Here is a 55,250-nt window from a genome sequence, read left to right on the forward strand (position 1 = left end):
ATTGTTGGCCTCAACCCCCGGACTTTGTTCGGGGGTTGAGGCATTTTTGCGTTGTATACCCCCGTCGACCGACCAGTCCGGGACTACCCCGCGTTCAAGAGCCCTGCGTAGGGGGCTCTGCGTAAGGGGCTCTGCGTTCTAGAGTTGATGTTCATGAATTACGTCATCCGGCCCGTGCGGCACGACGAGTGGGAGAAGGTCCGGGAGATCCGGTTGGCTTCCCTCCAGGATCCGGCGGCACCGGTCGCGTTCCTGGAGACGTACGAGAACGCCGTGGCGAAGCCCGTGGAGTTCTGGCGCGACCGTACGGACACCGCGGCCGAGGCCGCCACGGTGTGCCAGTTCATCGCCGAAGACGCCGCAGGGCGCTGGCTGGGCACGGTGACGGTGTTGGTCGAAGGTCCGGCCAATGATGTTGCCTACGGTGAGGCGGCGGCCGTGAACCAAGCCCATCTCGTGGGTGTCTACGTACGCCCGGAGGTCAGGGGAACGGGTCTGGCCGAAGAACTGTTCCGAGTAGCAGTCGACTGGTCGTGGTCGCTGGAGGCCCCCCCGATCGAGCGGGTGCGGCTCTACGTCCACGAGAAGAACCCGCGGGCTGAGGCGTTCTACCGCAGGATCGGGTTCCTGCCGACCGGTGCCAGCACCCCGGTGCCCGCCGACCCGACTGCACGTGACGTCGAGTACGAACTGCGCCGCGGGCTCAGCCGCTGAGAGAGGCGCCCGGCCAGCGTGCCCTGCCCTGTTCCCGGGAGCGCAACAGTGCCAGGGTCGGCATTCCCCGTTCCTGACCGCTCCTCAGCAACTCCGGGAGGCGGGGAATCGGAGCGACGGCCGCGACGTCGTCGAGCACGAGACTGAGTGGTGGGTCGAGCCGACCGGCGGATGACCGTTCGGCCACGCGGCGGCCGCGCTCGACCACGCTTGAGGTGAGGGCGGTCAGCAACGGCATCGCGCCCGGGCGGGTACGCGGGTCCTCGATGGATTCACCCACCACATAAAGGGTGCCCCCTTCGTTCGCAAATGATTCCAAGATGAGTGAGTCTGCTCGATTTGGATTGCAGGCGTCACGGATGTGGATCGAGGAGAGGCATGAGAGGGTACGAGCCGTCAGTTCCTGTGCGATCTCTCGGCGTTCGGCGTGTGCGGTGAGGGCGGACTCCAGGAGACCAGCCGTGCCGGCGGCGGCCTCGGGGTGGGTGCGGAGGATGCGCACCGGCTCGTGAGCACCGTTCCCCTGTGCCCACCGGTGGATCTGCTTGAAGGGACGTCCGTCGACCGCGGCGGCGTGGAGCCAGCAACGCAGCAGGGTCTCGGCGGTGTCGGCCACGGCTTCGTCGAGACGTGAGTGTGGGCGGACCGGCGCGAACAGGGCTGCGGCACGGGCGGTGGCCGTGTCCGGGTCCGTGCAGCCGGTCGTGGGCGACCAGTGGAGGCGGGCCGGGGTGTCACAGAGGTGTCCGGGGTCGTAGACCAGGACCGGCCCCAGCTTCGACCGGGCGTCCTTGGTGTCCGTCCATACGGCGGGGTCCGAGGTGACCACGACGGTCGGGCCTGCCGCCTCGTGGACGGCCCGGACGGCCGAGGGATGACGGGTCGCCCGATCGCCGTACAGGACGCGGGGCGCGACGGGCACGGCGGAGGGCGCGGGCACGCGCCCCCGCTCGACGTCTGCAGCGGTACGGGCTGCCGGGGCGTCCGCAGCACGGTCCCGATGCGTGGTGACCAGTGGGGACGCAGAGACCGGGACGCCCGTTGCCACGTACGAGGCACCGGACGCGGAGCGGTCGACGGCCGCCGGATCGCCGGGGCCGGTTGCGTCGCAGGCAAGGGACGGATCCGGCCCGCCGGCTGACGGGCTCAGTGCCTGGGGGCGGGCGGGACGGGGGGCGTCGTCCGGTGCGGGGCGCCCGTTCCGCGAAGCGTCGGGCGCGGGCAGGGCCGTTGCGTCACCGTACTCGATGCCGGCACCGCTCCCGGTCTCCGACTCCGCGGGCGGGGGCCCTGGCCTGGACGTGTGCTTCCGGACCGGCCGCACGTCGGCGGATCGTCCCCGGACGCGCCGCGACGCCCTGACCGCTCGCCAGCGTGCGAGGGTACCGAGCGCGAAGACCGAGAGGACGACCAGGACCATGAACTGGCCGATCAGCAGCCCCCAGAAGAGTCCGTAACCCGACAACTGCTCCGGCGGCGCGGTGGGCCACGCCGCCGGAATGTCGTGCGGCTGGGAGACGAGACTGCGCATGGCGAGCGGGGTGTTCGTGAAGGTCACCCCGTCCGGCCAGGACCCGTGGGTGAAGAGGCCAGCCAGGCCGGTGGCCGTCCAGACCAACAGGGTCAGGCCGAGGAGGAAGGCCAGGACACCCACGAGGAGGCCGTCCGGAATGCCTCGCTGCCCCTGCTGGTGGCTGTGGGGGGACGGGCGGGGATCTCTGTGCTGCCCGTGGTGACGGGGCTGTTCGCCGGACATCTCAGGCCACCGTCGGCTCGGAGGACGCGTCCATCTGCTGTTGTTCGATGAGGGCCGCGCGCTGCTCCGCCTCCCGTTCCGCGGCTCGTACGTCGTCGGGCAGCGAGGACTCCGTCATCGCCCGGTCCGTGTAGACGAGGGGCCGCTCGGCTTCCGTCACGAGGTGTTTGACGACCTGGACGTTGCCGTTCACGTCCCACACCGCGATGCCGGGGGTCAGCGTCGGAATGATCTCGACGGCCCACCGCGGGAGCCCCAGGACCCGCCCGGTCGCCCGGGCTTCGTCCGCCTTCTGGGCGTAAATGGTCCGCGTGGACGCCATCTTGAGGATCGCCGCCGCCTCCCGGGCGGCCGCTCCGTCCACGACGTCCGACAGGTGGTGGACGACCGCGACGAAGGACAGGCCGAGACGCCGCCCGAACTTCAGCAGCCGCTGGAAGAGCTGTGCCACGAAGGGGCTGTTGATGATGTGCCAGGCTTCCTCGACCAGGAAGATGCGCTTCTTGCGGTCCGGACGGATCCAGGTGTGTTCCAACCAGACGCCGACGATGGCCATCAGGATCGGCATGGCGATCGAGTTGCGGTCGATGTGGGACAGGTCGAAGACGATCAACGGGGCGTCGAGGTCGATCCCGACGGAGGTGGGGCCGTCGAACATGCCCCGCAAGTCACCGTCGACCAGCCGGTCCAGGACGAGGGCGACGTCCAGACCCCAGGCCCTGACGTCGTCTATGTCGACGTTCATCGCTTCCGCCGAACCGGGTTCCGGATGGCGGAGTTGCTCCACGATGTCCGTCAGGACGGGCTGCCGCTCGGTGATCGTTTCGTTGACGTACGCGTGGGCGACCTTGAGCGCGAAGCCGGAGCGCTCGTCGAGACCGTGGCCCATCGCGACCTCGATGATGGTCCGCAGGAGCGCGAGCTGACCGGTGGTGGTGATCGACGGATCGAGCGGATTGAGACGGATGCCGCCGTCGAGGGCCGCCATCGGGTCGAGCCGGATGGGGGTGATGCCCAGCTGCTCGGCGATCAGGTTCCACTCGCCGACCCCGTCCTCGCCCTGGGCGTCCAGGACGACGACCTGGCGGTCGCGGAAGCGTAGCTGGCGCAGGACGTAGGTCTTCTCCAGCGCCGACTTGCCGTTGCCGGATTCGCCGAGCACCAGCCAGTGCGGTGCCGGGAGCTGCTGTCCGTACAGCTGGAAGGGGTCGTAGATGTAGCCCTTGCCGCTGTAGACCTCACGGCCGATGATCACGCCGGAGTCGCCGAGGCCCGGTGCCGCGGTGGGCAAGTAGACGGCCTGGGCCTGACCCGTCGAGGTGCGGACGGGCAGCCGTGTCGTCTCGACCTTGCCGAAGAGGAAGGACGTGAAGGCGTCGGTGAGGACGGACAGCGGATCTCGCATCACACAGGCCCCTATCGGCGGATGCCGGTCGCGAACGGCAGCGTGTTCACAAAGGCCCGGTGGTGCTCGCGGTCGCACCACTCCAGCTTCAGGTACGACTTGCCCGCTGAGGCCCTGATCGTGCGCTTGTCCCTGGCCAGGGCTTCGGGCGTACGCGACGACACAGTGATGTACCCGACGAGGTTGACGCCTGCCGCGCCGCTCGCCAGATCTTCACCCCGCTGGTCGAGCCGGCCGTGGGCGGCGATGTCACGCGGGTCGACCGTGCGGTTCATCTTGGCCGCGCGGCTCGCTTCCGCCTCGTCGTTCGTCTTCTCGGTCAGCATCCGCTCGATGGCGATTTCGGTCGGTTCGAGGTCCATGCAGACCGCGACGGTGCGGATCACGTCCGGGGTGTGGACGAGCAGCGGTGCGAGGAAGTTGACCCCGACGGGGGTCATCGGCCACTCCTTCACCCACGCGGTGGCGTGACACCAGGGGGCGCGGGTGGACGACTCCCGGGTCTTCGCCTGGAGGTAGGTGGGTTCCATCGCGTCCAGCTCCGCGGGCCAGGCGTTCCGCTTCGTCATCGCCTGGATGTGGTCGATGGGGTGGTCCGGGTCGTACATCGAGTGCACGAGGGAAGCGAGACGGCTCTGCCCGAGTGGCTGGCGGACGCGGATGTCGGCCTCAGTGAGGCGGGCGCAGATGTCCGTGAGCTCACGCGCCATGACGACGGCGAGTCCGGCGTCCTTGTCGAGCTTCTTCGCCCCCGATGCCTGCCGGGCGGCGCGTGCCATGGCGTGGGCCTCGGCGGCCAGTTCGCGGGAGTAGTGCATGCAGGCGACGAGGTAGGCGCGGTGCTGCTCGCTGGAAGTGGACACCATCGACTGGAGCTGGTCGTAGGAGTCCCGGAGCCAGGTGGGCGCCTTCTTGTCGCCGCGCTGGGCGACGTCCTTGGCGTGGGCGTCGGGGTCCGCGGGGAGGGTGCGGGCGAGCATCTGGAGGCGGGTCACGAAGCCGTCGCCGTTGGCCACGTGCTTGAGGAGAGTGCCGAAACGGTCCACCAGGGCTTCCTGGTCCTCGCTGTCGCGCAGACCCACGCCCGGGCCCTCGATCTCGATGGCAGCGGTCACCGTACGGCGGTCCGCGTGCAGCAGGACGGCGATCTCGTCCGGCCCGAAGGGCGCCGCCAGCCAGCTGATCCGCCCGATGCCGGGCGGCGGCCCGACCTCGACCTCCCGGCCGTCGAGGCGGGTGCCGGACTCCATGGCCGGGGAACGGTACACGGTGCCCTGCCGCAGGGCGCGCTTGTAGCTGCGGTTGATCTCGAACCAGCGGTAGAAGGTGCGCTGCCGGTACGGCACGTACACGGCGGCCAGCGCGAGCACCGGGAAGCCCATGAGCAGCACGATCCGCAGGGAGAGGGTGGGGACCAGCAGCCCGCTCATCATGCCGAGGAACGCGCCGGCGATGATCAGGGCGATCTCGCCGGTCTCGCGGTTCTTGCCGACGATCGCGTTCGGCCGGGCCCGGCCGATCAGATACGTACGCCGGGGCGCGATGGGCTGGGACTGCGTCGTCAATGCCCTCGACCTCCTGTGCTTCCTGTGCCGGCGTTGTTGCCGGTGCTCTTACGGTTCGTGTGCGGGGTGCCGCCGCCGCTGCGGGGCGGAGGCGCGGAGGAGGCGGGGCCGCCGCCTTGGCCGCCGGCCCCTCCGCCTGCAGCGCCGCGCGAGCTGTGGGCGGCGACGCCGCCGCTGACCGGGCTGGCGGGAGCGGGTGGTGTGCCGGCCCCGCCCTGCTGGTGGCTGCGGCTGCTGTGGGTCTTGATGCCCTGGGAGACGAGGGCGGCTGGGGAGCTGATGACGGCGGCAGCCTTGTTCTCTGCGCTGTTCTGGATGCGGTTGTTGCGGGACGCGGCGATCTCGTCGCCGAAGCCGGGAACGAAACGGTAGATCATGGCGGAGGCGAAGATCGCGAGCAGGATGATGGCGAGTCCGGTGACGACCGCGGAGAACGCGTCGGGTCCGTCGTCGGTCGACAGGGCGCCCGCGAGCCCGAGAACGATGACGATGACCGGCTTGACCAGGATCACGGCGATCATGATTCCGGCCCAGCGGCGCACGTGTCCCCACATGTTCTTGTCGACGAGCCCCGAGTAGACGACGACGCCGAGCAGGGCGCCGACGTAGAGCAGGACGGCCCTGATGAACAGCTCCAGGTAGAGCATCCCCGCGGCGACGATCGTCACCAGCGACACGACGATCAGCATGATCGGCCCGCCACCGATGGCGTCCCCCTTCTTGAGCGCCTCCTTGAAGCTGCCGAAGAAGACGTCCGTCTGGCTGCCGGTACCGGAAGCGATCACGTCGGTGATCGAGTCGGTCGCGGAGACGAGGGTGTAGAGGATCAGTGGGGTGAAGGCCGAAGCCAGGACCGTGAGCCAGAGGAACCCGATCGCCTCGGAGATCGCGGTGGACAGCGGGACGCCGCGGATGGCGCGCTTGGCGACGGCGAGCAACCAGAGGAGCAGGGTGAGGAAGGTGGCTGCGGCGAAGACGATGGCGTACTGGCTGAGGAAGTGGTCGTTGGTGAAGTCGACCTGGGCGGTGGACTTCACGGCCTTGGAGAGGGTGTCGACGACCCAGGCGGCGGCGTCGGCGCAGCCGCGGGCGAGGGCGGTCAGGGGGTCGAGGGCGGTGGCGGGGTCGTCGAGTGTTGGCGCCCGGCGCGCGGCGCCGCCGGCGTCACCGCTCTCGCAGTAGTCCCTGGCGGGGCCCCTGACAAGGTCGCAGGGGTTGTTACTACCGGTGGGACTGGGCGTCGGTGCTGCAACGGCTTGCGTGGTCAGTGCCTGGATGGCGATCAGCAAGACGGACAGGGCGAGCGTGTGGTGACGTCGTTTACCGGGCATAGCTGAACCCCCCGAACTGTTCCACCGCATCGGCCATTTCCTTGGCACCGGAGGCTCTTTGGTCCCGCCCGACAGGAACGGGGCCGTCCTTCTGCACGTGGTCTGTGACCTTCCAGTCCCCATTGGTCCACTTCAGCTCGTACGTCGTCGTGTACCAGCTCTCGGAGACAGGATTCTCGGAGCTCTCTCCCGCAAGCCCGAAGAGGGACGAGTACCAGACGGCCACGGTGGCCGTGTCACCGCTGAACTTCTCCACTTTCGTGCCAGCTGGGATCACCCGTGAGATGAATGCCTGCCCGTCAGGCGCGGTACCGTCTTCGCGAAGGCCGATACGGGTCAGGAATCCTTTGTCGGAATAGACCCTGTCGAGGTCACTCTGGCGCGTTGTTGCGACCGAGGGGGCATACACGGTGCTCACGATTTCGTGGCGGCGTGCAGCCTGGTACATGTCGGCGGAGCCCAGCGGAATCGCGTAGTTCGCCGCCGCGCTCTGCGCGCCTTGCTCGTCGTGCGCGTATCCCGTCGGGATCGCCCCGGTCCGCCCCTTCACGGGCCGTACCCCGGAGGGTGCCGTCGGCGCGGCGTCCTTCGCTCCCGCCGCTGCACCGGAGGCGGTGCTGGAGCCGCCGCCGCGGTTGGCGAAGGCGATCGCCGCGATGAGGAGGACCACCACGCCCACCACCATGGTGAGGGATCTCGAGTTGCGCGTGGGGCGGCGAGCACCTCCGTAGACGTCGCCGGTGCCGCCTTCGGGGAGGCGGGTGCGGGTCTGGCCGGTGCCGCCGACGCTGCCGCCGCTCTCGTCGTCGTAGCTCATGCCGCGTGCGCCCCCTCTGCCGTGTGCGATGCCGCTCCGTCGTACGACGGTAGCCGTACTGGTCTCCGTGCGGGCGGGGTGTGGTGACTCGACATCAGAGAGACGCAACCTCTGCCGGTGGGCGCGACGGACGGGTGGTGTCGGAGGCGGACGGGTGAGATGGATGACGGTGTCGGGTGTCTGACGGCGAGGTCAGACGGCCATCCCGTAGACGATGGTGAAGAGTGTTCCGAGAGACCCGATGATGAAGACGCCGGTCAGTCCGGCGACGATCAGGCCCTTGCCCTGCTCCGCGCTGAAGGTGTCCCGGAGGGCCGTTGCGCCGATGCGCTGTTTGGCCGCGCCCCAGATCGCGATGCCCAGGCAGAGCAGGATGGCAACGGCCATCACGACCTCGATCATCACGCGGGCCTCGTTCCCGAGGCTCCCGAAGGGCCCCCAGTTCGGGGCGATTCCACCGATGATGGTGGTGATGTCACCCTTCTCAGCCGCCAGGTACATATAACTCACCGCCCCTGTTGGGTAGTTGTCCGCCTCCGCCCCACGGCACAGGCCATCGCTCTATCTTCGCTGATGAAGCCGCCCTGGTGCGCCGACTTGGCGGCTCTCTTTACCCGATCCCCGCACGTATGACCGATCGGGTGTCTCTCGTCTGCCGCGGCGCGGGCCGGATCTCATGTGAGGACGCGTAGTGTCGCTCTGTGTATCACGCTGCGTGACTCCGGGCAATGACTATCGTTGTGGCACCCAAGGGCTGAAAAGGCGCATCGGGGGCACGGGGGAGCAGGGGTGCCCGCAGGGGGCCCCGGTCGGGGCCGAGTCGGAGCGGGGAAGGCGCAGGGGCGGCACCGGAGTCCGGTGCCGCCCCTGCCCGAATGCCGGATGGTCAGCGGTTGGTGACCATGTATCCGAGCAATGCCACGGCCACGGCGATGAGCGCAATGACCGTCACGGCGGCGAAGGTTCCCCCGGCGTCGCCACTGCGGCGTGACGTCGTGTTCCCCGCGTTCTGCACGTTCTCCACTTGTTGCTCCTGTGTTGCTCGCCCCGTCGTGGTCATCGACGGGGGTGACTCCAGCCTTCCTGGCTGTGTGACACAGAGTAGCGGTATCTGGTCCAGACCAGTTATCCGGGGGTGGGGGCGGTCGCGCGCGGAGTGCGGGGTGTCAGCGCGGGGCGACGAAGAGGCTCTGTGCGCTGCGCCCGATCGGGCCCTTCTCGTCGTGCAACTGTGCGTCCGCCAGGCCGATGCCGGCCGGGTCGACGCTCGTGCGCGCCTCGACGCACACCCATTCGCCCACCGGGTGGCGGTGCAGATGGACCGTCAGGTCGGGATTGATGAACAGGTGCTGTTCGAAGTCGAGGACGTTGCTGATGCCGTTCCCCGAGTCCGCGGCGACCAGGACGCGATCGAGCGGGCGGGTTTCCTCGCCGGCGACGAGGGGCAGTCGCATCCGCATCCAGCAGGTCCCCGGTCCCGTCTCGCGGAACGCCCCCTCGGCGAACCGGGTTTCCATCGCGGTGTGGTACCCCGTCTCCCAGGGGACGGGGAAGAACGGGGTGGCGGCGGTTTCGCCCGGGGACGGCAGGAGGGGGCCGGGTGCGATCGCGGGGCCGGGATCCTCGGTCGTTCGGATGCGCAGGGCCCTGGCCAGCATCACGGGTGCCTCTCCCTCGGGGGCGAGCGACGCCTCGACGATTTCCACGCTCCGACCGCCGCGCAGCACCGTGGTCCGCACCTCCAGGGGGCTGATCGGGACGGGGCGCATGATCTCGAACGTGATGCGGCTGACCCGCATGTCCGTGCGGGCGCCGGGGCGTTCCTCGATGGCCCTGCCCAGGAGTGCGGCGGGCGGTCCGGCGTGCTGGGAGTCCGCGTCCCACGGGCCGCGTGTGTGTTCGGTGGGTGAGAAGCGGTGCTCGGAGTGCCGCTCGAAGAACGCCTGGGGTTCCGCCATGACGGCTGCCTCCGCTTCTGGTGCCTCACAAGGGTGCACCATCCACGCTACCCGTGAGTAACCAAGAGAGGAAGGGTGGTGTGGTCGCCGAGGCCGTCCCCCGTCGGGGGCGTGGTGGCTTCGATCCCGTCGGGACGCCCGTCCTCCCGGGCTGCCTCCCTGCCCTTCGCCTCCTCGTCACCCGGCCGTGCTCCGTCCCGTCGACTCCCTGGCCTCCGCTGCCGCATTCCCGGTCCGCGGCCTTCCTGCAAGCGTGGGCGCGTCCCGGGCCCGAGCGGTCCGGCCCCGCGCCCGCGTCCCGCTCCGCGATGCCGCCCCGTGGAGGGCACCCCGGCGCGGCGGTGCCGATGGCGCGCGCTCGGACATGTGCGACCTGCGGTCGGTGGCGCGTCCACTCCAGTGGGGCGCGCGCTCGTCTCGACGCGCTGCATGTCTCCTCGTGTGCGCCCCCTCAGGCGGGCACTCCCGACCTAGACTGACCAACGATGGACTGCCGTACGAAGAAGGGTGGTTGACGGTGCGTAAGGCATGGCTGGTCGCGGGTGCGTCGATCGGTCTGTGTCTGGGATTCGTCGCACTGCTCGTCGTGGGAACGTACTCCGCCGCCGCAGGGCTCGCCGCCCGCGGGGCCAACGGGGCCGTGGGGCTGGCCAAGGGTGCCGTTCCCGCCCTGTACCGGCCGCTGGTCGAGAAGTGGGGGAACCTCTGCCCGGCGCTCAACCCGGCGCTGCTCGCCGCGCAGCTCTACCAGGAGAGCGGCTGGAACCCGCGGGCGCAGAGCGCCGCCGCAGCGCAGGGGATCGCGCAGTTCATCCCCGGTACCTGGGCCACGCACGGCGTCGACGGGGACGGGGACGGGGACCGGGACGTGTGGGATCCGGCCGACGCGATCCCTTCGGCGGCGTCGTACGACTGCGAGCTGGCCCGGTACGTCAAGAAGGCGTCCGGTGACCGCACGGACAACATGCTCGCGGCGTACAACGCCGGGGCGTACGCGGTCATCAAGTACGGCGGGGTGCCCCCGTACCGGGAGACGCAGAACTACGTGAAGGTCATCCGGACGCTGGAGCAGAGCTTCGCCCGCCCGGTGGGGCGGGTGGCGCCGTCGCGGCAGGCGGCCGGCGCCATCTACTTCGCGCAGCAGAAGCTCGGCACGAAGTACTTGTGGGGCGGCAACGGAACGCCCGAGCAGGGCGGGCGGTTCGACTGCTCGGGTTTGACCCAGGCCGCCTACCGGACGGTGGGGATCGAGCTGCCGCGGGTGGCGAACGACCAGTACAACGCGGGGCCCCATCCCTCGCGCGACGAACTGCTCCCCGGCGACCTGGTCTTCTTCTCCGACGACCTGACCAACTCGCGGGCGATCCGGCACGTGGGTCTGTACGTCGGGGGCGGGTACATGATCAATGCGCCGTACACCGGGGCCGTCATCCGCTTCGACAAGATCGATACCCCCGACTACTTCGGTGCCACACGGGTCACCAAGGACGGGGCCGCCGCGCTACCGAAACCCGCGCAGGGTGCTTGACCACGAGCTGACGAGGCGTCGGCCGTGGCTGGAACTCTCCGTAAAGCAACGGCCCTGAGCTGCGACGATGCATCACTCTTCGATAACGTCATGGTGATCGTTCTGTGGAGGAAGGAACGGACCGGCTGAGCGGGTCGTTCCCTGGATCGGAGCAGTACGCACAGACCGCACCGACCACGGGGGTTCGGCAAGGCGGCGCACACGGGCGTGCGCCGCGGCAGGCAACAAGGCAAGGGGCCGCAGCAGATGGCTGGACTCGCACTGGACGGGGCGAATCCCGATGTGGGTCTGCTCTACGACATCAACGGGCTGGCCCGGTCCGCGCCGACGTGGTTCGACCGGGTCATGGAGTTCGTCGGCGAGTACGGGATCATGATCGCGATGGTCCTCGTGGTGCTGTGGTGCTGGTGGAGCGTGCGTCGGCGCGGCACGGCCGAGGACTCCGTCGGGGCGGTCACCGCGCTGGTCTGGGCGCCGCTGGCCGCCGGTATCGCGCTGCTGGTCAACATCCCGATCCGCGGGTTCGTGGAGCGACCGCGCCCCTTCGTGGACCACCAGGGGCTCGAGGTCCTGGTAGCGGGGAAGACCGACTTCTCCTTCGTGAGCGACCACTCGACGATCGCCATGGCCCTCGGCGTGGGACTCTTCGTCGCCGACCGGCGCTTCGGCCTCGCCGCCATTGGCCTGGCACTGGCGGAAGGGTTCTGCCGCGTCTACATGGGGGTCCACTACCCGACCGACGTGGTCGGCGGGTTCGCGCTCGGCACGGCCGTGACGCTGCTCCTCGCCCCGCTCGCCCTCGCGTTGCTCACCCCGGTCGTGTCGGCGGTCTCCCGGTCGGGGGCCGCCGGGTGGCTCGTACGGTCGCGGCGGGTGCCGACCCGGGAGCGGCAGCCCGAAACGCTGGGCATCCCCGAGCCGCGGCCCGGTGCGAACCCCGGGCCGAACGACCTGGCGGCGTAGGCGCCCCCGGAGGACCGCCGGAGGGCGCGGACGGCACGGGGTGACGGCGTCCGCGCGACGGGCGCGTCCGGCGATGGCGCCGGGGGCAATTCCGAGGGCGTCGCGACCGTGGCCGGGGCTGCTGCCGAGCAACGTCCGCCGTTCGCCGGGAGGCGGTCCGCGGGAAGGGTCCGCGGCAGGTGGCCCCCGCGAGTCCGGGGGCGGAAGTCCGGGGTGCGGGCCGAACGGGCGTCAGCTCGGCGTTCGTTGGGTGATCAACCCGTACGCACCGGACTCCGGCGAGGTCCCGGGCCCGGCGGTCCGTTGCTCATCGCGCGTATGACGGCCGCCCCGTCCTGCGGCGCCCGTCGCCTCCCCCGGTCGCTGCCGCCCGCGGAGGCACGCGGGCCGACACGTTCAGGGGGCCGGGCTCGTCGACGCGTGCGATGCGGCGTCCTCGCGCGCACGCTCCCGGGAACGCCTGGCCGGACCCGTCCAGCCACAGCTGCAGCGTGCGAGGGCGAAGGAACCGCGTTCGATGGTGCTCGTGTGGTGGGCGGACGTGCGCACCCTTCCACGGTACCGGTCGTTATGCGGTGCAGCGGCAAGCGTGTTGGGGGTTGGCTGGCGATGGTGGTGCAACAGCACAGGCTCAAGGGCGGCGCGTGTGCCGCAGCCGTCGCGGTGGGGGTGGCCGCGACGGCCGGCTGTTCGGCCGGCGGGGCCACGCTGGCCGACGCCCGGCCCGCCCGCGACGCGGTCGTCACCGTGCGCGGGGCCGCGGACATCCTGGCCGCCGCCGGTACGGCGAAGACGCGCACCGCCATGGAAACGGCGACCGGAGGGACCCGCGTGACCATCCGGGGCGAGGGCGGATACGACTTCCGCCGGGCCACCGGCCGCCTCCGGGTGGTCCTCCCGAAAGACCCCGCCGGCGCGAGCGAGCACCTGCCGATCACCGAACTGCTCGCCCCCGGCGCGCTCTACATGAAGGACCGTGGTGCCGGCGTTCCTCCCGACAAGTGGGTGAGGGTCGACACGACGACCCTGGAGGACGGCAACCTCGTCACCGGCGGGGCGACGGATCCCGCGGCCGCGGCGGAGTTGCTGCGCGGCACGCTGAGCGCGACCTTCGTCGGGCACGAGGAGTTCGCCGGGGTGAGGGTCGCGCACTACCGCGGCACCGCGGACATCGCACACGCCGCGAAGGCGGCGACCCCGCGGGTGCGCGGGGCGCTCGCCGCGGCGGCGAAAGGGTTCGCCAAGGACAGCGTGGCCTTCGACGCGTACTTCGACGAGGCGGGACGACTGCGGAAGGTGCGCCACGTGTTCAACTTCGTGAACCAGGGACGTACCGTGGCCGTGTCGTCCACGACACTGCTGTACGACTTCGGCTCGTCCGTCGTCGTGCGACTGCCGGACCGGTCGGACATCTACGCCGGGCGGATCCGCGTCTAGGCAACACGCTGTCGGTAAATGGTCCGGACGTGCCATGCGCGGTGTGTGTCCCGCTCCCTACGCTAGGAAGTCAACACCGGCCGGAAGAGGTGAAAGCACGTGGCCCCGCCCAGTGCGCCGACAGTCCAGGACCACCTGGCCCTCGCCGAGATCGAGCTGTGTGGTGAGCTGATGATCGCTGCGTCGGCCGCGGATGGGGAGATGCTCAGCGCGGACCGTATCGACGAGGTGCTGAACGTGCACGTGGGGGGACCCGGCCGTGAGGGCGCGGGGAGCGGCTGACCGGTCGCCGCTGGGGCGGCACCCCGACCCGTGGACGGGCTGGTCTGTGGACCGCGTCGACCGCGCCGTGAACCGCGTCGATCCATGAACCGGATCGGTCGGGGGCGGTGCCGGGCACCGCCACCCCGCGACGCTCAGGTGCGGAGCATGCGGGCGATCGCCTTCGTCGCCTCCTCGACCTTCGCGTCGATCTCGTCGCCGCCCTTGACGGCGGCGTCGGCGACGCAGTGGCGCAAATGCTCCTCCAGCAGTTGCAGTGCGAAGGACTGCAGTGCCTTGGTGGAGGCCGAGACCTGGGTGAGTATGTCGATGCAGTACGTGTCCTCGTCGACCATGCGCTGCAGCCCGCGGATCTGCCCCTCGATCCGGCGCAGCCGCTTGAGGTGCTCGTCCTTCTGCTTGTGGTAGCCGTGGACGCCCTGGTCGTGGCCGAGGGCACCAGCGTCGGCGGCCGGAAGTCCGCCGGCCGTCTCCGTGGTCGTCATCGCGTCCTCCCGTTGTCCTGTCCGGTATACCCCTCGTGGGTATATGGTACCGATCCCTGGCGGTTCGGGCAGGGCCCCGTGCTGATCACTGTCCCTCATGGGCGACACTGAGAGACGCCGGTTAGCCGTGGCCGGATGATGCACCTAGCATCAGCCTGACCGAAACCCAAGCCCCCGAGGACCCCACGTGCGATTTCGTCTGACCCCCAGGGAGACGAGCTTCTACGACATGTTCGCCGCCTCTGCGGACAACATCGTCACGGGCTCGAAGCTCCTGATGGAACTGCTCGGGGCCGATTCCTCCGCGCGCGCCGAGATCGCGGAGCGGATGCGGGCGGCGGAGCACGCCGGGGACGATGCCACCCACGCGATCTTCCACCAGCTGAACTCCTCCTTCATCACGCCGTTCGACCGTGAGGACATCTACTCCCTCGCGTCGTCGCTCGACGACATCATGGACTTCATGGAGGAGGCCGTCGACCTGGTCGTCCTCTACAACATCGAGGAGCTTCCCAAGGGCGTCGAGCAGCAGATCGAGGTGTTGGCGCGGGCGGCCGAGCTGACCGCGGAGGCCATGCCGCACCTGCGGACCATGGACAACCTCACCGAGTACTGGATCGAGGTCAACCGGCTCGAGAACCAGGCCGACCAGATCCACCGCAAGCTGCTCGCGCACCTTTTCAACGGCAAGTACGACGCCATCGAGGTGCTCAAGCTCAAGCAGGTCGTGGACGTACTGGAGGAGGCCGCGGACGCGTTCGAGCACGTGGCCAACACGGTGGAGACCATCGCGGTCAAGGAGTCCTGAGGCGTCGTGGACACCTTTGCGCTGGTCGTGACCATCGGGGTCGCGCTCTTCTTCACGTACACCAACGGCTTCCACGACTCCGCCAACGCGATCGCGACGTCCGTCTCCACCCGGGCCCTGACGCCGAGGGCGGCGCTGGCCATGGCCGCGGTGATGAACCTCGCCGGTGCCTTCCTGGGCAGCGGGGTCGCCAAGACGGTGAGCGAGGGCCTGATCGAGACGCCCAAGGGCGACCGCGGCATGGGCATCCTCTTCGCGGCGCTGGTCGGTGCGATCATCTGGAACCTGATCACCTGGTACTTCGGTCTGCCGTCGTCGTCCTCGCACGCGCTGTTCGGGGGCATGGTGGGCGCGGCGCTCGCGGGCGGGACCGAGGTGATCTGGGGCGGAGTCCTCGACAAGGTCATCATCCCGATGTTCGTGTCGCCGGTCGTGGGTCTCTTCGTGGGCTACCTGGTGATGTGCGCGATCATGTGGGGCTTCCGCAAGGCGAACCCAGCCAAGGCGAAGCGCGGCTTCCGGATAGCGCAGACCGTGTCGGCGGCCGGCATGGCACTGGGCCACGGCCTCCAGGACGCGCAGAAGACGATGGGCATCGTGGTGATGGCCCTGGTCATCGCGGACGTGGAGGACTACGGCGACCCGATCCCGGTGTGGGTGAAGCTCATCTGCGCGGTGATGTTGTCGCTCGGTACGTACGCGGGGGGCTGGCGGATCATGCGGACGCTCGGCCGGAAGATCATCGAGCTCGATCCGCCGCAGGGTTTCGCTGCGGAGACCACGGGGGCGTCGATCATGTTCGGCTCGGCCTTCCTGTTCCACGCGCCGATCTCGACGACGCACGTGATCACGTCGGCGATCATGGGCGTGGGGGCGACGAAGCGGGTGAACGCGGTGCGGTGGGGCGTCGCGAAGAACATCATCCTGGGGTGGTTCATCACGATGCCGGCGGCGGCGCTGGTCGCCGCGCTGAGCTTCTGGATCGTGAACCTGGCCTTCGGCTAGGGACCGTCGACGCCCCGGGGCGGGGTTCCCGGACCGCACGGGGGACCTTCGGCGGGCCTGCGACGTACCTCCCACACCGTGGCTCGGCCCGGACGCCGCCCGCGCTGCTCGGAACCCTCCACCCACCCACCCACCCACCCGGCCGCCGCCTCCGCCTCGTCCGCCCGAACCGCACTGCGCACAGCGCAAGCACAGACGTCGGCCCCCTCTCGTCCGAGAGGGGGCCGACCCTTCGCCTTGCGGTGGCACCGCCATGCAGCACCGCAGGGCAGCTCACGAGGTGGGCTCAGCCGAAGCGGCCCGAGATGTAGTCCTCCGTGGCCTGGACGGACGGGTTGGAGAAGATCCGCTCGGTCTCGTCGATCTCGATGAGCCGGCCGGGCTGGCCGACCGCCGCGAGGTTGAAGAAGGCTGTGCGGTCCGAGACCCGTGCCGCCTGCTGCATGTTGTGCGTCACGATGACGATCGTGAAGCGTTCCTTCAGCTCACCGATCAGGTCCTCGATCGCGAGCGTCGAGATGGGGTCCAGCGCCGAGCACGGCTCGTCCATCAGCAGGACGTCCGGTTCGACCGCGATCGCGCGGGCGATGCACAGGCGCTGCTGCTGGCCGCCGGAGAGGCCGGAGCCGGGCTTGTTCAGCCGGTCCTTGACCTCGTTCCAGAGGTTCGCGCCCTTGAGGGAGCGTTCGACGACGTCCTCGAGGTCGCGCTTCCTGACCTTGCCGTTCAGCCGCAGGCCCGCCGCCACGTTGTCGAAGATCGACATGGTCGGGAACGGGTTGGGGCGCTGGAACACCATGCCGACCGTGCGGCGCACGGCGACCGGGTCGACGTCCTTGCCGTAGAGGTTCTCGTCGTCGAGGAGCACCTTGCCCTCCACGCGGCCGCCGGGGGTGACCTCGTGCATCCGGTTCAGGGTGCGCAGGAAGGTGGACTTGCCGCAGCCGGAGGGGCCGATGAAGGCGGTCACGGAGCGGGGCTCCACGGTCATCGAGATGTCCTCGATCGCCTTGTGGGAGCCGTAGTAGGCGGTGAGGCCGCTGACGTCGATTCGCTTGGCCATTGAAATCACTTCCACATCGCCGCGGTCAGCGGCCGGTCTTCGGGGCCTTCCAGCGGGCGATGCCGCGGGCCACCAGGTTGAGGATCATGACGAAGGCGATGAGCACGAGGGCGGCGGACCAGGCGCGGTCGTACGACGCCTCACTGCCGACCTTGTACTGCTCCCAGATGTAGAAGGGGAGCGAGGACTGGGCGCCTTCGAACGGGTTGGCGTTGATCAGCTGGCTGCCGAAGACGAGCAGCATGATCGGGGCGGTTTCTCCGGCGATGCGGGCGATGGCCAGCATCACACCGGTGGTGATTCCACCGACCGCGGTCGGGATGACCACCTTGGTGATCGTGCGCCACTTGGGGACGCCGAGGGCGAGGGACGCCTCGCGCAGCTCGTTCGGCACGAGCTTGAGCATCTCCTCGGTGGAGCGGACGACGACCGGGATCATCAGGATCGCCAGGGCCAGCGAGCCCATGAGACCGGACGGGGAGAGGCCGGCCATCAGCATGATCGAGAGGATGAACAGGCCGGCGACGATGGACGGGATGCCCGTCATGACGTCGACGAAGAAGGTGACGGCCCGGGCCAGTGCGCCCTTGCCGTACTCGACGAGGTAGACGGCCGTCAGCAGGCCGATGGGTGCTGCCATCAGGGTCGCGAGCGCGACCTGTTCCAGTGTGCCGAGGATGGCGTGGTAGACGCCGCCGCCGGGCTCGAAGCCGGGGACCCCGGCCATCGAGTGGGTGAGGAAGTAGCCGCTGAGTGCCTTCACGCCACGGCTCACGGTGACCCAGATCAGCGAGAGCAGCGGGACGACGGCGAGGACGAAGCACACCCAGACGATGCTGGTGGCGAGGCGGTCCTTGGCCTGGCGACGGTTCTCGACCACCGAGGTGGTGGCGTAGGAGATGATCACGAAGAGCAGGGCCGCGATCAGGCCCCACTGGACCCGGCTTTCCCAGCCGGCGACCAGCCCGATGCCGACTCCGAGCGCGGCCGAGAGGGCGGCGATGGCGGGCTGGGCCCAGCGGGGGAGTCCGCGGCGGCTGAGCGCCGCGCCGCGGGGTGCTGCGGGACGGGCGTCCTGGAGGGTTGCGTGGCTCATCAGGCGTTCGCCCCCGAGTACTCCTTGCGGCGCGCGATGATCAGTCGTGCGGCGCCGTTGACCAGCAGGGTGAGGACGAAGAGGACGAGACCCGAGGCGATCAGTGCGTCCCGCCCGAATTCGTTCGCCTCGTCGAACTTGGCGGCGATGTTCTGGGCGAACGTCCCGCCGCCCGGGTTCAGGATGTGCAGGGAGATGACGAAGCTCGGGGACAGCACGGTGGCGACGGCCATCGTCTCGCCGAGCGCCCGGCCGAGGCCCAGCATCGAGGCGGAGATGACGCCGGAGCGGCCGAAGGGGAGCACCGAGAGGCGGATGACCTCCCAGCGGGTGGCGCCGAGTGCGAGCGCGGCTTCCTCGTTCATTCGCGGGACCTGCAGGAAGACCTCACGGCTGACGCTGGTCACGATCGGCAGGATCATGATCGCGAGCAGGATGCCGACGGTGAAGAGCGAGCGGGCGACGCCGACCTCGGTCTTCTCGAAGACGTAGGTCCAGCCCAGGTACTCGTCGAGCCAGAGGTTCAGCCCCTCCAGATACGGGACCAGGAAGAGGGCTCCCCAGATGCCGTAGATGATCGACGGCACGGCGGCGAGCAGGTCGACGACGTAGGCGAGGGGGGCGGCGACCTTGCGGGGCGCGTAGTGGGAGATGAAGAGCGCGATGCCGACGGCGATCGGCACGGCGATGGCCATCGCGATGATCGAGCTGACGATCGTGCCGAAGAGCAGGACGGCGATGCCGAAGACCGGCGGGTTGCCCGCCGGGTTCCAGTCGAAGGTCGTGAGGAAGTTGCCCTCGTCCTGGGAGATGGCGATCGCGGCACGGTAGCTGAGGAACACGGCGATCGACGCCATGATCACCAGCAGCAGGATGCCTGAGCCCCGGGAGAGGCCGAGGAAGATTCGGTCGCCCGCGCGGCCCGTGGACGTGCCGCGGCGGGCAGCGGCCGGGCCGGCCGGCGGTGTCTCTATGGGTGTGGTGGAAGCCATGATCTTTCCGGTCTGGGTGGGGGAAGCCCGCGGGTGTGCGGCTCCCCTGGCGGCGGTGCACCGGAGGTGGCGGGGGAGGCCGGCCCGGAAGGGTGCTCCGGGCCGGCCGTCCGCCCTTGCTGACGCTGGTCTCAGCTCAGGCTGTCGACGGTCTGTCGGACCTTGGCGTTGATCTCGGTCGGGATGGGGGCGTAGCCCGCGTCGCCGAGGAGCTTCTGCCCGTCGGCTGAGGCGGCGTAGTTCAGGAAGGACTTGACCGTACCCAGGGTCTCGGCCTTGTTGCCCGTGTCGCAGACGACCTCGTACGTCACCAGGACGAGCGGGTAGGCGCCGTCGGCCTTGGTGGTGTAGTCGAGGTCGAGAGCCAGGTCCTTGCCGGTGCCCTTGATCTTGGCGGCGGCGATGGCCTTCGAGGCGTTCTCGGAGGTGGCGTCGACCGGGGCGGCGGCGCCGGTGGCGACGCTGACCGTGGGGATGGACTGCGACTTGGCATAGGAGAGCTCGAAGTAGCCGATGGCACCCTCGACCTGCTTCACCTGGGCCGCGACGCCGGAAGAGCCCTGGGCAGCCTGGCCGCCGGGGGCGGGCCACTTCTTCTCCGCCTCGTACTTCCAGTCGTTCGGCGCGGCCTTGCCGAGGTACTTGCCGAGGTTCGCGGTGGTGCCGGAGTCCTCGGAGCGGTGGAAGGCCTGGATGGCCTTGTCCGGGAGCTTGGCCCCCGGGTTCAGCTTGGCGATCGCCGGGTCGTTCCACTTCTTGATCTTCGTGTCGAAGATCTTGGCAACGGTCGGCGCGTCGAGGACGAGCTTGTCGACGCCGGGGAGGTTGTAGCCGACGGCGATCGGACCGCCGACCATGGGCAGGTTGATGCCCTGGCCGCCCTTGCAGACCTTCTTCGACTCGGCGACCTCTTCGGGCTTGAGTGCCGAGTCGGAGCCGGCGAAGCCGACCGTGCCCTGGTTGAAGGCCACGATGCCCTCACCCGAGGAGGACGACTTGTAGTTGACCTCCACGCCGGTGCAGGCGGCCATGTAGTTCTTGACCCACAGGTCCATGGCGTTCTTCTGGGCGCTGGAACCGGATGCCAGGAGCTGGCCCTTGGCGCCGTCGCACTTGATGTTGGAGGCGGCGCTCGTCTTCGAGCCGGTGCCGCTGGTGCCGCCTGCGTTGTCGTCCGAGCCACACGCCGTGAGGACCAGGGCACCGGAGACGGCGAGGGCACCGAGCGCGGTGGCGCGAAGCCCGTTCTTGCGCTGAAGCTTCACTTTCGGGTGTTCCTTCCAGGAGCCGCCGGTCGGCGAGGAACCTTGTCGTCCTCGACATCTACGGCGGCGTGCGTCGCGGTGGGCGGTGCGGCACTGTGCCGGTCACCGTGTAAGCCAGAAATTAGGCAGAACAGGTGAAGCCGCCGACGGGGGACGGTAAACGGAAGGTGAACCCTGCTGGACAGTGGAGTGCCGCCTTTATCAGTGCGTGACCTGGGTCGGCAGCCGGGGCACAGTGGCTGACGCCGTGCGCCCGGAGCGTACGCCGGTGAGCGGCTGTCGCGTCCGGAGCAGGCGGCCCTCACCCCGGCGGTACACGGGTGGGAGGAGCGAATGGACGACGTATGGTGTCCATTGAACGACACATGGGCGGAATGTTCCCTGTCGAGTGCCGGCGACCGGTCGTCCGCGTCGGCTCTGCCGAGCATCGGCGGGTGGCCGCCCGTGAGTGCCGCGGGCGCCGCCGGGACTGCCCGCCCCAGGCACGGCCGGCAAACGCTCAGCGCCGTGCGAGCGTCTTCACCAGGGCGTGCAGCAGATCCCGGTCGCGTGGCTCGGTGAGCCGGTCGCGGGCCTCGGGCGGAGCCAGCCAGACGATCCGGTCGACCTCGTCACCCGGGACGAACGCCCCGGGCTCCTCCGCTTCCGCCGCCCAGTAGCTGACCTGCTTGGGTCTGCCCGCGACGACGTAGTGGACGGTCGGGAGGGCCGCCCCGGGCGTGGCTCGGTGGCCCGTCTCCTCCAGCACCTCGCGGAGGGCACCGGCAAGGGCGTCCTCCCCGCGTTTCAGCTTGCCCTTGGGATGCGACCAGTCGTCGTACCGGGGGCGGTGGACAAGACAGACCTCGATGCCGCCGTCCCCGGACGGGGAACGCCGCCACAGCACGCAGCCTGCGGCGAGAACGGGACCCGGGGGGTTCACGGCGCGCTCACCGTCTGCCGGCTCTTCGGTCCGCCGGACGGGGGCGGGACGTCCTGCCAGGCCTGCTGGAAGTCGAAGCGGGCGGCCTCCACCTCGAGTCGCTGGTCGGCGTGGAGCACACCGAGGGCGTAGGCGGTCGCCGGGGCGATACGCGGGGTGCGGGCCGCCGATGCGGCGGCAGCCGCGGCCTCGGCGGCGTTCCGATGCCGGTCCAGGGCGCGGCTCGCGGTGTTCAGCCGGGGATCGGCGGCAGCCGTGCCGTCCCCCGCGGCCAGCACCTCCCGTGCGTACCGGTGCAGCCGCAGGAGCAGCCGGACCTGGTGCCAGGGCGCGTCCTGGGCCTCGCCCGCGGAGGCGTTGGCCAGTCCGTGGACCAGCGCCTCCGCGTTGTAGGGGTGGGCCGCCCGGGCGAGCGGCAGGGCGGTGACCGCCTCCAGGAGCCGACCCTCGGCGGTCCCGGCGGGTCCCGCCAGGGCGCAGCCGGGAGCAGCGGCGGCCGAGGCCAACGGCACCTCGGAAGCCAGCACGGCGACGGCGTCGGCGACCGCGTGGAACCGGGACGATCCGAGAACCTGCAGCGCCGTGGAGTGGGCCCGGGTGCGGCCGAGCGTGAGCTGCCGTTCCAGCAGGGCGGCCGCCCGCGCTGCCCCGACGGTGAGTGCTCCGCGCCCGGTCGGCCCCTGGCCGTCCTGCGGCCCACCGGCCCCCGGCGGCTCGTGCCGTCCGGTGGCGGACCGCGCCGCCGGGACGGGGTGGGCGCCGCAGAGCCGGGCCAGCGCGTCGAGCAGCCGCGCCAATCGGGCGGTGCAGGCGTGCTCCTCGGCGAGGACACCGGAGAGCCAGGCGAGTTCGGCGCGCAGCTGGTCGGCCCAGGTCGGGTCGAGCAGCGTGCGGAAGGTGTGTAGGGTGCCGCCGATGCGGCGGGCGGCGCAGCGGAGGGCTCCGACGGCGTCCTCCGCGTCCGAGCCGGCCGCACCGCTCTCCCCGTGCAGCCGCAGACTGCGCAGGAAGGCCCCCGCTTGCAGGTGCAGGTACCGGGCCAGGACCTGGTCGGCACCGGCCCCCCGCGGCACCGGGGGAAGGTCAGGGCTGTGCACGCCGGCGCCTCCGCGCATCGATGAGCATCTCCTGTACGTGCCGCAGCGGTTGGCCGTCGGCATCGGTCGCGTGCCGTGTCCACTCGCCGTCCGGGCCGAGGTGCCAGGACGACGTGGAGTCCGACATGCCGGTTTCCAGCAGGCGGTTGAGCGCGGCGCGGTGGGCCGGGTCGGTGACCCGCACGAGGGCCTCTATCCGCCGGTCCAGGTTGCGGTGCATCATGTCGGCGCTGCCGAACCACACTTCCGGCTCGCCGCCGTTGCCGAAGGCGAACACCCTGGAGTGCTCCAGGAAGCGGCCCAGGACGGAGCGGACCCGGATGTTCTCCGAGAGGCCCGGTACTCCGGGGCGTAGCGCACAGATGCCGCGCACCCAGACGTCCACCGGCACACCGGCCTGCGACGCCCGGTAGCAGGCGTCGATGATCGCTTCGTCGACCATCGAGTTGGCCTTGATGCGCACGTACGCGGGGCGGCCCGCCCGGTGGTGTGCCGCCTCCTTGTTGATGCGGGAAACCAGGCCGTCGCGCAGCGACTTGGGTGCCACCAGCAGCCTGCGGTAGGTCTCCCGCCGGGAATAGCCGGACAGCCGGTTGAAGAGGTCGGAGAGGTCGGCTCCGACCTGCGGGTCGGCGGTGAGCAGACCGAGGTCCTCGTAGAGCCGCGCGGTCTTCGGGTGGTAGTTGCCTGTGCCGACGTGGGAGTAGCGGCGCAGGATGTCGCCCTCCTGGCGAACCACCAGCGACAGCTTGCAGTGGGTCTTCAGGCCGACCAGTCCGTAGACCACGTGGCAGCCGGCCTCCTCGAGCTTGCGGGCCCACTTGATGTTGGCCTGCTCGTCGAAACGCGCCTTGATCTCGACGAGGACGAGGACCTGCTTGCCGGACTCGGCGGCGTCGATCAGTGCGTCGACGATCGGTGACTTTCCGGAGGTCCGGTACAGGGTCTGCTTGATCGCGAGGACGTCCGGGTCGGCGGCTGCCTGTTCCAGGAAGGCCTGGACGGAGGTCGAGAACGAGTCGTAGGGGTGGTGCAGCAGCACGTCCCGTTCACGCAGGGCGGCGAAGATGTCGGGCGCCGACGCCGACTCGACCTCGGCGAGGTCACGGTGCGTGCCGGCGATGAACTTCGGGTACTTCAGCTCCGGCCTGTCCTGCGACGCGATGCCGAAGAGGCCGGTCAGGTCGAGCGGCCCGGGCAGCGGGTAGACCTCGGACTCGGAGATCTTCAGCTCGCGCACCAGCAGGTCCAGCACGTACGGGTCGATGGACTCCTCGACCTCCAGACGCACCGGAGGACCGAAGCGGCGCCGCAGGAGCTCCTTCTCCAGGGCCTGGAGCAGGTTCTCCGCGTCGTCCTCCTCGACCTCCAGGTCCTCGTTCCTGGTCACCCGGAACATGTGGTGCGCCAGCACCTCCATGCCGGGGAACAGCTCCTCCAGGTGCGCTGCGATGACGTCCTCCAGGGGGACGTAGCGCTGCGGAGAGGCCTCCAGGAAGCGGGACAGCAGCGGGGGCACCTTGACCCGGGCGAAGTGGCGGTGGCCGCTGACCGGGTTGCGCACGACCACGGCGAGGTTGAGCGACAGCCCGGAGATGTACGGGAACGGGTGCGCGGGGTCGACCGCCAAGGGGGTGAGCACCGGGAAGATCTGCTGGCGGAAGAGGGTGAAGAGGCGGGCCTGCTCCTTCTCGGTGAGCTCGGGCCAGCGGATGAGGTGGATGCCCGCGTCGGCCAGGGCGGGTGCGACGTCCTGCTGGTAGCAGGCGGCGTGCCGGGCCATGAGCTCGCGGGAGCGGTTCCAGATCAGCTCCAGGACCTCGCGGGGCTGCAGGCCGGAGGCGGAGCGGGTGGCGACGCCGGTCGCGATGCGTCGCTTGAGTCCGGCCACCCGGACCATGAAGAACTCGTCCAGGTTCGAGGCGAAGATCGCGAGGAAGTTCGCCCGTTCGAGGAGCGGTGTCGCGGGGTCCTCGGCGAGTTCCAGCACCCGTTCGTTGAACGCGAGCCAACTGCGCTCACGGTCCAGGAAGCGGCCGGGAGGCAGCTCGGCGCCCTCCGTGTCGTCCTCGTACGCATCGACATCTGCGTCGAGGTCGGGTTCGAGGTCGGACACCGCGGCGGAGACCGCGTGCGGGCGGTGCGCGGCTATGGAACCGACGGACGGCTGGACGTGCTGGACCGGGACCTCGGCGGGCTGCTGACTCATGACCCCATTCTTCCGCGCGGAGGGGTGTTCGGGCGCGCTGGAGGCGGCCGGTACGAGGCGAATTCTGCCGTTGGGGGAGGCAGGCAGAGCAGGCTGCATGCACCGAGAGTCGCAAGAATGTCTGAATGCCCGGTAACGACGACATGACGTACGGGGGATCGGGGCGGGGACCCCGGGGGTGATCGCGGGGTCCCCGCGGTGCGCAACGCGGCGTCGAGCGGACGGATTCGGGCGTCCGCGCCGGTTCAACCGTGGCGGCGGCGTACCATCCGGAAGGCCGCCACGGTCAGCAGGGCCGCCGTGGCGAGCACGAGGCCGGACTCGACGAGTTGCAGCGGCCAGAAGTGCGAGGCGGGGTGGTAGACCTCGTACCTCCCGGCGATGCCCCCGGGCGGGCGGCACCTGATCACCGCCCCCGTCGCGTCCCGGCAGGGGCCGGTGACGAGCTGCCCCGTGCCGGTCACCCACGCGCTCTCCAGTTGCCACCAGCTGCCGGGCATGCCCGGGTAGCTGCCGAGGACCGTGCGCCGGGCCGCGGGCCACAGCAGCTCCCGGTAGCGCTCGGCCAGGAAGGCGGCGCTCGCGGTGATCCCGAGAGCGAGCCCGGCCGCGGGCAGCGCGCGGCGTAGGACCAGGCCCGCGAACGCGCCCGCTGCGAGGGCCAGCAGCGCATGGGCCTGCGCGGAGGGACCGAGGGCCCGGAAGACCTCGTCGGCGTACCACGCTGACCCGAGTGCGTCCGCGCCCGCGCTCCGGGGCCAGCGGTAGAGCAGCGAGAGCAGCGTCATGCAGGTGGTGATCAGCAGTGCGGCGGGCAGGAGCTTCGAGGCGAGCCAGCGGGCCGGGGTGCCGGACTGCGCCCAGGCCAGCGCGGCCGTACCGCGTTCCAGCTCACGGCCGATCAATACGCCTCCCGCGTACAGCGCGACCGCGAGCGGGAGCCAGGCGATCACCGTGGAGGCGAGGCTCATGTGGTGGGTGAAGTCGTGGCCGGGGCTGGAGAAGGCATCGAGCGGTTCGCACGCGGGGGTGCCGTCGCGCGGGGGCCACTCGCAGGAGTGGTTTTCCACCGCAGCCTGCCGTCCCAGTCCGTGCAACCAGATCAGGCCCGCAGCCGCGCCGAGTGTGAGGCCCAGGCACACGAGCAGCGCACTCCGGTGCACCCTCAGCGCTACCCAGGTGAGGCCGCGGGGCCGGAAGGCAGCGAGGGCGTTCATGCCGGGACCTCCGCGGTCGGGGTGAGCAACGCCGGGGCGTCGGGGTTGCGCAGATGGGCCATGAGGAGTTCCTCCAGAGAGGGCCGGTCGGCCCGCCAGGCGTCGCCCACCGCGTGGGGCCCCCTTATCAGCGCGGTCAGCTGACGTCCCGTCGTACGGGATTCGACCACGGTCTGCGGGTCCAGTGCGGCGACCGGGCCGGTGAGGAGGGTGTGTGCGAGCAGAAGGTCCTCTGTCTCACCACCGAGACGGACCCGACCGCCGTCGACGAGCAGGACGTAGTCGCAGGTGGCTTCCAGTTCGGACAGGATGTGCGAGGCGATCACCACGGTGGTGCCGTGCTCGGCTGCGTCGGCCATCAGGAGGCCCGTCAGCCGGCGCCGGGACAACGGGTCGATGTCGGCCATCGGTTCGTCCAGCAGCAGCAGTTCGGGGCGCTTGCCGAGGGCCAGAGCAAGGGAGACACAGGTCCGCTGTCCTCCGGAGAGGGTGCGGATCCGGGCGCCCGGGTCCAGGCCGCCGTCGGCGACGGCGCGTTCGGCGAGCCCCGCGTTCCAGCGGCCGCGGTTGAGCTCACGGCCCAGGCGTAGGGTGTCCCGGACGCTGAGCTGCGGGTGGAGGGGCTTGTCCTGGGCGACGTACGCGAACCGCTCCCGCACGGAGGCCGGGTCGCCGCCCAGCACGCGCACGGTACCCCCACTCGGCCTCAGCAGTCCGGCTGCGAGGGCGAGGAGGGTGGACTTGCCGGCGCCGTTGGGCCCGACCAGCGCGCAGATTCGACCGGCGGGTAGTCGGAAGGAGACGTCGTGGAGAACGGGTCCGCGGCGTATGCCGTACCTGTGGTCTAGTCCTCTGGCCTCTATGGCCGTGGTCGTCATGCGCGGTCCCCCTTGTGCAGCTCCACCGGCTGCTCCAGCTCTTCGAACACGGAGGCGAAGAGCGCCGTGATGTCGTCTCTCTCCAGGCCGGCGGCCCCCGCGCGGGCCATCCAGGCGCCGAGCTCGGCGCGCAGGGCGGCGTGGTCGGCCGCGCCGACCCCGCCCAGGGTGCGGCGTACGAAGGTCCCCAGGCCGCGACGTGCCTCCACCAGCCCCTCGCGTTCCAGTTCCCGGTACGCCTTGAGTACGGTGTTGGGGTTGATCGCGGTCGCCTCCACCACCTCGCGGGCCGTCGGCAATCGGTCCCCGGGCTCCAGCAGTCCGAGCCGTAGGGCGTGTTTCGTCTGCTGGACGATCTGGAGATAGGTGGCGACCCCGCTGCGCCGGTCGATCCGGTACTCGATCGCGCACCACCCTTTCACTAATTAAGTAGTGAAAGGGTGGTGGAAGAGAGGGGGCGATGTCAACCGCCCCCTGTCGTTCGTGCCGTGGACGGTCAGCTCACGTCTCCGTGCGGTACATCAGGTCCACCTCGTGGGTGACGAAGCCGAGCCGCTCGTAGACCCGCAGGGCCGCCGTGTTGTCCGCGTCCACGTACAGCATGGCCGTCGGCAGGGCCTGGGCGGCCAGGTGGCGCATGCCGACCGCGGTGAGGGCGTGGCCGAGGCCGATGCCCTGCGCGTCCGGGCGGATGCCGAGGACGTAGATCTCGCCGAGCTGGTCCTCCGCGTGGACCTTCGTCCAGTGGAAGCCGATGATCTCGCCCGCCCGCTCGGCCAGGAAGAAGCCTTTGGGATCGAACCAGGACTCTCCCTTGCGGTCGTCGAGGTCCCGCTGGGTCAGTGCCCCCTGCTCGGGGTGGTGGGCGAAGGCCGCCGCGTTGACCGCGAGCCAGGCGGTGTCGTCCTGGCCGGGGACGAACGTACGGATCGTGACCCCTTCCGGAAGCGTCGGCTCCGGGATGTCGAGGGGAGCCAAGGGGCGGCGCAGCTGGCGAAGTTCGCGGAACAGCGTCAGCCCGAGGACCTGCGCGAGGTGCCGGGCGGCGGACTTGCCGCCGTGCGCCCACATCCGCAGCCGCTTGCCGGACGTGGCGAGCAGGGCGTTGCCGAGGGCCCTGCCGTGGCCCCGGCCGCGGTGGCCCGGGTGGACGACCAGTTCGGCGGCCGGTGCCTCCACCGGGTCGGTGTCCTCCAGCTGGGCGTAGCCGCGGAGGTCCCCGGCGACCGTGAGCAGGAAGTGCCGCACGCCCTCGCGCTGTCCGTGGCGCAGCTGCAACCGCCCCTGCTCGGACACGGCCTGCATGCCGTCGGCGCGAGCGGCCACGGACAGCAGGGTGAGGACGTCTTCGGCCTGGTCGGGAGTGAGCTCGTCGAGCGTCTGGATCTGCCGGCCGGGCTCGAGGGCGGGGGCTGCGTCAGTCATATGACGAGGGTACGGCGCCGGACCGCAGCCGATCGGAAACCAGGTCGTAACCCGATACCCCCTGTCGCGCTACGCGCGTTGACTCTAGGCTGCCCGGCTGAGCACAGTTGTCACGCTGAACTGACAAGGGGACAGATGTCAGCGACATCGCACCAGAAGCGCCGCCGCGCACTCGCGGCCGTCGCGGGATTGACTACCGTCGGCGCACTGGTCGCCGCCATGCCCGCCGGGGCGCACGAACGCGGCAACGGACACGGACACGGACACGGACACGGGGGTTACGGACACAGTCGTACCGTCGACGTGCAGCTGCTGTCCTTCAACGACCTGCACGGGAACCTTCAGCCGCCGGCCGGCTCGTCCGGACGGGTCACGCACACCGACGAGGACGGCACCACCCGCACCATCGACGCGGGTGGCGCCGAGTACCTGGCGACCCACCTGCGCACCGCGCGCAAGGGGCACCCGTACTCCATCACGGCCGCCGCGGGCGACATGGTCGGCGCCTCCCCGCTGCTCTCCGGGCTCTTCCACGACGAGCCGACCATCGAGGCGCTCAACAAGCTGGAGCTGGACGTCACTTCCGTGGGCAACCACGAGTTCGACGAGGGCGCCAAGGAACTGGCCCGCATGCAGTACGGCGGCTGCCACCCCACGGAGGGCTGCTTCGAGAAGACGGCCAAGGGCAAGCCGAAGCGGTTCCGCGGCGCGGACTTCCCGTACCTCGCCGCCAACGTCACCAAGGAGAAGACCGGTCGTCCGATCCTCGACCCGTACTTCATCTGGGAGAAGAACGGCGTCAAGATCGGCTTCATCGGTGTGACCCTGGAGGGCACGCCCGGCATCGTCAACGCGAACGGCATCAAGGGCCTCGCGTTCCGCGACGAGGTCGAGACGATCAACAAGTACACGAAGGTGCTGGAGCGCAAGGGCGTCAAGTCCATCGTCGCCCTGCTCCACGAGGGCGGCATGCCCGCCTCGGGCTCGTACAACTACAACTGCGACAGCCCCGGACCCGGCGACGGCATCTCCGGACCGATCGTCGACATCGCCAAGCACGTGAGCCCGCAGGTCGACGCCCTGGTCACCGGGCACACCCACCAGGCGTACGTGTGCAGCATCCCGGACCCGTCCGGCAAGCCGCGCATGGTCACGTCCGCGGCCTCGTTCGGCCGGCTCTACACCGACACCACGCTCACGTACGACCGCCGCACCAAGGACATCGTGCGCACGTCCGTGGCCTCCGCCAACCGCGTCGTCACCCGTGACGTCCCGAAGGCCCAGGACATGACCCGGCTGATCGACCGCTGGAACACGCTCGCGGCCCCCGTCGCGAACCGTCCCGTCGGCTACATCTCCGCCGACATCGACAATCCGGCCGATGCGGCCGAGAAGCCGCTCGGCGACCTGATCGCGGACGCGCAGCTGGAGGGCATGGCCCCGGCGGACAAGGGCGGCGCGCAGCTCGCACTGATGAACCCGGGCGGCGTCCGTGCCCCCCTGGTCCACAAGGCGTCCGGCAGCGAGGGCGACGGTGTGGTCACCTACGGTGAGGCGTTCACCGTGCAGCCGTTCACCAACATGATGACGGCCGTCGACCTGACCGGTGCCCAGCTGATCACTGCCCTCCAGCAGCAGGTCAGCGGATCGAACGAGGCCGCGCCGAAGATCCTCCAGGTGTCGAAGGGCTTCACCTACACCCTCGACATGACCAAGACCGGTGCCGACCGGATCGTGGTCTCCTCGGTGAAGCTGAACGGTGAGGCGATCGACCCGGCGAAGACCTACCGGGTCGCGATGAACGAGTTCCTGGCGGGCGGTGGCGACGGTTTCGCCGTGCTGAAGGAGAGCAAGAACAAGCTGGTCGGTGCCTCCGACCTGGAAGCCCTGAACGCCTACCTGGCCGCGCACTCCAGCGCGAGCGCTCCGCTTGCGCCGCCGGTCGCGGACCGGATCACGGTCGTCAAGTAACGCGTCGGGCACGGCAGTCGAGCCGGCAGTCGAGCCGGCAGGAGGGCGGTGGGTCCACGGTGGCCCACCGCCCTTCGCCGTGTGTGCCGCGTTCCGTGTGTGCCTGCCGTGTGCCGTGTGCCGCGTGTGCCGCGTTCCGTGTCCGTCGCGTTCCGCCCAGGAGACTGCCATGTCATGGGCATGTCTGGCATCATCCGGTGGCCGACCGCGGTCCCCACACCGCGGAGGCCGACTGAGGAGACGTGCACATGTCCCTGACCAGACGAGGATTCCTGGCGGGCGCCGTCGCAGCGTCCGCCACCACCTTCACCGGCCGTCCCGCACTCGCCGCGCAGCGCCGCACCCCGCTCGCCCCCCAGGACTGGATGAGCGGCATCGACGGCGCCAGAGCACTCGCGACACTGACCATCCCCGGCACGCACGACTCGGGCGCCCGCTTCGGCGGGCTCTGGACCGAGTGCCAGAACACCACCGTCGCCGCCCAGTTGACCTCCGGAATCCGCTTCCTCGACGTGCGCTGCCGGGTCACCGGCGGCTCCTTCGCCATCCACCACGGCGCCTTCTACCAGAGAATGATGTTCGGCGACGTCCTCATCGCCTGTCGCGACTTCCTCTCCAGCCACCCCGGCGAGACCATCCTCATGCGGGTGAAGCAGGAGTACTCCGGCGAGAGCGACGCCACCTTCCGGAGCATCTTCGACGACTACCTCGACCGCCGCGGCTGGCGCCCGCTCTTCCACATCGACGGCACCCTCCCACCGCTCGGACGCGCACGCGGCACGGTCGTCCTCATCGCGGACAACGGCGGACTGCCCGGCGTCCACTGGAGCGACGCCGCCGTCTTCGACGTCCAGGACGACTGGAACGCCGAACCCGGCGCCAAGTACCCCAAGGTAGAAGCCCACTTCCGCAAGGCCGTGGCCCAGCCCGGCAAGCTCTACGTCAACTTCGTCAGCACCTCGGCCTACCTGCCGCCGCGCTGGAACTCCGACCGGCTCAACCCCCGCGTCCACTCCTTCCTCGACGGCGAGGCGAGCGACTGGAAGGGCCTCGGCATCGTGCCGCTGGACTACCCGAACACCCGCTCAGGACTGGTCGACTCCCTCATCCGGCACAACTGACGACGGATCCGGCGGTGCCGTCGGCGCCCCGGGCAGCCTGACCACCGCGACCGTGCCACCGCCCTCCGCGGGCCGCAGCTCGACCTCCCCGCCCGCCTGCTGCACGGTCCGGGCCACGATCGACAGACCGAGGCCCGAACCGGGCAGCGCGCGTGCCGACGGGGACCGCCAGAACCGCTCGAAGACGTGCGGCAGCTCCTCCGGCGCCACTCCGGGACCGTGGTCGCGGACCGTCAGCACACCCCGGTCCAGCAGCACCTCGACCGAACCGCGCGGCGGGGAGAACTTCACCGCGTTGTCCAGCACGTTGACCAGTGCCCGCTCCAGTGCCGCCGGCTCGGCCCGTACGTACCAGGGTCGCAGTTCGGCGCTGATCGTCAGCTCCGGGCCGCGCAGCCGTGCCCGCTCCAGCGCCGTCCGCGCCACGTCGTGCAGCGCGACGACCCGGACCTGGCCCGGCGCAGCGCTGTCCGGCCGCGACAGCTCCTGAAGGTCACCGATCAGCGCCGCCAGCTCCGTCATCTGTGCCTTCACCGACGCCAGCAACGCCGCCCGGTCCTCCGACGGCAGCGCCCTGCCCGTCTGCTCGCTACGGGCCAGCAGCTCGATGTTCGTCCGTAGCGAGGTCAGGGGGGTCCGCAGCTCGTGCCCCGCGTCGGCGATCAGCTGCGCCTGCCGGTCCCGGGACGACGCGAGCGCCGCCGTCATCTGGTTGAACGAAAGCGACAGCCGGGCGATCTCGTCCTCGCCGTCCACCGGGATCCGCACGGTCAGGTCCTCCGTGCGGGCCACGTGCTCCACGGCCTCGGTGAGCCGGTCCACCGGCTTCAGCCCGGTACGCGCCACCCACAGCCCGGCCGCGCCGGCGGCCACGACACCCGCACCGGCAAGTCCGGTCAGCAACAGGGCGAGCCGGTCCAGAGCGCTGTCGATCTCGTTCAGCGGGCGGGCCACCGACACCGTGAACTCCACCCCCCGGACCTGCATGCGCTGGGTGTTCACCCGCACGTCGTCACCGACGTCCGTCGTGCTGCCGTGCAGGACCTGGCGCGTCAGGCCCCGTGCCACGGCGACGTCCTCCGGCTGCACCCTCACGGGCTCCGAGTACCCCACCACACAGCGCGTGCCGTCCGCCGAAACGATCTGGACGTACGCGAACGCCTTGCCCACGCCGGAGGGCTTCGGGCGCCCGCCCTGACAGGCGCTCCAGGCGGCGAGCACCTCATTGGCCGGGGCGGTCAGCTTCTCCAGCGTCGTGTCCAGCTCCTGACGCAGCTGCGCCCTGGCCAGCAGCCAGCACGCGACGGCCACCGCAGCCACCGCGGCGGCCACCGCGGTCGCCGTCAGCAACGCCAGTCTCGACCGCAGCGGGAGTGCCTGGAACCTGCCGATCACTCCGGCGACCCCTCCCGCAACGCGTAGCCGACCCCGCGGACCGTGTGGACCAGCCGGGGTTCGCCCCCCGCCTCCGTCTTGCGGCGCAGGTACATCACGTACACGTCCAGCGAGTTGGAGCTGGGTTCGAAGTCGAACCCCCACACGGTCTTCAGGATCTGCTCCCGGGTCAGCACCTGCCGGGGATGCTGCAGGAACAGCTCCAGCAGCGTGAACTCGGTACGGGTCAGCTCCACGCGTCGCGCACCGCGGGTCACCTCGCGGGTCGCCTGGTCCATCCGCAGGTCGGCGAAGGACAACACGTCCCCGGGCCCCTCCGTGGCGTCGGTCGCCGCCCCGTACCCGCTGCGCCGCAGCAACGCCCTGATCCGAGCGAAGAGCTCGTCCAGCTCGAACGGCTTCACCAGGTAGTCGTCGGCCCCCGCGTCGAGGCCGGTGACCCGGTCCCCGACGGTGTCCCGCGCGGTGAGCATCAGGATCGGTAGCGTGGAGCCGGCCGAACGGATGCGGCGGGCGGCCGTCAGTCCGTCCATGCGCGGCATCTGGACGTCGAGGACGACCAGATGCGGATCGTACGAAGCGACCTTGGCCAGCGCCTCGACACCGTCGGCCGCGACCTCGGTGCCGTACCCCTCGAACGCGAGACTGCGCTGGAGCGCCTCGCGCACGGCGGGCTCGTCGTCGACGATGAGGATGCGGTCGCGGCCGTCGTCACCAGGGGCTGTCGTCATGGGGCCAGCCTTGCACGGTTCAGGCGGAGGAGCCGGAGCGGAGGGACTCCAGGTCGGCCTTCACGGTGTTGACCGGGATCGCGAAACCGAGGCCCACGCTGCCCGCGGACGACCCGCCGTTCGAACTCGGCGCGTACATGGCTGAGTTGATGCCGATGATCTCCCCGTTCATGTTGATGAGCGCACCGCCCGAGTTGCCCGGATTGAGCGAGGCATCGGTCTGGATCGCCTTGTACGTTGTCTTGGAATCACCGGTGTCCCCGTTGAACTGCTGACCACCGAACTCGAACGGCCAGCCCTGCCGCGGATCCTGCCGGGGCTGCCGGCCCTCGTCCTTGGCGACCGTGACGTCCCGGTCGAGCGCGGAGACGATGCCGCTGGTGACCGTGCCGGTGAGACCTTCGGGCGAACCGATCGCCACGACCTGGTCTCCGACCTTGAGCCCGTCAGAGTCGCCGAGCGCGGCGGCCTTCAGCCCCTTCGCGCCCTTCAGCTTGATCAGCGCGAGGTCCTTGTCGGCATCGGTGCCCACGACGTCGGCCGCGTACGTCTTGCCGTCACTGAGCCGCACGGTGATGGTGTCAGCACCGGCGACGACGTGGTTGTTGGTGACGATCTCCCCGTCCGACGTGATGATCACGCCGGATCCGGTGGAGCGTCCCGCGGTGGTGGTGGCCTGGATCTCCACGATGCTCGGGGAGACGGCCTGGGCGACACCGGCCACCGTCCCCTTGCTGCTCTGCGAGACGGTGGTCCCGTTGACGGCAGTCCCGGAGGGGCCGGCGGCATCCCCGGTGAGCCGCTCTACCAGCGTCGCGGCGCCACCGCCGACGGCCGCTGCGGCGATCGCGACCGCCGCGAGCAGCGCGACGGAGCGCTTGGCGCGGGGGGCCGGCGCCGCGTGCGCCGGAGTCGCGGACGGGGCGTGCGGGGGCGGCGAGGGGTATCCGCCGTCGTTGAATCCCGTGTACGGGTACTGGTGGGTGTGCGTGCCCTCATTGCCGCCGTCGCGGTAGTAGTCCGTCATGGTGCTGACTCTCGGAGACCCATATGAGAATGGGCTGAGGACGGGCTGAGAAGCCCGACAGAACCGTGTATGCCCCATATAAGGGCGGTGCGTCACGGGGACGGGGGATGCGGCGACACACGTGCCCGACGCGTTGGGGCACGGCCCGTACGGCGTCCGACGGGGAAAGGAAGAGGCCCGCCAGCGGTCGGGGCGCGAGGTGAGCCGTTCGTGCACGGGGCCGCGGGGGATAGGGGGAAGCCGGGACACCGAGCCGCTGCCGCACGTCGTCGGCCCGCGGCCCAGGACGCCGTCGGACCCGTGGACCCGGAAGCCGTCGAAGCCGCGCCGCACGGGGTCGGGTCACGCCCCACCCGGGGCCGGCCCGCGCCCACGGCGCGTCGGTCAGCCGGTACCGCCCCGAACCGCGCGGGGTCGAGGAGCCGGCACGACGGAGGGCACCGGACCGGCTACGAACCGCAGCCGCACGAACGCCGGACGATCAGTGCCGAGGGGAACTGCTTCACCCGCTCCCGCCGGGAACCCACGACCCTCAGCCCGTCGTCGAGGACCAGGTCCACCGCCGCGCGCGCCATCGCCGGCCGGTCCGAGGCGACCGTGGTCAGCGGCGGGTCCGTCAGGGCCGCTTCCTTCACGTCGTCGAAGCCCGCCACCGCCAACTCCCCGGGCACGTCTATGCGCAGCTCGCGGGCCGCCCGCAGCACGCCGATCGCCTGGTCGTCGGTGGCGCAGAAGATGGCCGGCGGCCGATCGGGACCGGAGAGGAGCTTCAGCGCGAGGCGGTAGGCGTCGTAACGGTTGTACGGGGCCTCGAACAATCGGCCGTCCGTCGAACGTCCGGACTCCAGCATTGCCCGCCGCCACCCCTCGACGTGATCGGCCACCGGGTCACCCACCGCCGGGGTCTCCTCCACACCGCCGAGACAGGCGACGTACGGGTGTCCGTGCTCCAACAGATGGCGGGTGGCGAGCTGCGCGCCGCCGATGTCGTCCGTCACGACCGCCACGTCGTCGATCGCCTCGGGCCGCTCGTGCAGCAGCACCACCCGGGCGTCCCACGCCTCGATCTCGGCCGCCGCGCGCTCGCTCGGACCCTGGCTGACCAGGATCAGCCCGGCGACGCGCATACCGAGGAAGGCGCGCAGGTAGTGGACCTCCCGCTCGTCGCGGTAGTCCGAATTGCCGACGAGGACCATCTTCCCGCGATCGGCCGCGGCCCGTTCCACCGCGTGCGCCATCTCCGCGAAGAACGGCTGCCGGGCATCCGGGACGATCATGCCTATGAGATCGGTCCGCCGCGACGCCATCGCCTGCGCGACGCGATCGGGCCGGTAGCCCAGCTCCTTGATCGCGGCGAGTACCCGCTCGCGCGTGGCCGGGGCGACCGGCCGGGGTCCGTTGTTGATGACGTAACTGACGACAGCGGTCGATGTACCCGCCAGTCGCGCAACGTCGTCCCGCGTCACCTTGGCCACGCGCGCAGTCTACGCGTGGTGACCTACCTCTGGGCAGGTCGTACGCCCGCTTCGACGATCTCTTCGTCCTCGGCCGCAGCCCCGTCCGTCCGAGGGGAGGCGTCCCGCGAAGAGGCACTCGCCTTCGCCGCGGCCTCGTCCGCCGCGCGCTCCGCCTTCTCCGGCGTGACGAAGCGGTAGCCGACGTTCCGTACCGTGCCGATCAGGGACTCGTGCTCCGGGCCGAGCTTGGCGCGCAACCGCCGAACGTGCACGTCGACCGTGCGGGTACCGCCGAAGTAGTCGTAGCCCCAGACCTCCTGCAGCAGCTGGGCACGGGTGAAGACCCGGCCGGGGTGCTGCGCCAGATACTTGAGCAGCTCGAACTCCTTGAAGGTCAGGTCGAGGACCCGGCCCTTCAGCTTCGCGCTGTAGGTCGCCTCGTCGACCGACAGGTCACCGTTGCGGATCTCCATCGGGGAATCGTCGGCGCTGATCTGCTGACGGCCCATGGCCAGCCGCAGTCGGGCCTCCACCTCGGCGGGACCCGCCGTGTCGAGGAGCACGTCGTCGACGCCCCAGTCGGCGGTGACGGCCGCCAGACCGCCCTCCGTGACGACGAGGAGCAGCGGACAGCCGGGCCCGGTGGAGCGGAGCAGCTGACAGAGGCTGCGGACCTGAGGAAGGTCGCGCCTGCCGTCAACCAGGATCACGTCGGCACCCGGGGTGTCGACCAGTGCCGGGCCTTCCGCCGGGGCCACCCGCACGTTGTGCAGCAACAGGCCGAGGGCGGGAAGCACCTCCGTCGACGGCTGGAGGGCGTTGGTGAGGAGCAGCAGAGAGCTCATCGGACCCCACCTGCCAGGGTCGTCGTCCTTCGGTCGTGCACGGTTCGCTCGCCCATAACGTCGGTTCCTCCTCGGTCCCTGCGAGAGGGGCACCACCCACGCCCGAGGGCGGTGGGGGCGTCTGCGGCACTGCTTCGTCCCGTCCGCGGTCCCCGCGCCCTGGGGCCCGCGATCATCACGTTCACCTGCCTGTAACAACGGACAGGAAACACAAAAGGACCCGGGGGCTGCGTTGCCCGGATCCTCTGCCAAGCAGAATAACCCACATGAGTTCCGCACCGGAGGGCCGATTTCACAGTGTGGACGTTTCCTCGCTCACTCCCGGACACAGGAGCGCAATCCTCCGCACCTCCGACGGCGTGACGATCGAAGCGCGTCACGACCCCTGCACGCGCGGCGCTGCCGGCGGTGTACCGGGCGGTACCGACGCAGGCCCCGGCAGGACGGCGATCGTCGTCGCCCACGGCTTCACCGGGGCGGTGGACAAGCCCTCCGTCCGGAGGGCGGCCCGGGTCTTCGCAGCGCACGCGGGTGTCGTCACGTTCTCCTTCCGCGGCCACGGGAGGTCCGGGGGACGCTCCACCGTGGGCGACCGCGAGGTCCTGGACCTGGCCGCAGCGGTCGCCTGGGCCCGCTCCCTGGGCTATCGGCGCGTCGTGACCGTCGGCTTCTCCATGGGCGGATCGGTGGTCCTCCGGCACGCGGCGCTGTACGGCGGCGGGGATGACGCGCGCACCGCGGCGAGCGCAGCGGGGAGTCCCGCACCGCCCGGCTCGGCAGATGGTTCGGCAGGCAAATCGGCAGGTGAGACGGGCGCTGCGGGCGATGGAGGGAGTTCCGGCGATGCGGAAAGCCAGGGGGGCACGGGGAGGACGGAGGGCGTCGGAAGCCGGGAGGGGCGCATTGGTGCACAGGATGTGCACACTGACGCCGTAGCCGCCGTGAGTGCGCCCGCGCGCTGGTACTACCGGGGTACGCCCTCCATGCGACGGCTCCACTGGGTGGTCACACGCCGCGCCGGGCGCCTCGTCGGAAGGTACGGCCTCGGCACCCGCATCCACCACAGGGCCTGGGACCCGGTCCCCCTCTCCCCGGTCCAGGCGGTCCCGTTCATCGCCCCGACCCCGTTGCTGATCGTGCACGGCGACCGTGACCCGTACTTCCCGCTGGACCACCCGCGCATGTTGGCCGGAGCCGGGCCCTGCGAGCTCTGGCTCGAGCCGGGCATGGGCCACGCGGAGAACGCGGCGGACGACGAGCTGCTCGACCGGCTCGCGGACTGGCTCGTCCGCGCATAGCCCATGATGGGTAGCCGACGAGCCGATGAAAGGAGTGCGGGCATGGCAGCGGGGACCATCCGCTACTGGGCCGCGGCGAAGGCCGCCGCCGGAGTGGCAGAGGAGCCGTACGCGGCGGAGAACCTGGCCGAGGCGCTGGACGCCGCCCGTGGGAGGCACCCGGGTGAGCTCGTGCGCGTACTCCAGAGGTGTTCGTTCCTCGTGGACGGTGACCCGGTCGGGAGCCGCGCCCATGAGACGGTACGGCTTGCCGAGGGCGGCACGGTCGAGGTGCTCCCGCCGTTCGCAGGAGGGTGAACCACACGTCATGAGCAGCGACCAGCAGCACCCGTACGACCCGTACGACCCGCACGGGCAGGGCCACCAGGGCCACCAGGACCCCGGCGCCGCCCAGACGTGGGAGGGCGAGACGTGGGACACCCACTACCAGCCCGTGGCCCCCCGGACCGCACCGCACGAGCGTCCACAGCCCGGAACCGCCCAGCCGCGGTACGCACCGCCGGCGCCCGGCCAGGTCGGTCCCGGCCACGGGGAGCCCGGTCATGCCGGTCCCGTTCAGCCGGGGTACGTTCCGGAGGGGCAACAGGTGCCGCCGCCCGCACCGAGCCGGCCGCATCACCCTCACCACCCACCACACGCGTACCAATCCCAGGCCGCCCACCCCCCGGATCCGTACGCATCCGCCCCCTACGCATCGACTCCGCCCGCGGTCGCCCCCGACGCGTGGGCTACGGGAACACGGGCTCCGGACGCGTCGGTTCCGGACACACGGGCTCCGGACACACGTGCTCCGGACACATGGGCTCCCAGTCCACACGCGTCTGCCCCGCACCCGTCCGCTCCAGGTCCGTCGCACCCGTCCGCCCCGCACCCGTCGCCGTCCGCCGCAGGAACCGCTCACCTGCCGACGAGCACCCCCTCCGGGTCCTACCCACTGCCCCCCGAGGTGCCCGCCGCCGCCATGACTCATGAGCCCCAAGCGACCCGGCAGCCCCTGACGACGGCGGAGCCCGCCTACAACGCGCCCACCACCATGGGCAACACACGCATCGCCGACGCACAGCGCGCCCGAGCCGAAGGGCGCTCCCCGATCATCCCGCCGGGCATCCAGCCCGCCGGGCTCACCAGCGTGATCGGCCTGGCGCTCGCAGCCGCGGCCCCCGTTTCCCCCTACCTGCTCCTCGGCCCGCTGGTCCTGCTCCAGGCGCTCACGGCCGCAGGGTGGTTCCGGCTCAACGGCATGTGGCCCGCCCGCCAGGGCATCGCCCTCGCCTTCGCCGGGGGAGTCGCCGCGGACGTCGCGCTCATCGCCGCCGGTCGGGACCACGCGCCCGCCGCCCTCATCGGCACGCTCGGCGTCTGGGTGCTCCTCACGCTTGTCCTCCAACTGCGCAGCCGCGCGGGCGCGGACGAGCGGATGTACGGCCTGATGGCCACGGTCGCCTCGGCAGCACTGACCATCGTCGCCGCCGGCTACCTCGCCGCCGCACCGGACGCGGTCGCCATCGGCGCTGCCGCCGTGGCCGTCGCAGCGCTCGTGCGCGCCCTGCCGCTCCCGGCCCCCGCATCCATCGGCGCGGGCCTGCTCGCGGCTGCGGGTGCCGGATACCTGGTGGCGCAGGCCACCGGCAGCGGTGCGGGTGGCGGCACGTTGCTGGCACTCGGCGCCGGGGCCTGTGCGCTCGTCGGTCTGCACGTGGCCAGCTACGACTACCCCTCGCGCTTCGTCCACATGACCGCGGGCATCGCGCTGCCGCTCACCGCTGCCGCACCCGTCGTCTACCTGCTCGGGCGCGCCCTGGTCTGAGCGGCCGCGGGACTGTCGACGCCCTCCGTAGCCGAGGGCCTCGGCCTCCATCGGGAACCAACGAATGGGTGCCGGACGTCGATCATTCAGGCCGTTCCGATCCCCGGAAGGCCGGACCAGGGGTGGGGGAACACCGAGCATGCGCGCACTGCGAACATTGCTGATCATCGTCGTCATCCTCGGCGGGCTGTTCGCCATCGCCGACCGGCTGCTGCTCAACTACGCCGAGTCGGAGGTAGCGGACAAGATCAAGGCGCGTCAGGGCCTGTCCGGCACGACCGACGTGTCGATCCAGGGCTTCCCGTTCCTCACCCAGGTCGCCGGCAAGGAACTGGAGCGCGTCGACGTCAACGTCCACGACATCTCGACCAGCGCGAACGGCCACAAGCTCGTCATCAGCGAGATGTCCGCGGCGCTGCACGACGTCCGCCTCGAGGACAACTACTCCCGCGCCACCGCCGCGACCGCGACGGGCACCGTCCACATCACGTACCCCGACCTCACGAAGGCGTCGGGCGAGGACGTCGTCCTCACGTACGGGGACAAGGGGAAGATCAAGGTCACCGGAACGGTGAGCATCCTCGGCCGCCCGCTGTCGCGCAGCGTGGTGTCGACCGTCAGCCTGGTGAACGGTGACACGATCCGGGTGCGGGCCGACGAGGTTCCCGGCGAGGGCATACCCGGTCTCGAGGACATGATCCGTCAGAGGACGGACTTCGATCGGGAGATCAGCGGTCTGCCGGCCGGCATGACGTTGCAGAAGGTCGAAGCGGGTCCGGACGGAATCGCCGTCTCGCTGGAGGGCAGGAACGTTCCGCTAGCGGGCTGACGGCCGGACGGGGAGCGTGCGCGCGGCCGGACGGGGACCGTGCGCGGGCGGTCCATGCTGGTTCCCGGGCCGTTCCACGACCGTCCGGAGGCTGCACGGACTCGGATGACCACCTCGGGAAAGCCGCAAAGCATCGCGGTCCGGCCAGCATGGCCGAATAGTGAGACGAGTGCGTCCGTTCTGTAGATGCCTTCCCTCGTACCGCTGTGCGCGAGCCGACGGGTGGGCCACTCGACCCACAATCCATCTCACCTTCCGGACGATCGCGTCTCAAAATGCGACACGCCGGTGACAGAGCCACCGACTCGTCCTTACGATCGGACGCATGAAGCGACAGGCGGACCTCACGAAGCGGCGGGCAGTAGACCTGTGCCGCGTCGCCGCCATGCTCTGTCGCTCCTTCTGAGCGGAATTGCGACTTCCGCATTCCCCAGGCCCTTCCTGCGAGCCGACACCGGCCCAGGGCCACCCCCGTGCCGCACGCCCCCTGAGGCGTATCCGCACCACCCTCGCGCACCACCCGCCGCACACTGCCCCGGAGGAGAAACAGCATGAGCCGCAGCGACGTCCTGGTAGACGCCGACTGGGTCGAGGCCCGCCTCGACGACCCGAAGGTCGTCGTCGTGGAGGTCGACGAGGACACGTCGGCGTACGACAAGAACCACATCAAGAACGCCGTCCGCATCGACTGGCAGAAGGACCTCCAGGACCCGGTCCGCCGCGACTTCGTCGACCAGGCCGGCTTCGAGAAGCTGCTGTCCGACAAGGGCATCGCCAACGACGACACCGTGGTCCTCTACGGCGGCAACAACAACTGGTTCGCGTCCTACGCCTACTGGTACTTCAAGCTCTACGGCCACCAGGACGTGAAGCTCCTCGACGGCGGCCGTAAGAAGTGGGAGCTGGACTCCCGCGACCTGGTGGACGGTGCCGAGGTTCCGCAGCGCCCCGCCACCGAGTACAAGGCCAACGCCCAGGACACCTCCATCCGCGCCTTCCGTGACGACGTCGTCGCCGCCATCGGCGTGCAGAACCTCGTCGACGTCCGTTCGCCCGACGAGTTCAGCGGCAAGCTGCTCGCGCCGGCGCACCTGCCGCAGGAGCAGTCGCAGCGCCCCGGCCACGTGCCGAGCGCGCGCAACATCCCGTGGTCCAAGAACGCCAACGACGACGGCACCTTCAAGTCGGACGACGAACTCAAGGCGCTCTACGCCGACGAGAAGGTCGACCTCGCGAAGGACACCATCGCGTACTGCCGCATCGGTGAGCGCTCCGCGCTGACCTGGTTCGTCCTGCACGAGCTGCTCGGCGTCGAGAACGTCAAGAACTACGACGGCTCCTGGACCGAGTACGGCTCCCTCGTCGGCGTGCCGATCGAGCTCGGCGCCAACAAGTAAGCCCCAGGCACACAGCCCTCCCCCGAGCGTTAGGACAAGAAGAAGACATGTGTGGAGCAAAGGCCGGCGGCCCCGACGCCTCGACGATCAAGCCCGGTGAGACCACCATCCAGGGCCAGGTCACCCGTGACGGCGAGCCCGTCACCGGTTACGTGCGCCTGCTGGACTCGACCGGTGAGTTCACCGCCGAGGTCCCGACCTCGGCGACCGGACAGTTCCGCTTCTACGCGGCCGAGGGGACGTGGACCGTCCGCGCCCTCGTGCCGGGTGCCACGGCGGACCGTACGGTCGTCGCCCAGACCGGTGGACTCGCCGAGGTGGCCATCGCCGTCTGATGCGTCTGACGGCCGGCTGCGTCAAACGGCACTGCTGCGTCTGACGGCACGACCGCGACCGGACCCGTGACGGCCTGACCGCGACGATCTGACCGCGACGACCCGCCCGTGCGGGGAGCCTGCGGTGGTGCGCGCGGGACGGCGGGCGCGGAAGCAGGACCAGCGCGGCGGGCGTGCTCGGACCGCTCTGACGAACCGCTCTGACGGTCCGGGCACGGGGCGCCGGGCGTGCCGATCGGATGCGCCGTCACCGAATACCGGCCGGAGGGCCGCACCCCAGGGGGTTGGACGCTGCCTGGAGCAGGGTGCGGCCCTCCGTGCCGTCCGCGGCGCCCGGGCCTACGCTGGAGACATGTATGCGCGGCGCCGTCACGCCTACTTCCTGCTCATGGGCGGATGTCTCGTCCTCTTCGTCTCCGCCTGGGCCTTCGTGCGGCTGTGGTCCGTGCCGGCTGCGGTAGCCATGTGCTTCGTCGCCATGGTCATCCCGCCGGTGGCGGCGATGGTGGCGAACCGGCGAGGGTCCGATGATCGATGGTGGGACGATCCGTCGGGGGACCCGCAGTCCGACGAGTGGTGGGACGAGCTCGACGGCAAGCGAAAGCCCGGCTCGGGGTCGGAGTCGGGCCCGGGGTCGGGTTCAGGTCCGGAATCTGGTCCGGGGTCGGGGCCGCGGTCCTGAACACGTCAGCCGGCGGTCATCGGTCCTGAACACGTCAGCTGCGTCGTCTGTGAGCGGCGGAGCGCAGAGTGGCACTCGCCCGAGATCGCATGTCAGACAGCGGCGAGCAATCAGGCGATGACGAAATCTGAAATCTGTCAGTCGATTGCCTGCTTCACCGGCACCGCGCTCGCCCCGCTCTCTGCTCGCCTGTCGTGATCGCGGGACACTTGCCGTGCTCGCGCGTCACCGGTCCTGCCGCTCTGCCGCCGTTGCCGACCCGTCGTGACGGCCGGCCGGGACCGCCTGGTGCCCTCGCGGCACCGGGTTGGGCTTCCAGTAGCTGCCCGTGACACCCGGCTGATGAATGGCTGCTTCGCCGCCCCACCGTCCGACCCTGATCGTCGGCCGCGGTGCGTCCGTCCCCGCTTCCTCCCTGTCCCCGCTTCCTCCCCGTTCCGGGACTCGTGCCCGTCCCCGCACTCGTCCCCGTGCCGTGCCCGGAACGTCAGTAGACGAGGGCCTGGGCGTCGCCGGTCATCGCCTCGCTGACGAAGACCTGCGCCCCCGCGATCCGCACGCCCGGCAGTACGTCCTTCTCCGTAATCTCCCGTCGAGCCGCGCACTGGGTGCAGAGCGTGATCTGCCCGGCGCCCTGGATCGATTCGATCAGGTCCGGCAGGGGAGCGGCGTGCGGCAGTTCGAATTCGGCGGCCCGCCCCGGGAGGGCGAACCACGATGCTTCACCGGTCAGCCACATGGAGACCTCCACGCCGCTCGCCGCCGCGACGGCTGCGACCGTGAAGGCCTGCGAGCAGCGTTCGGGGGCGTCCGCCCCCGCGGTCACCTTGATCACGAGCTTCTTCGCCATGGGCCGCACTGTAGTGCGCGCAGCGGCCGGGGTTGACCTCGCAGCGAGGGCCGAGTCGCCACCCATTAGGCTGGGTCACGGCCCTATCGCCCACCGCACACCCGAGGAGCACCCCGTGCTTGAGGCCTTCTTCTCCGCCCTGCTGGTCCTGGTCTGCGTGGGCGTCCTCGCATTCGCGGGCTTGACCGTGAAGAAGCTGTACCAGGGTCAGCGCTGACCGCGCCCCAGACACCGCAGTAGCCCCCCGCCACAGACACAGATCGCCTGAGCCACTCATGATCGAGATCCCGTCCGACCTCAATCCCGACCTCGTTCCCCTCGCTTTCCTCCTGGGCACCTGGGAAGGCGCGGGTGTCTCCGACTTTCCCGGTGCTGAGAAGTGCAACTTCGGCCAGTCCGTGACGTTCAGCCACGACGGGCGGGACTTCATCGAGTACGTGTCGCACACCTGGGTGCTCGACGCCGAGGGCAAGAAGGTCAAGCCGCTGGAGTCCGAGTCCGGTTACTGGCGGATCGACAAGGACCGCAAGGTCGAGGTGGTCATGGTCCGCGATCAGGGTGTCGTGGAGATCTGGTACGGCGACCTCGCCGATCAGAAGCCCCAGATCGACCTGGTGACGGACGCCGTCGCCCGCACGTCCGCCGCGGCGCCCTACAGCGGTGGCAAGCGCCTCTACGGCTACGTCAAGAGCGATCTGATGTGGGTCGGCGAGAAGGCCACCCCCGAGGTGCCGCTGCGCCCGTACATGTCGGCGCACTTGAAGAAGGTCGTCACCCCCGAACAGGTCGAGGCGTGGGCCAAGGACCTCGGTGACCTGCCGGACGACGGGATCGCGTTCTTCAAGTAGGGAGCGGCTCGACCACGGGCGGGCGCCTCGCGGGACGGGCCCGGGGGCGTCCCGCGTTCCGGTGCGGCGTTCGGTTCCCGTGCCCGGTCGCCGCTGGCCCGGTGTCTCGTTCGCCGCGGACCCCGGCGCGGTCGCCACCGGTGCCCGTACGGCCGTCCCGAGGGTCCCCCCGGCGTGGCGGCCCGGGTGGGGCCGATCTGGCGTGGCGCGGATGCTGCCCCGCGTGTCCACGATCCCCGTCCGGTCGGCCGAGGGCTGCCTACACTGGACGCGTGGTGAGCACCGACTGGAAGAGCGACCTGCGGCAGCGCGGTTACCGCCTGACACCGCAGCGCCAGCTTGTCCTCGAAGCCGTCGATGCCCTGGAGCACGCGACTCCCGACGACATTCTCGTCGAGGTGCGCAAAACGGCTTCCGGCGTGAACATCTCGACGGTGTACCGGACCTTGGAGCTCCTGGAGGAGCTGGGGCTGGTGTCCCACGCGCACCTCGGGCACGGCGCGCCGACGTACCATCTCGCCGACCGTCACCACCACCTCCACCTGGTCTGCCGGGACTGCGCGGACGTGATCGAGGCGGACGTCGAGGTCGCTTCCGGCTTCACCGCCGAGCTGCACGAGAAGTTCGGTTTCACGACCGACATGAAGCACTTCGCGATCTTCGGCCAGTGCCGCAAGTGCGCCCTGAAGGCAGCTACTGACCAGTCGTAGGCTGTCGGTATGAAGAGCCCTCTGCTGTCCCTGCCCGGTGCCGTGCCCGCCGAGGGACGTGACGAAGGTGTCGCCGCACACTACGGAGACCTGTTCCGCGAGCAGCGCGCACTCGCCGACGGCACCGGTTTCGTGGACCTCTCGCACCGCGGTGTCATCACCGTGTCCGGAACCGATCGGCTGAGCTGGCTGCACCTGCTCCTCACCCAGCACGTCAGCGAACTCCCGCCGGGGCAGGCCACGGAGGCTCTGGTCCTCTCCGCGCACGGCCACATCGAGTACGCGCTCTACCTCGTGGACGACGGCGAGACGGTGTGGGCCCACGTGGAGCCCGGTACGCAGGAGGCGCTCCTGGCGTATCTGGAGTCGATGAAGTTCTTCTACCAGGTGGAGATCGCCGACCGTACGGATGGTTTCGCGGTGGTCCACCTGCCGGCCGGCTCGATCGCTGAGGTGCCGGACGGCGTGGTCGTCCGGGAGACCGCGCAGGGCCGGGACCTGTTCCTGCCGCGTGCGGACCTGGAGGCGTTCGCGGCGGCGAGCGGCCCCGCGATAGGCGTCCTGGCCCATGAGGCGCTGCGCGTCGAGGCGCACCGGCCGCGGCTCGGCTTCGAGACGGACCACCGTACGATCCCGCACGAGATCGGCCTGATCGGCAGCGCCGTGCATCTGCAGAAGGGCTGTTACCGGGGTCAGGAGACGGTGGCGCGCGTCCACAACCTGGGGAAGCCGCCGCGCAGGCTGGTGTTTCTGCACCTGGACGGCAGCGAGGTGCACCTGCCCGGACACGGCACGCCGGTCCGGCTCGCCGCGGACGGCAAGGACGGTCGTCAGTTGGGCTTCATCACCACCTCCGCGCGCCACCACGAGCTGGGTCCGATCGCGTTGGCCCTGGTGAAGCGGAACGTTCCGGTCGACGCGGAGCTGCTGGCCGGCGACACGGCGGCGGCCCAAGAGGTCGTCGTCGAGCCGTAGCCGGGCGGGCGCGGGGCGTTGGCCGGCCGCGTGGGCGGGCCGGTACGGACGCGACCCGCAGCCCGGGTTCGCGCGGTCCGCGCCCCGGTCGCGCGGACCTTGGACCCGGGGAGTCGGGCACCCGGACCGGACCTCCGGGTCGCGCGCCGTGACGGGCTGGACGGGTGGCGGCCGGGTCGGTGCGGCCCGGGCGTGCCCCGGCGTGCGGTCCCCGCGCGGCCTCGCCCCGGTGGGCCGGCGCCTCGCCCCGGTGGGCCGGCCGCCTCGGAGCCGTGCGCCTGGTCAGACCTCGAGCAGTACCGTGAACGGGCCGTGGTTCGTGAGCGAGACCCGCATGTCCGCCCCGAACCGGCCCGTCTCCACCCGCGCCCCGAGCGTCCTCAGGTGTGCCACCACCGCGTCGACGAGCGGCTCCGCGACCTCGCCGGGTGCCGCGGCGTTCCACGTGGGTCGGCGGCCCTTGCGGGCGTCCCCGTAGAGAGTGAACTGCGAAATCACCAGCAAGGGCGCATTCACATCCGAACAGGACTTCTCTCCGTCGAGGATCCGCACCGACCACAGCTTGCGGGCGAGCTGCGCGGCCTTCTCCGGGGTGTCCCCGTGGGTGACTCCCACCAGCACACACAGTCCTTCGCCGACGATCTCACCCACGGTCTCACCGGCCACCACGACGCTCGCGCCGTCGACCCTCTGCACCACTGCTCGCATACGGACCAACCTATCGGGGGCTGAACGGGTGCAGACCGCCTGCGTCAGCACCGTCCGTGATGGCACGATGCACGGAGGCGGTGCACACCCTCGGCCCTCCGGGCCCGGGGAGACCTCGTGCACCGGTCGAGGGGACTGATTTCACCGATGAGCACATCTGGCGCCGGGCAGCCGTCCGGGCCCGCACCGATGACCACCCGTTCCAGCCCCGGGGCAGGTGCCGTACGCCCGCCCGTGCAGCGCAGCGGGGACGCGCTTCCCGGCGCCCTTCCCGGTTCCCGGGTCCACGACCTCGGGGCGTTGCGTCTCCCGGAGCTGCGGGCGCTGCGCCGGGATTCGCAGCGGGACGAGGCGGACCTCAGTTACGTGCGCCGGCTGCTCCAGGGCCGCGTCGACATCCTGCGGGCGGAGCTGTCGCGGCGTGCCGCACCGCCGGTGCCCGCGACCACGGGGGCGGCGGCCGGTACGGGCGCGTTGTACGCGGACGCGGCGGTCGTCGACCGCCTGTCGCGGATCCTGACGGACCCGCCGTCGCGGCGCGGCAGCTCGGCGCGCCACGTGACGCTGTCGACGCCCCGCGGCGTGGAGTACCAGGGCCTGGCCGCGGAGATGCTGGCCGAGGTGGAGTTGTCGGATCTGGATGCCCTGACGGACGACGAGTTGCACGCGGCGATGGGCCGGCTCGCAGGCTACGAGCAGCAGGTCTCACGGCAGCGCCAGCAGCTGCAGCGGACGGCCGACGACTGCAGCGCCGAGATCGCCCGCCGGTACCGAGAGGGGGAGGCACAGGTGGACGACCTGCTCACCTGAGGCAGGCGCACCGTGGGCTCCTCCGGTGCGGCGGCTCCGTGGACGGTTCGCTGTGCGCGGGGTGACGTGCTCCCGCCCGGTCCCACCGCCGGGATATTCCTGTGACGCTACGGCCGGGCGGCCGTAGCGTGGCGTGAATGACCACTGACGTACGTCCGATCGAAGAGTCCGAACTCGCCGACTGGCTGCGCGCCGTTCACGTGGGGTTCTTGACGCCCCCGGCCGTCACGGACGACGACGTCGCCCAACTGGCCGAGTACAGCGCGGGACATCGCCTCCAGGGGGCCTTCGACAAGGAGACCGGCCGGTGCGTCGGCACGTTCCGTTCGTTCCCGCAGAAGCTGACCGTGCCCGGTGGTGCCGAGGTTGTGGCCAATGCGATCTCGAACGTGACGGTCTCGCCCACCCACCGCCGTCGAGGGCTGCTGAGCCGGATGATGTCCGGCGACCTGGCGGCGGCGAAGGAGCGCGGTGATGCGGTCGCCACGCTGATCGCGGCCGAGTACCCGATCTACGGGAGGTTCGGGTTCGGGGCGGCGGCCGCGACCACCGAATGGGAGATCGACGTCGCGCGCACGGGGCTGGACCGGCGCTGGGCCCGCCCCGAGGACGGCGGCCGGATCGATCTGGTGACCGCGGCGGAGGCGCGGGACGTCGGCCCGGTGATCCACGAAAGGCTGCGGGCCGGTGTGCACGGTGCGATCGACCGTTCGGCACGCTGGTGGAACGTGGCCACGGGGACGCAGCGGATGTCCCACTACCAGTGGACCGAGCCGTACTACGCGGTCTACCGCTCGGCGGACGGTCGTCCGGAGGGGCTGCTCATCTACCGCGCCGACGACCACTGGACGGATGCGCAGATCCCCCTCAACACGGCGCGGGTGCGCGACCTGGTCGCCGTGACCCCGGCCGCCGAACGTGCGCTGTGGCACTACCTCTGTTCCGTCGACTGGGTCCTCAAGGTCCGTACGGGCAAGCGTGCTCCGGACGATCTGGTCCCGCACCTGCTGCCCGATGCACGCGCGGCACAGGTGGTGACGCATTGCGACCACCTGTGGGTGCGTCTGCTGGACGTCGCGCGGGCGCTCCGGGCGCGTACGTACGAGGTGCCTGCCTCGCTCGTGCTGGAGGTCGAGGACCCGGACGGCCTGTCCGGCGGCCGCTACCGGCTGGAGGCGTCCCGGCTCCGTGCGGAGTGTGCGCCGACGACCGACGCGCCGGATCTGACGCTGGGCGTGGCCGAGTTGAGCGCCCTCTACCTCGGTGGGGAGTCCGCGGTGCGCCTGGCGGCGCTGGGCCGGATCAGCGAGGCGTCGGCGGGCGTCGCGGAGACCGTGGACGCGGTCTTCCGGACGGCGCGCAAGCCGTGGTGCCCGGACATCTTCTGATCCGCTGCCGATCCGTCGACCGCGCATCGGCGGGTGGGGCGGGGTACGGGGTCGTGGAGCGGGGGTTCGTCGACGCCGTGGTCCGTGCGAGCGCGGGGGTTCCACGCGGGTCCCTCGCGGGGAGCGGCCAGTGGCACCGGGCGGAGGAGGTGCACGGACAGTTCGAGGAGGAGCTGCGCCAGCTCTGCGGGGGTCTCGTCGTAGGCCCTTTTGGTGTTCCGGGGAGGGCGCTCCCCGCCTCCGTACGGTTCCCCGTCCTCGGTAGGCGCAGGGGGGTTGGTCCGTACGTCCCGGCCGGCATCCGTGGTGATGCCGTTGTCGATGCCGGGGACGTGGTCAGGGGCGGCTCGGTCCGCGGTCTCCGCGGCCGCGATGGCGGCGCCCGGAGCCGCTGCCCTGGCGGCCCCCGCGGCAGGCGAAGCGCTACGGGAGGGCGTGCCGAGGTCCTCGTGGAGCTGCCGGCGACCGGTCTCGTGGGCCACCGGGGCGGTGCCCGCGTCCCGCCCGCACGTCCCGTCCCGGTGCGGCCCTTCCCACCGGTCGTCCAGGTGCAGGACGTGTACGCCTCCGGAACGCCGTGGAACGGCGACGAGTCGTCGTCCTCCCGCGGGGAACGGGACGTCGTGGTCGACGTGCTGAGCCGATGGATCCCGGCCGCCGGCGGGGCGCGGCGTCGGCCGGGTGGGGTCGGCCACCGGGGTGTGCTGTTCCCGGCCGCCGGCCCCCGCCGGCTCGCTGTGGCTCCCGCGCGGCTCGGCCGGGCCCGGGCGCTCGGGTGCTCGGCACGGCGGTTCCCCGTCGTCCGGGGTGTCGACTCCCCCGGTGGTTCCTGCCCCGCCCGTGCAGCCGGGGCGCTGGGCCTCCTCCCGTAGGCGACGCTCGTCGGTCCGGTGCAACGCGTCCCGTGCCGGTGACGCCGGTCTGTTCCCCGGTCTATTCCTCAACGGCACCGCGCACGGTCCGCAGATGGTCGCGGAAGGTCAGCGAAGGGGAGTCCCGGCGCGCGGCGAGGTAGTGGTCGAACTGCACCTGGCTGCGCAGGGACACGCCCGATCGGATGCGGTCTGCCTGGCGGCGTTCGGTGTCGCGGATGGACTCGGCCGCGGTGAGGATCTCCGCCGCGCGGGCGGCGGGCAGGAAGAGCACGCCGTCGTCGTCGCCCAGGACAAGGTCCTCCCGATCCACCGTCCAGTCGCCGACGGTGGCCGCGTCCACGGCGTCCTGTGGCCGGCCGTCGAGGCGGAGCGGGCCGGTGGCGACCGATCCGAGACTGAACACGGGCAGCCCGACCTCGCGGATTTCGGCGGTGTCCCGGTGGAGCCCCCAGATCACCGCTCCTGCCAGCCCCGAGGTCCGGGCCTCCAGGACCACGAGGTCCCCCACGCACGCCTCGTCCAGCCGTCCGCCGTTGTCCACCACCAGCACGTCGCCGGTGGCCGCCGACTCGAACGCCTCCAGGAAGACGTCGACGCTGCCGTGGTGCCGTGCCGGGCACACCCGCCCGGCCACACGGGTGCCGGGCACCACAGCGCGCAACGGCGCCGGGCCGCAGCGCACCGGAGTGCGGGTGCGGATGCACGCGTCCGCCACGTGGGCGGTGGTCAACGTTGCGAATCGACGCTCGAGTTCCTGCTGATCCATTCCGGCCGTCCCTCAACTCGTTCCGTTCGCGGGTCATTGTCCAGCGTCGGGCATTCGGCTCCACTGCGCCCGGAGAACGACCCGCCCGTCCGTCACGCGGTGGATCGCCAACTACGCAGTGGAGCACGAACTGTTCGCCGACGTGCCCGTACACCGGTGGGATCCGGCGGGCGGGCCCGAGCACGCCTGAGATGCCCGTCCCCGGGGTGCCGGTACTCCAACGTAGCCGTCCCCCGGGGCGCCCGTCCGTGGCTCCGGACCCGTCGGTTGCGTCGACCTCGCCGTGCGCCTGCGCGTCCCCTCGGCCGGCGCGGCCCTCCCGAGGGTTCCGCTACCCGCCTGGGGCACGGTTCCCCAGCGTCGTGGAGCGGGCCGGGACACGGGAGGAGAATGGTTGTGTGACCTCCCGCGGCCGCCAGGCAATCTCCTGGCCGGGACGGGCCGTATACACGGGTATGCAGAGGTTCCGGTTCCCGGCCGGCCGTCTCCCGGACGAGGCACTGCTGTCCGGGCTGGCCACGGGTGACCCCGAGCTCGCCGTGACGTTCGTGCGGCGGTTCCAGCACACGGTCTACGGGGTCGCCATCGCCGTCCTCGGGGATCCGCAGCTCGCCGAGGACGTCGCCCAGCAGACCTTCGAGCGCGCGTGGCGGCACGCCCAGATCTACGATTCGCGGCGCGGGTCGGTGACCACGTGGCTGACCACGATCGCGCACAACCTCGCCATCGACACCGTCCGTTCGCGCCGGCCCGAACCGGTGGCGCCCGAGGACCTCGACGCCCTCCTCGACGTGGTGAGCGACACTCCGGAGCAGTACGCGCTGGCCGACGAGGCGTCGTCCCGGCTGCGCGCCGCCGTGTCCCGACTCCCGCGTGAACAGGGCCGGGCCCTGGTCATGGCGGGGATCTACGGGATGACGGCCCAGCAGATCGCCGACATGGAGCACATCCCGCTGGGCACGGCCAAGACCCGGATCAGGGCGGCGATGGGCAAGCTGCGCAGCACCCTCACGTCCCCGGTGCGAGGCGACCATGGTTAGGGACATGAGCTGCGAGCAGCTTCGCGAGATCGGTGCCGAGCTGTCCCTGGGCGTCCTTCCCGGCCGTGAACGTGCCGACGCCGTCGCACACCTGGACCGCTGCGCGGACTGCCGGGAGTACATCGAGCAGCTGACGCTCGTCGGCGACGGACTCCTCGGCCTGCTGCCGGACAGCGAGCCGCCGGTCGGGTTCGAATCGCAGGTGGCGCGCCGACTGGGCCAGGTCGCGGCTGCACACGACGGGCCCGCGCGTGGACGTGTCCGCGGGTTCCCCGGTGCGCGGTTGCGCGGTCGGCTGCGGGTGCGGGTCGTGGCCGTGGCAGCCGCCCTGGCGCTCGCCTTCGGATTCGGCGGCTGGGCCGTCGGCACCGTCGTCGAGCGGCAGGCGGCGGCGCCCGCCCCTCGGGCCGAGGCCGCGGGTCTGCTCCACGCCGTCCTGACCGCGGAGACCGAGGGGCGGCAGCCGGTCGGGGAGGTCTACGTCCACCACGGGCCGCCGGGCTGGGTGTACATGTCGGTGGATCTGGACGGTGCCGGGAGCCGGTACAGCGGGAAGGCGGTCTGTGTCCTGGAGCGCGTGGACGGCACGACCGTCCGGGGCGGTTCCTTCACGCTGAACGACGGCTACGGCTACTGGGGCGCCCCCGTCCCCGCTCCCGTGGACCCGGCGACGCTTTCCGGCGTCCGCCTGACTTCGGCCGACGGAACCGCCCTCGCGACCGCCCGCTTCGGGGTCGGCTGACGGAGGCGCCCCGGCTGCTCAGGGCCTCCGGCAAGGGCCGTAGGGTGGCCGCATGTGGACCCGGCACATCCAGGCTCTGTGATCACGAGGCGTTGAGGGCGATGCCGTAGGGCGTCGCCCTCCTCGGTGTGCCTGTTGCGTGATCCATGTGGTCCGTCTTCCGTGCGCCGCCCGCACGGAGGCGGAAGGGACGCCGGCGCTCGTTCTTCTGGGGACGGCGGTTCCGAGGACGCGTACAGGCACGGTCCTTTCCCCTCGCCGTTGCCAGGAGTGCCTCGTGCCCGCGTTGCTTCCCCCCGCCCTCGAACCGTTCCTCGACCTGCTGTGCTGCCCGGTGTGCCGCACCCGGCTCCGCCCCGACCGTCGCTCGCTGCGCTGCCCGGCGGGCCACACCTTCGACATCGCACGTCAGGGCTACGTCAGCCTCCTCACGGGAATCCGCTCCACCAGCGGTGACGACGCGGCAATGGTTCAGGCCCGCCACCGGTTCCTGTCCACCGGCAGGTACGCCCCCATCCGCCAAGCCCTGACCCGTCTGACAGCCGACGCCTTTCCTGGTCACGGCACGGTCATGGACGTCGGATGCGGTACCGGTTACTACTTGGCCGGCGTACTCGGCCAACTGCCCGCCGCCCGCGGTCTGGGGCTGGACGCGTCAGTACGCGCCCTGCGCTCGGCCGCCCGATCCCATCCGCGAGCCGCCGCGGCGAGCTGGGACGTCTTCCGTCCCCTCCCCCTGGTCGACCGGTCGGTCGACGTCATGCTGGACGTGTTCGCTCCGCGCAATCCGTCCGAATTCCATCGAGTGCTCCGTTCGACCGGCCGGTTGATCGTGGTGCGCCCCACCGAGCGGCACCTGGTCGAGCTACGGGGCCGGGTCCCCGCGATGGTCGGGATCGACCCGGACAAGGAACGGCGCCTGCACCGAGCCTTGGGTCCCTACTTCGAGGCCGCCGGTACCCAGGACGTGGAATACACCGCGCCCCTGACCGGGCAAGAAGCCGTCGACCTGGTGGGAATGACACCGAGCGCACGCCACCTGACCCCCGCGGGGCTGAGCGATCACGATCCCCTACCTGACCAGGTCACCGTCTCCGTGCTGGCCACCTCCTACCAGCCTCGGTGACCACGCGCGGGCGGACACGCCTGCTGTCCTTCCCCTCGTAGCGTGGAGTCCGTGATTGCAGGGGAAGTTGGGGTTCATGGGGTCCAAGCAACGGACGTACTCGCCTGAGTTTCGCGAGGGTGCTGTACGCATCGTGATCGAGACGGGCAGGCAGATCCCGGAGGTCGCCGAGGAGCTCGGTGTCCACTCCGGGACGCTGCACAGCTGGGTGTCGCGGTGGCGGCGCAACGGGTCGGCGTCTTCCGGCCGGCCGGCCGAGCCCGCGCCGGGAGGACGGATGCGCGAGGCCGAGCGCGCCGAGCTGGAACGGCTGCGGCGGGAGATGAGCGAGAAGAACAAGCGGATACGCGAGCTGGAGATGGAGCGTGATGTCCTCAAGCGATGCATGGTCCTCTGGGTGAAGTGACCGAGACGGACCCGGCCGCCGTGGCCGCGTTCATCGGTAACCAGAGGACCGAGTGCCACGTCCCGCACCGTCTGGCCTGCCGGGTTCTGGGGGTGTCGGAGTCCTGGTTCTACAAGTGGCGTGACAAGCCCACCACTGCCCGTCAGGTCCGGCGGGGGCAGCTGGCTGACGCGATCCGGCAGGTCTTCGAGGACTCCGGCGGCACCTACGGGTCCCCGAAGGTCTGGCTCGTCCTGGTCCGCGCGGGCTGGCGCGTTTCGGTGAACACCGTGGCCCGTCTGATGGCCGAACACGGCCTGGCCGGACGGAAGGTCCGGCGGCGGCGCGGGCTGACCCGGCCCGGCAAGCGTCCCGCAGCCCCGGACTTCGTGCGGCGGGACTTCACCGCGGACGCTCCGGACCAGGTGTGGTGCGGCGACATGACAGAGATCGCCACCGGTGAGGGCAAGGTCTACCTGGCCACCGTCATCGACCTGTTCTCGCGCCGGCTGCTCGGTTACGCGATGGGCACACGCCATGACGCCGAACTGGTTGTGGCGTCCTTGAACATGGCCGCGGCCACCCGAGGCGGTGACGTGAAGGGCGTGATCTTCCACAGCGACCGCGGCAGTGAATACGGCTCCAGGCGCTTTCGCCGGGCCTGCCGCCGCTTGGGCGTGACCCAGTCCATGGGCCGCGTCGGGTCATGTTTCGACAACGCCGCCAGTGAGGCGTTCAACAGCGTGCTCAAGGTCGAGTACGTCCACCGGCACAGGTTCGCCACCCGCACCGAGGCCCGGCTGCGGATCGCGACCTGGATCACCGGCTTCAACAACACGCACCGACTACACAGCGTGTGTGGATATCAGAGTCCGACTGACTACGAGCACGACCATCGAGCCAACTCCGCCTTG

56 protein-coding genes (1 of these 56 running past the window's edge) are annotated in these 55,250 nt (G+C 70.7%); 28 read left to right on the forward strand and 28 right to left on the reverse strand.

The annotated features are described in order from the left end of the window. Positions 1-153 precede the first annotated feature (153 nt). Positions 154-714 carry a GNAT family N-acetyltransferase gene (locus tag ACFXOM_RS20790; protein WP_384936615.1) on the forward strand — a complete coding sequence of 187 codons (561 nt, stop codon included), beginning with the start codon at positions 154-156 and terminating at the stop codon, positions 712-714. Here the strand turns inward: ACFXOM_RS20790 and ACFXOM_RS20795 are convergent. From ACFXOM_RS20795 to ACFXOM_RS20830, 8 genes are all read right to left on the reverse strand, one after another. Further along, positions 704-2,470 carry a type VI secretion protein gene (locus tag ACFXOM_RS20795; RefSeq protein ID WP_385038727.1) on the reverse strand — a complete coding sequence of 589 codons (1,767 nt, stop codon included), beginning with the start codon at positions 2,468-2,470 and terminating at the stop codon, positions 704-706. The two genes, ACFXOM_RS20790 and ACFXOM_RS20795, sit on opposite strands and share 11 nt — an antisense overlap. 1 nt (position 2,471) lies before the next feature. Continuing rightward, entirely contained in the window at positions 2,472-3,875 is a 1,404-nt protein-coding gene (locus ACFXOM_RS20800) for an ATP-binding protein (protein WP_384936621.1), read from the reverse strand. Positions 3,876-3,886: 11 nt separating this feature from the next. Next, positions 3,887-5,440, reverse strand: a complete 1,554-nt coding sequence (locus ACFXOM_RS20805; RefSeq protein WP_384936624.1) for an SCO6880 family protein — start codon at positions 5,438-5,440, stop codon at positions 3,887-3,889. After that, entirely contained in the window at positions 5,437-6,771 is a 1,335-nt protein-coding gene (locus tag ACFXOM_RS20810; protein WP_385038730.1) for a hypothetical protein, read from the reverse strand. Before ACFXOM_RS20810 ends, ACFXOM_RS20805 begins: the two co-directional genes overlap by 4 nt. Beyond that, complete coding sequence (locus ACFXOM_RS20815; RefSeq protein ID WP_385038732.1) at positions 6,761-7,588, reverse strand: hypothetical protein; 828 nt, start codon at positions 7,586-7,588, stop codon at positions 6,761-6,763. Before ACFXOM_RS20815 ends, ACFXOM_RS20810 begins: the two co-directional genes overlap by 11 nt. A 192-nt stretch (positions 7,589-7,780) precedes the next feature. Then, on the reverse strand, positions 7,781-8,089 hold the full coding sequence (locus ACFXOM_RS20820; RefSeq protein ID WP_017945892.1) for a hypothetical protein: 309 nt from the start codon (positions 8,087-8,089) through the stop codon (positions 7,781-7,783). Positions 8,090-8,474: 385 nt separating this feature from the next. Next, a complete protein-coding gene (locus ACFXOM_RS20825) occupies positions 8,475-8,612 on the reverse strand; it encodes a hypothetical protein (protein WP_384936632.1) in 138 nt (45 codons plus the stop codon). 142 nt (positions 8,613-8,754) lie between these two features. Beyond that, on the reverse strand, positions 8,755-9,546 hold the full coding sequence (locus ACFXOM_RS20830) for a thioesterase family protein (RefSeq protein WP_384944430.1): 792 nt from the start codon (positions 9,544-9,546) through the stop codon (positions 8,755-8,757). 517 nt (positions 9,547-10,063) lie between these two features. Here ACFXOM_RS20830 and ACFXOM_RS20835 point away from each other — a divergent pair. The 4 genes from ACFXOM_RS20835 (at position 10,064) to ACFXOM_RS20850 (ending at position 13,756) form a co-directional block, all read left to right on the forward strand. After that, a complete protein-coding gene (locus ACFXOM_RS20835) occupies positions 10,064-11,074 on the forward strand; it encodes an NlpC/P60 family protein (RefSeq protein WP_384936987.1) in 1,011 nt (336 codons plus the stop codon). Between the two features lie 246 nt (positions 11,075-11,320). Next, entirely contained in the window at positions 11,321-12,037 is a 717-nt protein-coding gene (locus ACFXOM_RS20840; RefSeq protein WP_384936636.1) for a phosphatase PAP2 family protein, read from the forward strand. 609 nt (positions 12,038-12,646) lie between these two features. After that, positions 12,647-13,474, forward strand: coding sequence for a hypothetical protein (locus ACFXOM_RS20845; RefSeq protein ID WP_384936639.1), 828 nt, complete (start codon positions 12,647-12,649; stop codon positions 13,472-13,474). Positions 13,475-13,573: 99 nt separating this feature from the next. Beyond that, on the forward strand, positions 13,574-13,756 hold the full coding sequence (locus ACFXOM_RS20850) for a hypothetical protein (RefSeq protein ID WP_384936641.1): 183 nt from the start codon (positions 13,574-13,576) through the stop codon (positions 13,754-13,756). 134 nt (positions 13,757-13,890) lie between these two features. On the opposite strand, the gene ACFXOM_RS20855 is transcribed toward ACFXOM_RS20850, so the two are convergent. Continuing rightward, positions 13,891-14,241: a metal-sensitive transcriptional regulator gene (locus ACFXOM_RS20855; RefSeq protein ID WP_384936644.1), complete on the reverse strand. Its 351-nt coding sequence runs from the start codon at positions 14,239-14,241 to the stop codon at positions 13,891-13,893. Between the two features lie 187 nt (positions 14,242-14,428). Between ACFXOM_RS20855 and ACFXOM_RS20860 the strand changes: the two genes are divergently transcribed. Further along, positions 14,429-15,049 carry a DUF47 domain-containing protein gene (locus ACFXOM_RS20860; RefSeq protein WP_384936647.1) on the forward strand — a complete coding sequence of 207 codons (621 nt, stop codon included), beginning with the start codon at positions 14,429-14,431 and terminating at the stop codon, positions 15,047-15,049. A gap of 6 nt (positions 15,050-15,055) precedes the next feature. Continuing rightward, positions 15,056-16,054 (forward strand): anion permease, encoded by a 999-nt coding sequence (locus tag ACFXOM_RS20865; RefSeq protein ID WP_384936650.1) that lies wholly within the window; start codon positions 15,056-15,058, stop codon positions 16,052-16,054. A 286-nt stretch (positions 16,055-16,340) separates the two neighbouring features. On the opposite strand, the gene pstB is transcribed toward ACFXOM_RS20865, so the two are convergent. The 11 genes from pstB to mshD all read right to left on the reverse strand — a co-directional run bounded on the left by pstB (position 16,341) and on the right by mshD (position 28,218). Then, positions 16,341-17,117 (reverse strand): phosphate ABC transporter ATP-binding protein PstB, encoded by a 777-nt coding sequence (gene pstB, locus ACFXOM_RS20870; RefSeq protein WP_384936653.1) that lies wholly within the window; start codon positions 17,115-17,117, stop codon positions 16,341-16,343. Between the two features lie 25 nt (positions 17,118-17,142). Then, on the reverse strand, positions 17,143-18,213 hold the full coding sequence (gene pstA, locus ACFXOM_RS20875) for a phosphate ABC transporter permease PstA (RefSeq protein ID WP_384936656.1): 1,071 nt from the start codon (positions 18,211-18,213) through the stop codon (positions 17,143-17,145). Further along, positions 18,213-19,205, reverse strand: a complete 993-nt coding sequence (gene pstC / locus ACFXOM_RS20880; protein WP_384936658.1) for a phosphate ABC transporter permease subunit PstC — start codon at positions 19,203-19,205, stop codon at positions 18,213-18,215. Before pstC ends, pstA begins: the two co-directional genes overlap by 1 nt. 131 nt (positions 19,206-19,336) lie before the next feature. After that, on the reverse strand, positions 19,337-20,470 hold the full coding sequence (gene pstS, locus ACFXOM_RS20885; protein ID WP_384936661.1) for a phosphate ABC transporter substrate-binding protein PstS: 1,134 nt from the start codon (positions 20,468-20,470) through the stop codon (positions 19,337-19,339). Positions 20,471-20,969: 499 nt separating this feature from the next. Further along, complete coding sequence (locus tag ACFXOM_RS20890) at positions 20,970-21,392, reverse strand: NUDIX hydrolase (protein ID WP_384936664.1); 423 nt, start codon at positions 21,390-21,392, stop codon at positions 20,970-20,972. Next, positions 21,389-22,489 carry a CHAD domain-containing protein gene (locus tag ACFXOM_RS20895; RefSeq protein WP_384936667.1) on the reverse strand — a complete coding sequence of 367 codons (1,101 nt, stop codon included), beginning with the start codon at positions 22,487-22,489 and terminating at the stop codon, positions 21,389-21,391. Before ACFXOM_RS20895 ends, ACFXOM_RS20890 begins: the two co-directional genes overlap by 4 nt. Beyond that, complete coding sequence (locus ACFXOM_RS20900) at positions 22,476-24,698, reverse strand: RNA degradosome polyphosphate kinase (protein ID WP_384936669.1); 2,223 nt, start codon at positions 24,696-24,698, stop codon at positions 22,476-22,478. The genes ACFXOM_RS20895 and ACFXOM_RS20900 overlap by 14 nt, the downstream gene beginning before the upstream one ends. Positions 24,699-24,943: 245 nt before the next feature. After that, entirely contained in the window at positions 24,944-25,915 is a 972-nt protein-coding gene (locus ACFXOM_RS20905; RefSeq protein ID WP_385038735.1) for a hypothetical protein, read from the reverse strand. Continuing rightward, positions 25,912-26,793: an ABC transporter ATP-binding protein gene (locus tag ACFXOM_RS20910; RefSeq protein WP_385038738.1), complete on the reverse strand. Its 882-nt coding sequence runs from the start codon at positions 26,791-26,793 to the stop codon at positions 25,912-25,914. Before ACFXOM_RS20910 ends, ACFXOM_RS20905 begins: the two co-directional genes overlap by 4 nt. Next, on the reverse strand, positions 26,790-27,215 hold the full coding sequence (locus tag ACFXOM_RS20915; RefSeq protein WP_385038741.1) for a GntR family transcriptional regulator: 426 nt from the start codon (positions 27,213-27,215) through the stop codon (positions 26,790-26,792). Before ACFXOM_RS20915 ends, ACFXOM_RS20910 begins: the two co-directional genes overlap by 4 nt. Before the next feature lie 79 nt (positions 27,216-27,294). After that, entirely contained in the window at positions 27,295-28,218 is a 924-nt protein-coding gene (mshD, locus tag ACFXOM_RS20920; protein WP_384936680.1) for a mycothiol synthase, read from the reverse strand. Between the two features lie 135 nt (positions 28,219-28,353). Between mshD and ACFXOM_RS20925 the strand changes: the two genes are divergently transcribed. Both ACFXOM_RS20925 and ACFXOM_RS20930 read left to right on the forward strand, forming a co-directional pair. Then, positions 28,354-30,189, forward strand: coding sequence for a bifunctional metallophosphatase/5'-nucleotidase (locus ACFXOM_RS20925; protein WP_385038744.1), 1,836 nt, complete (start codon positions 28,354-28,356; stop codon positions 30,187-30,189). Between the two features lie 248 nt (positions 30,190-30,437). Further along, positions 30,438-31,310, forward strand: coding sequence for a phosphatidylinositol-specific phospholipase C (locus ACFXOM_RS20930; RefSeq protein WP_384936686.1), 873 nt, complete (start codon positions 30,438-30,440; stop codon positions 31,308-31,310). Here ACFXOM_RS20930 and ACFXOM_RS20935 read toward each other — a convergent pair. The 5 genes from ACFXOM_RS20935 to ACFXOM_RS20955 form a co-directional block, all read right to left on the reverse strand. Further along, positions 31,275-32,705, reverse strand: a complete 1,431-nt coding sequence (locus tag ACFXOM_RS20935) for a sensor histidine kinase (protein WP_384936689.1) — start codon at positions 32,703-32,705, stop codon at positions 31,275-31,277. The genes ACFXOM_RS20930 and ACFXOM_RS20935 overlap by 36 nt on opposite strands. Then, positions 32,702-33,436: a response regulator transcription factor gene (locus ACFXOM_RS20940; protein ID WP_384936692.1), complete on the reverse strand. Its 735-nt coding sequence runs from the start codon at positions 33,434-33,436 to the stop codon at positions 32,702-32,704. The genes ACFXOM_RS20935 and ACFXOM_RS20940 overlap by 4 nt, the downstream gene beginning before the upstream one ends. A gap of 19 nt (positions 33,437-33,455) precedes the next feature. Next, the gene (locus ACFXOM_RS20945; protein ID WP_384936695.1) at positions 33,456-34,463 is read right to left on the reverse strand and encodes a S1C family serine protease; all 1,008 of its coding nucleotides are present in this window, start codon (positions 34,461-34,463) and stop codon (positions 33,456-33,458) included. A 449-nt stretch (positions 34,464-34,912) separates the two neighbouring features. Beyond that, entirely contained in the window at positions 34,913-35,938 is a 1,026-nt protein-coding gene (locus ACFXOM_RS20950; RefSeq protein WP_384936698.1) for a LacI family DNA-binding transcriptional regulator, read from the reverse strand. Between the two features lie 23 nt (positions 35,939-35,961). Further along, positions 35,962-36,765: a response regulator transcription factor gene (locus tag ACFXOM_RS20955; protein ID WP_384936701.1), complete on the reverse strand. Its 804-nt coding sequence runs from the start codon at positions 36,763-36,765 to the stop codon at positions 35,962-35,964. A 266-nt stretch (positions 36,766-37,031) separates the two neighbouring features. Between ACFXOM_RS20955 and ACFXOM_RS20960 the strand changes: the two genes are divergently transcribed. The 8 genes from ACFXOM_RS20960 (at position 37,032) to ACFXOM_RS20995 (ending at position 43,113) form a co-directional block, all read left to right on the forward strand. Beyond that, positions 37,032-38,063 (forward strand): alpha/beta hydrolase, encoded by a 1,032-nt coding sequence (locus tag ACFXOM_RS20960; RefSeq protein WP_385038747.1) that lies wholly within the window; start codon positions 37,032-37,034, stop codon positions 38,061-38,063. 42 nt (positions 38,064-38,105) lie between these two features. Further along, on the forward strand, positions 38,106-38,360 hold the full coding sequence (locus ACFXOM_RS20965; RefSeq protein WP_384936707.1) for a MoaD/ThiS family protein: 255 nt from the start codon (positions 38,106-38,108) through the stop codon (positions 38,358-38,360). A 664-nt stretch (positions 38,361-39,024) separates the two neighbouring features. Beyond that, entirely contained in the window at positions 39,025-39,870 is an 846-nt protein-coding gene (locus ACFXOM_RS20970) for a hypothetical protein (protein WP_385038749.1), read from the forward strand. Positions 39,871-40,009: 139 nt separating this feature from the next. Further along, on the forward strand, positions 40,010-40,699 hold the full coding sequence (locus ACFXOM_RS20975) for a DUF2993 domain-containing protein (RefSeq protein WP_384936713.1): 690 nt from the start codon (positions 40,010-40,012) through the stop codon (positions 40,697-40,699). A gap of 325 nt (positions 40,700-41,024) precedes the next feature. Beyond that, positions 41,025-41,105, forward strand: a complete 81-nt coding sequence (locus ACFXOM_RS20980; RefSeq protein ID WP_351515640.1) for a putative leader peptide — start codon at positions 41,025-41,027, stop codon at positions 41,103-41,105. Between the two features lie 145 nt (positions 41,106-41,250). Then, positions 41,251-42,096: a sulfurtransferase gene (locus ACFXOM_RS20985; RefSeq protein WP_384936716.1), complete on the forward strand. Its 846-nt coding sequence runs from the start codon at positions 41,251-41,253 to the stop codon at positions 42,094-42,096. 47 nt (positions 42,097-42,143) lie between these two features. Beyond that, positions 42,144-42,431, forward strand: coding sequence for a DUF1416 domain-containing protein (locus ACFXOM_RS20990; RefSeq protein WP_266770873.1), 288 nt, complete (start codon positions 42,144-42,146; stop codon positions 42,429-42,431). A gap of 352 nt (positions 42,432-42,783) precedes the next feature. After that, a complete protein-coding gene (locus ACFXOM_RS20995) occupies positions 42,784-43,113 on the forward strand; it encodes a DUF3099 domain-containing protein (RefSeq protein ID WP_384936719.1) in 330 nt (109 codons plus the stop codon). Between the two features lie 487 nt (positions 43,114-43,600). On the opposite strand, the gene ACFXOM_RS21000 is transcribed toward ACFXOM_RS20995, so the two are convergent. Continuing rightward, complete coding sequence (locus ACFXOM_RS21000) at positions 43,601-43,963, reverse strand: DsrE family protein (RefSeq protein WP_384936723.1); 363 nt, start codon at positions 43,961-43,963, stop codon at positions 43,601-43,603. Positions 43,964-44,238: 275 nt separating this feature from the next. Here ACFXOM_RS21000 and ACFXOM_RS21005 point away from each other — a divergent pair, with 275 nt between their 5' ends. The 3 genes from ACFXOM_RS21005 (at position 44,239) to ACFXOM_RS21015 (ending at position 46,496) form a co-directional block, all read left to right on the forward strand. Further along, on the forward strand, positions 44,239-44,811 hold the full coding sequence (locus tag ACFXOM_RS21005; RefSeq protein ID WP_384936726.1) for an FABP family protein: 573 nt from the start codon (positions 44,239-44,241) through the stop codon (positions 44,809-44,811). Positions 44,812-45,083: 272 nt separating this feature from the next. Next, positions 45,084-45,521, forward strand: coding sequence for a Fur family transcriptional regulator (locus ACFXOM_RS21010; RefSeq protein WP_384936729.1), 438 nt, complete (start codon positions 45,084-45,086; stop codon positions 45,519-45,521). A 9-nt stretch (positions 45,522-45,530) separates the two neighbouring features. Continuing rightward, on the forward strand, positions 45,531-46,496 hold the full coding sequence (locus ACFXOM_RS21015; RefSeq protein WP_384936732.1) for a YgfZ/GcvT domain-containing protein: 966 nt from the start codon (positions 45,531-45,533) through the stop codon (positions 46,494-46,496). Positions 46,497-46,778: 282 nt separating this feature from the next. Here the strand turns inward: ACFXOM_RS21015 and dtd are convergent, their stop codons facing one another. Beyond that, on the reverse strand, positions 46,779-47,204 hold the full coding sequence (dtd, locus tag ACFXOM_RS21020; RefSeq protein WP_384936735.1) for a D-aminoacyl-tRNA deacylase: 426 nt from the start codon (positions 47,202-47,204) through the stop codon (positions 46,779-46,781). 147 nt (positions 47,205-47,351) lie between these two features. On the opposite strand from dtd, the gene ACFXOM_RS21025 reads away from it, so the two are divergent. The 3 genes from ACFXOM_RS21025 (at position 47,352) to ACFXOM_RS21035 (ending at position 50,274) form a co-directional block, all read left to right on the forward strand. Further along, on the forward strand, positions 47,352-48,014 hold the full coding sequence (locus ACFXOM_RS21025) for an AmfC protein (RefSeq protein WP_384936738.1): 663 nt from the start codon (positions 47,352-47,354) through the stop codon (positions 48,012-48,014). Between the two features lie 137 nt (positions 48,015-48,151). Then, entirely contained in the window at positions 48,152-49,402 is a 1,251-nt protein-coding gene (locus ACFXOM_RS21030) for a GNAT family N-acetyltransferase (RefSeq protein WP_384936741.1), read from the forward strand. A gap of 449 nt (positions 49,403-49,851) precedes the next feature. Beyond that, complete coding sequence (locus ACFXOM_RS21035) at positions 49,852-50,274, forward strand: hypothetical protein (protein ID WP_385038752.1); 423 nt, start codon at positions 49,852-49,854, stop codon at positions 50,272-50,274. A 61-nt stretch (positions 50,275-50,335) separates the two neighbouring features. Here ACFXOM_RS21035 and ACFXOM_RS21040 read toward each other — a convergent pair whose 3' ends face one another. Next, positions 50,336-51,043, reverse strand: coding sequence for an RraA family protein (locus ACFXOM_RS21040; RefSeq protein WP_384936747.1), 708 nt, complete (start codon positions 51,041-51,043; stop codon positions 50,336-50,338). A 455-nt stretch (positions 51,044-51,498) separates the two neighbouring features. Between ACFXOM_RS21040 and ACFXOM_RS21045 the strand changes: the two genes are divergently transcribed. The 5 genes from ACFXOM_RS21045 to ACFXOM_RS21065 all read left to right on the forward strand — a co-directional run. Then, on the forward strand, positions 51,499-52,083 hold the full coding sequence (locus ACFXOM_RS21045) for an RNA polymerase sigma factor (RefSeq protein WP_384936989.1): 585 nt from the start codon (positions 51,499-51,501) through the stop codon (positions 52,081-52,083). 4 nt (positions 52,084-52,087) lie between these two features. Beyond that, entirely contained in the window at positions 52,088-52,825 is a 738-nt protein-coding gene (locus ACFXOM_RS21050) for a hypothetical protein (RefSeq protein ID WP_384944443.1), read from the forward strand. A 277-nt stretch (positions 52,826-53,102) separates the two neighbouring features. Further along, on the forward strand, positions 53,103-53,951 hold the full coding sequence (locus ACFXOM_RS21055; RefSeq protein ID WP_385038755.1) for a putative RNA methyltransferase: 849 nt from the start codon (positions 53,103-53,105) through the stop codon (positions 53,949-53,951). Between the two features lie 76 nt (positions 53,952-54,027). Next, complete coding sequence (locus ACFXOM_RS21060; protein WP_385038758.1) at positions 54,028-54,357, forward strand: transposase; 330 nt, start codon at positions 54,028-54,030, stop codon at positions 54,355-54,357. Continuing rightward, positions 54,354-55,250, forward strand: partial view of an IS3 family transposase gene (locus ACFXOM_RS21065; RefSeq protein ID WP_385038761.1) — the 5' portion only. Its footprint extends 15 nt past the window's final position; only the first 897 of its 912 coding nucleotides appear in the window; its start codon is at positions 54,354-54,356; its stop codon lies beyond the right edge, outside the window. The genes ACFXOM_RS21060 and ACFXOM_RS21065 overlap by 4 nt, the downstream gene beginning before the upstream one ends.

It is taken from the genome of Streptomyces sp. NPDC059169 (genome assembly GCF_042755225.1).
Taxonomy (GTDB): Bacteria; Actinomycetota; Actinomycetes; order Streptomycetales; family Streptomycetaceae; genus Streptomyces.

Bases quoted from the DNA above. Each gene is read 5' to 3' on its own strand.
- ACFXOM_RS20790 (WP_384936615.1), top strand. From the start codon at position 154: ATGAATTACGTCATCCGGCCCGTGCGGCACGACGAGTGGGAGAAGGTC.
- ACFXOM_RS20795 (WP_385038727.1), bottom strand. From the start codon at position 2,470: ATGTCCGGCGAACAGCCCCGTCACCACGGGCAGCACAGAGATCCCCGC.
- ACFXOM_RS20800 (WP_384936621.1), bottom strand. From the start codon at position 3,875: ATGCGAGATCCGCTGTCCGTCCTCACCGACGCCTTCACGTCCTTCCTC.
- ACFXOM_RS20810 (WP_385038730.1), bottom strand. From the start codon at position 6,771: ATGCCCGGTAAACGACGTCACCACACGCTCGCCCTGTCCGTCTTGCTG.
- ACFXOM_RS20815 (WP_385038732.1), bottom strand. From the start codon at position 7,588: ATGAGCTACGACGACGAGAGCGGCGGCAGCGTCGGCGGCACCGGCCAG.
- ACFXOM_RS20820 (WP_017945892.1), bottom strand. From the start codon at position 8,089: ATGTACCTGGCGGCTGAGAAGGGTGACATCACCACCATCATCGGTGGA.
- ACFXOM_RS20830 (WP_384944430.1), bottom strand. From the start codon at position 9,546: ATGGCGGAACCCCAGGCGTTCTTCGAGCGGCACTCCGAGCACCGCTTC.
- ACFXOM_RS20840 (WP_384936636.1), top strand. From the start codon at position 11,321: ATGGCTGGACTCGCACTGGACGGGGCGAATCCCGATGTGGGTCTGCTC.
- ACFXOM_RS20845 (WP_384936639.1), top strand. From the start codon at position 12,647: ATGGTGGTGCAACAGCACAGGCTCAAGGGCGGCGCGTGTGCCGCAGCC.
- ACFXOM_RS20855 (WP_384936644.1), bottom strand. From the start codon at position 14,241: ATGACGACCACGGAGACGGCCGGCGGACTTCCGGCCGCCGACGCTGGT.
- pstB (WP_384936653.1), bottom strand. From the start codon at position 17,117: ATGGCCAAGCGAATCGACGTCAGCGGCCTCACCGCCTACTACGGCTCC.
- pstA (WP_384936656.1), bottom strand. From the start codon at position 18,213: ATGAGCCACGCAACCCTCCAGGACGCCCGTCCCGCAGCACCCCGCGGC.
- pstC (WP_384936658.1), bottom strand. From the start codon at position 19,205: ATGGCTTCCACCACACCCATAGAGACACCGCCGGCCGGCCCGGCCGCT.
- ACFXOM_RS20900 (WP_384936669.1), bottom strand. From the start codon at position 24,698: ATGAGTCAGCAGCCCGCCGAGGTCCCGGTCCAGCACGTCCAGCCGTCC.
- ACFXOM_RS20905 (WP_385038735.1), bottom strand. From the start codon at position 25,915: ATGAACGCCCTCGCTGCCTTCCGGCCCCGCGGCCTCACCTGGGTAGCG.
- ACFXOM_RS20910 (WP_385038738.1), bottom strand. From the start codon at position 26,793: ATGACGACCACGGCCATAGAGGCCAGAGGACTAGACCACAGGTACGGC.
- mshD (WP_384936680.1), bottom strand. From the start codon at position 28,218: ATGACTGACGCAGCCCCCGCCCTCGAGCCCGGCCGGCAGATCCAGACG.
- ACFXOM_RS20925 (WP_385038744.1), top strand. From the start codon at position 28,354: ATGTCAGCGACATCGCACCAGAAGCGCCGCCGCGCACTCGCGGCCGTC.
- ACFXOM_RS20930 (WP_384936686.1), top strand. From the start codon at position 30,438: ATGTCCCTGACCAGACGAGGATTCCTGGCGGGCGCCGTCGCAGCGTCC.
- ACFXOM_RS20940 (WP_384936692.1), bottom strand. From the start codon at position 33,436: ATGACGACAGCCCCTGGTGACGACGGCCGCGACCGCATCCTCATCGTC.
- ACFXOM_RS20945 (WP_384936695.1), bottom strand. From the start codon at position 34,463: ATGACGGACTACTACCGCGACGGCGGCAATGAGGGCACGCACACCCAC.
- ACFXOM_RS20955 (WP_384936701.1), bottom strand. From the start codon at position 36,765: ATGAGCTCTCTGCTGCTCCTCACCAACGCCCTCCAGCCGTCGACGGAG.
- ACFXOM_RS20960 (WP_385038747.1), top strand. From the start codon at position 37,032: ATGAGTTCCGCACCGGAGGGCCGATTTCACAGTGTGGACGTTTCCTCG.
- ACFXOM_RS20965 (WP_384936707.1), top strand. From the start codon at position 38,106: ATGGCAGCGGGGACCATCCGCTACTGGGCCGCGGCGAAGGCCGCCGCC.
- ACFXOM_RS20970 (WP_385038749.1), top strand. From the start codon at position 39,025: ATGACTCATGAGCCCCAAGCGACCCGGCAGCCCCTGACGACGGCGGAG.
- ACFXOM_RS20975 (WP_384936713.1), top strand. From the start codon at position 40,010: ATGCGCGCACTGCGAACATTGCTGATCATCGTCGTCATCCTCGGCGGG.
- ACFXOM_RS20980 (WP_351515640.1), top strand. From the start codon at position 41,025: ATGAAGCGACAGGCGGACCTCACGAAGCGGCGGGCAGTAGACCTGTGC.
- ACFXOM_RS20985 (WP_384936716.1), top strand. From the start codon at position 41,251: ATGAGCCGCAGCGACGTCCTGGTAGACGCCGACTGGGTCGAGGCCCGC.
- ACFXOM_RS20990 (WP_266770873.1), top strand. From the start codon at position 42,144: ATGTGTGGAGCAAAGGCCGGCGGCCCCGACGCCTCGACGATCAAGCCC.
- ACFXOM_RS20995 (WP_384936719.1), top strand. From the start codon at position 42,784: ATGTATGCGCGGCGCCGTCACGCCTACTTCCTGCTCATGGGCGGATGT.
- ACFXOM_RS21000 (WP_384936723.1), bottom strand. From the start codon at position 43,963: ATGGCGAAGAAGCTCGTGATCAAGGTGACCGCGGGGGCGGACGCCCCC.
- ACFXOM_RS21005 (WP_384936726.1), top strand. From the start codon at position 44,239: ATGATCGAGATCCCGTCCGACCTCAATCCCGACCTCGTTCCCCTCGCT.
- ACFXOM_RS21015 (WP_384936732.1), top strand. From the start codon at position 45,531: ATGAAGAGCCCTCTGCTGTCCCTGCCCGGTGCCGTGCCCGCCGAGGGA.
- dtd (WP_384936735.1), bottom strand. From the start codon at position 47,204: ATGCGAGCAGTGGTGCAGAGGGTCGACGGCGCGAGCGTCGTGGTGGCC.
- ACFXOM_RS21025 (WP_384936738.1), top strand. From the start codon at position 47,352: ATGAGCACATCTGGCGCCGGGCAGCCGTCCGGGCCCGCACCGATGACC.
- ACFXOM_RS21030 (WP_384936741.1), top strand. From the start codon at position 48,152: ATGACCACTGACGTACGTCCGATCGAAGAGTCCGAACTCGCCGACTGG.
- ACFXOM_RS21040 (WP_384936747.1), bottom strand. From the start codon at position 51,043: ATGGATCAGCAGGAACTCGAGCGTCGATTCGCAACGTTGACCACCGCC.
- ACFXOM_RS21045 (WP_384936989.1), top strand. From the start codon at position 51,499: ATGCAGAGGTTCCGGTTCCCGGCCGGCCGTCTCCCGGACGAGGCACTG.
- ACFXOM_RS21050 (WP_384944443.1), top strand. From the start codon at position 52,088: ATGAGCTGCGAGCAGCTTCGCGAGATCGGTGCCGAGCTGTCCCTGGGC.
- ACFXOM_RS21060 (WP_385038758.1), top strand. From the start codon at position 54,028: ATGGGGTCCAAGCAACGGACGTACTCGCCTGAGTTTCGCGAGGGTGCT.